The organism is Gilliamella sp. B2889 (assembly GCF_026536885.1).
GTDB lineage: Bacteria > Pseudomonadota > Gammaproteobacteria > Enterobacterales > Orbaceae > Gilliamella > Gilliamella apicola_E.
Genome location: NZ_JAFNNF010000003.1, coordinates 1 through 57,671, shown reverse-complemented (window position 1 = coordinate 57,671; position 57,671 = coordinate 1). Strand labels below are relative to the sequence as shown.

The following is a 57,671-nucleotide window of genomic DNA, read 5'->3' as shown; positions in this document are numbered from 1 at the left end:
GCAACCATCGCGTTGGGCAACATATGTCGAAACATAATTTTACGATCACTCACTCCCATTGCTTTGGCAGCTCGAATATAATCAAAGTTACGAGTACGTAAAAACTCGGCTCGCACAATACCAACTAAAGCCATCCATCCAAATAATACTGTAATAGCTAATAACCACCAAAAATTAAGTGGTAAGATACTTGCAAGTAGAATAATTACAAATAATTCTGGTAATCCGCTCCAAATTTCAATGAATCGTTGTCCCAATAGGTCGACTTTTCCGCCATAATAACCTTGGATTGCACCGATAAGTACACCAATAATGGAAGTGAAGAAAGTTAAAAATACCGCAAAAAACATCGATATTCTAAATCCGTATAAAATATTGGCTAATACATCAAATCCAGCATCAGTTGTGCCTAGCAAATGCGTTTTAGATGGTGGTGTTGGAAATGTGCTAGCTGTATCATGAATTACAGTATTATAGGTATATCGGAATGGAGGCCAAAATATCCAACCATCTGATTCAATCTTATTTTGTACTGCGGGATCTAAATAATTAGTTTGCGTTTGAAACTGCCCACCAAACTCTGTTTCCGGATAAAAATGAAATATTGGCGAGTAATAGTTATTTTGATACTTTATGAAAATGGGGCGATCATTAAATATAAAATCAGAAAATAGACTTATTATAAATAATATTGAAAATAGCCATAACGAATAATACCCACGTCGATTGCGTTTAAATCGTTGCCAACGTAGCTGATTAATTGAATAGTGCATAGTCATCAGTTGCGAGCCTCAAAGTCAATACGTGGATCAATTAACATATAAGTTAAATCTGACAAAAGTTTAGTGAGTAGGCCAATTAATGTAAATATATATAATGAGCCAAAAATAACAGGATAATCTCGTTGAATAATTGCCTCATACCCTAATAAACCTAATCCTTTAAGTGAAAATATCGCTTCAATAAGTACAGAGCTAGTAAATAAAATTCCGACAAATGAGGTTGGAAAACCCGATACGATAAGTAAGGTTGCATTGCGGAAAACATGTTTATACATAATTTGCCTTTCACTCAAACCTTTAGCTCTAGCAGTCACAACATATTGTTTGCGAATTTCATCTAAGAATGAGTTCTTAGTTAGCATAGTTAATGTTGCAAAACCACTAACCACCATAGCAATAGTTGGTAAGCAAATATGCCAACAATAATCTTTGACTTTGCCCCAAAAATCTAATTGTTCAAAATTATTTGAGATTAATCCTCGAAGCGGGAAAATATCCCAATAACTCCCCCCAGCAAAAAGGACTATTAGCAACACGGCTAATAAAAAAGCGGGTATTGCATAACCAATAATGATTAAAGTACTTGTCCAAAAATCAAATATTGAACCATCTTTAACAGCTTTACGAATCCCTAATGGAATTGAGATTAAATAAATGATTAATGTACTCCATAACCCCAATGAAATAGAAACAGGTAAACTTTTTGCAATTAAACTTAGCACTGATTCACTTTTGAAAAAGCTGTTACCAAAATCAAACTGAATAAATTGTTTCAATGTATTAATGTAGCGTTCCCAGATCGGTTTATCAAAACCATATTGCTTTTCAATCATTGCCACAATTTCAGGATCAAGACCTCGCCCGCCCTGATAATTTGATTGTTTTTTTTCTTCTTTTAATATCTTTGGGCTAGTTTCACTGCCTGGTAACAAGGTTTGTCCTGCTTCTGGTCCATTTTCAATCATAGACAATCCTTGATCAACAGGACCGCCGGGTGCGATTTGCACGATAAAAAAGTTGATCGTCAAAATGATTAGCAATGTTGGAATAATTAGCAATAATCGACGGATAAAATAATTCAGCATATTAGTGTTCTCTATTCTTTGATAAGCTAGCTGCTTTATCTTCATCATACCACCAGCTATCAATTCCTATTGCATAAGTTGGTTGTTGGGTTGGCTGGCCAAATTTATTCCAATATGCATAAAAAGTTTTACTGTTATACCACATTGGAATCATCGGATATTCTTGCGTCAAAATTCGATCTAACGCTCGCCCAAGAGGAATTAATTCCTCCTTGTTCCCAACATTTTTAATTATTTCATTAATAATTGAATCAATTGCCTGATTATGTAGGCCTGAACCATTATATGTAGAGTTTAAATATTCGGTTCCCCAAAAAATCATTAAACTTGAAGATGGATAATCTATCGAACTATAATTACGTGGCATCATATCATAATCACGTTCACGCATTCTGCGATTGATCTGCGCGTAATCAAGTGAGATTATATTCATTTTAATACCTAAACGAGCTAAATTTTGCTGGAAAGGAATGGCATATTTGATGTCATCACCTAGATAAGTTAACAACTCAAATTCAAAAGGTTGTTGGGTTTTAAGATTAATTAATTTACCGTCTTTAATGATCCAACCTGCTTCTTCCAATAATTTAGCAGCTGTTAATAAGTTATTGCGATTAAAACCTTGCCCATCACTTTTAGGAATAGTATAAGCTTCATCAAACGCTTGTTCAGGAATAATATCTTTATAAGGAGTTAACCATTTAAGCTCAAGTTCACTCGGTTTACCTTTAGCGGCATAAATAGTATTTTCAAAAAAGCTAGATGGTCTTTTATAACTATCATAATAAAATGCATGATTTAACCATTCAAAATCAAAAGCTAAGGTAATCGCTTTTCGAATTTTTATATCTTTAAAAAAATCTTTCTGCAAATTAAACGCTAACCATTTAGTATCTACTGCTGTTTCAACGATTTTTTCTTTTTTAATGATATCCTTTGAATCAAAGTATTTTCCTTGATATTGAGTAAACCAATTTTTCGGTTGCCCTTCACCTCGAAAATCATACTCCCCAGCTTTAAAAGCCTCTAAAGCTATACTCGTATCCATATAATAATCGATACGTTTTTCATCAAAATTATTTAGACCTCTATTTACTGGTAAATCTTTTGCCCAATAATCAGGATTTCGCTTATAAACGACATACTGTCCCATTTTATAATCACTAATATAATAAGGTCCGCTACCAATCGGAGGAGCACTTACTGGCTCGGAAAAATTACGATCTTTCCAATAATGTTCAGGAATAACATGCATATTACCAACAAAGGATAGTAATTTTTCACGGTCGGCTTCAGGTAAGTCGACACGAACGCGATAATCGTCTATGGCTTTAACATTTATCCCTTTGTTGTAAACCCGATATTGTGAAACACCTTCAGTCATAAATTTTTGAAAAGTAAATTCCACATCATGTGCGGTTATTGGCTTACCATCTTGAAAACGCGCATTAGGATTAATTTCTACCTCTGCCCAGCGATAACTATCTGAATAAGTGATTGAGGTGGCAATTAGTGGATAAAAACTCGAAATATCATCAGCTGTGGCGGTAAATAGAGAATCATATAAGGATCCTGAATAATGTTCAGGTGCGCCACGGCTTGCGAAACGATTAAAATTATCAAAAGTACCTATTTCATACAATTTAATAATTCCACCTTTAGGAGCATTGGGATTGACATAGTTAAGATGTTCAAAATTTTCAGGGTATTTAGGTTCACCTAACAATGAAAATATAGTTTTGTGATAAATATGTTCATTAGGTTGAGAAGGCTCAACATTATCAATTGATTCTATAGTCTCAGTTGAGGAATTAACCTCTTCTACCGTCTCGGTTTGCAACGTGAGATTTGAGCCTTCGGCATAAGCAGTCATTGAACAAAGGAATAATCCACTCAAACAGCTTGAGATGAATAACCTCTTAATAATTTTTTTTCTTTGACTAATCATCCTAATTTAGTTCCTGTTTTATCTTCAACCTATCAATATGAGATTTTACTTTAATTGAAAATTTTGAATTATCTAAAATACTTAAAATAATACATAGTAAGTTAGCTATTTTGCCAAACTTCAATCAAATGAGCAAAACCTAATTAATAAACTTAATAGCTAATATTAATTATCCCATTAATATTTATCGATATTTGTTTAAGATATATCCTGTTATCGTTAACCGAATATTTTTAGTAGGCAAATGTGATAGCCAATTAAAAAAAGTTGAGGAACGGGGTTTTTGAGTATAAAAATTTAGCAATTTAGCCAATATTCTTTTATTATTCTAATATTAATGGTGATACTCAGCTTCACATTTCAAACAATTGGCTGATAAAAATAGGGATATCCTTTTTAATGTGCGAATCATTTTATCAATATTGGGGAAAGTGCCAACCAGTCGATCAATCAAGTGATTATCATCTTTTACCTTACCACAATTTAGATGTCGCCGCTTGTGGATACCATATTGTCAAAAATAATTATTTTAATTCTACTGAATTATTTGAGCAGATTGGTTTTTCTCCCAACGAAATAGAAAAAGCGGCTCTTTGGTTTGCTTATTTTTTAGCTTGGCATGATATTGGTAAATTTGCGAATGGATTCCAAGCTTTATTTAAACACAATCATCCGCAGCTTGTCAGCGTCGATCCATCTAAAAGCTATAGTTCCAGACATGATTCGCTTGGTTTTTGGTTATGGAATAACTCACTTAAACACCAACCAAACGTTAAGCTTGAACAACATAGTGAAGACATTGATGAATTATATGACACATGGCTGCTTATTATGACGGGACATCATGGCAAGCCACCAGAACGAGAAGCTTATGGTAATTTATCATTTAATGAACAAGATAAACAAGCGGCTTTAGACTATATTATCGCACTGAATCAATTGTTTATTGTCGATAGCAATCTAGCACACCATGCTTGCCATTTTTTTGATATAAATTATCATAAAAAATTAAAACAAATAAGTTGGTTAATTGCGGGTTTGACCGTAATCAGTGATTGGCTGGGTTCAAATGAACAATTTTTTCCGTTTTGTTCACAGCCCATGCCTCTTGATGAATATTGGCACAATCATGCGATGTTGAAAGCAGAAAAAGCCATTGCCACTTTACCAACAGCATCGCCAATCACCCCTTTTAATGATATTAAAAATTTGTTTCCTTTCATTGAAAAACCAACACCACTACAGCAACAAGCATTAACCTGCCAACTTTCTGATAATGGCGCAGAACTTTTTATTATGGAAGATGTGACTGGTGCAGGAAAAACGGAAGCGTCAATGATTTTAGCACATCGGCTTATGACAGCTAAAAAAGCACAGGGTATCTATATCGGCTTACCAACACAAGCAACAGCTAATGCTATTTATCAGCGCACTGCTCAAGTCTACGAACAATTATATCAAGCTGATAGCCATCCTTCGCTGGTACTAGCTCATGGCTCTAGCTATATGAATCCGCATTTTACTCAAACAATTTTAAATCACGATGAAATTAGCCAGCAAGAATACCCCAAGGGTGAACAATCAGTGAGTGGAGAATGTAATGAATGGTTTGTTGATACTCGAAAAAAATCGTTATTAGCTGAAGTAGGAGTTGGCACGTTAGATCAAGCGTTAATGGCAATTATGCCTTTCAAACATCAATCGTTACGTTTATTAGGTTTACGCCATAAATTACTGATATTAGACGAAGTTCATGCTTATGACAGTTACATGGTAAAATTACTCGAAAACTTATTACATTACCATGCGTTACAAGGTGGCAGTGCTATTATTTTGACAGCAACATTACCTTTTTTTCTGCGTCAAAAACTACTCGATGCCTTTTATAAAGGCTTAACTGGTAATAAACAAGCTTTAAAATTAGAACAGTCATTACCTTTTCCACTCATGACACAGCTTAATCATAACGGCTTAGTTGAACAAGCGATTGAAACCCGATCAGAAGTTAAACGCCAAGTAAACATAGACTGGATAAACAATATTGAAGCCGGTATAGACAAAATCAGCAAAGCTATACAACAAGGTAAAATTATTTGTTGGATCAAAAACAGTGTACAAGATGCAATTAGTCTATATCAACAAATTCAACTCAACTTACAACTGGATCATACACAAATCCTACTTTTTCATAGCCGTTTTGCGTATTGTGACCGTTTGGACATTGAAGAAAAAACATTACAATGGGCTGGAAAAACATCGAATCATCAAATTCGTGCAGGAAAAGTCATTATAGCAACACAAGTGATTGAACAATCCTTGGATCTTGATTTTGATGAAATGATCAGCGATATTGCCCCGATAGATTTATTGATACAACGAGCTGGACGTTTACAACGACATGTTCGCGATAAACAGGGTAATATCAAACCATATGATGAAAAAAATCAATCGTTAGATGAACGCCATCCCCCTACCCTAATTGTGCTTGCTCCAAATTGGCAAGCTGAACCAAACGCGAATTGGCTTGACGAACCAGCCTTTCGAAATACCAGTTATGTTTACGCTAATCCGGCTCATTTATGGTATACCCAAAAGACACTATCCGAGCAAGGTTGCATTAAAATGCCGGATGATGCAAGGCAATTAATCGAATCCGTTTATGAACAAGATTTTGAACCACCAGCAGGATTACAAAAAGGTTATTATGGTGCTGAAGGGTCTAATTTAAGTAAATCGTCAATTGCCAATCAAAGCGTATTAAATTTGAATGCAGGTTATAAACGTGATCCAAAAATGGGATGGAATAACGAAGTCGAAGTGGCGACTCGTTTATCAGAAGATAGCGTTGATATCTATTTAGCTTATCAACAAAATGAAAAAATTATTCCTTACTGTAGTAATAGCGAATATGCTTGGGAGCAAAGTCGAATTTCGCTAAGACGTGCAAAATGGGAAAAAATCAAAAATCAGATTCCTCAACTTGATCAAACAAGTTTAGAAAAACTCCGACAACAAATACATAGACCGAACGCTATTATTGTTTTAATTGATACAGAAAAAGAATCTTCTTTTTATTCTCAAGAATTGGGTTTTTATTTGAATTGAATTAGTTTGATTTAATTTAAAAGTAAACACTTTTAAATTGGAATGTGTTGAATAAAATTTATCAAAAATTAATAACTTAAATCAATTTTTTATAAAATTAACTTATTTCTTTATACATAGAGATGAACCGCAATAGGGCTGGAAATTAAAGACTGTCTTTAGTGTTCTCTATATACATAGGGATAAATAAAATAGCCACATATTAGTGACCGCAAATTAATCACATTGATTGACCAAAGCCAAAATATTTTGGATTGCGGTTTTTGCCTGATGGCTGTTTTTCCAACATGATGATCCGGTTAATAAGGCACCTTTATTCAGTATTTCATCTAAAGTAGTATTACGCAACTTTTCAAATGAATCGAATCCCATCTGTTGTAATCTTTCTATGATTTTATCGCCAACGTATTTTAGTTCTAAAAGGTGTTTCTTTTCTTGTTCTGAAAAAGCCATACAGTTCCTTATCTTTTTGGGAATAAATGTTATGATTTTACTGATTTGAATTTAATTTTTTCCATTTTCTAATTTTAGCTCTAAAGGATTTAAATGGTGCAACAGAATTAATGTGGATAAATCGTGCAACAGTCCATGCTGAAGGAAAAGGTTTAGTCCAATTACGCGTGTCTTTTATAAAAAGTGTACTATCATCTAATGAGTTAATCCAATTATTCCAGATAACAAGTTTCTCATTAAATAATTTAATCAGTTCTTGTAATGAATAATCCTGATAAATCTTATAAAAGTGTTGATATAATGTGCCTAACTGATTCCATTTGTAGCCTTCTGCTGGTAATGTTGGGGTTTGTCCAGCAAGTTCAAGATCATCCCAAGACTTAACAAGATCCAACCATCCTAACTGATAAGCAATCATTTGACTTGGAGTTCGATCTACTCCATCTATTAACTTATCTTTATCTAGTTCGGATAATTCGCTGAATTCATCAATAAATAGCTTAGCAGTTTTATTTATCTCATCCAATAGATGCTGTTTGTTTTCATAATTCATCTTATTTATTTGCCTTATTAAAATGTTTCATTTCTTCATTGATAAAATATTTAACTAAGTTAGCATACAATTGTTTAATCACTTCACCATCAAGTCCCAACTCATTAGCCCAAAGCATACGTTGCTCTAACATACTGTTAAAACGAGCTTGAGCCTGCACATCAGTGACATTTTTTTTGAATTGACTTGCAGCTTTAACATACTCGAACCGAGCGGCTAATAATTGAATTACAAAATGATCTATTCTGTCGATTTCAGCTCGAATATCATTCATATCACGACATTCATTAGCTAATATTTTTGAATGGTATTGAATCATATAGAGTACTCAATAGTTAATAGTTTAGCTATCTTAGCACTAGATATATGTATCTGAAAGAATTTGATTTAAGAAATAGGGAATTGGTGGAGCCAAGGGGGATCGAACCCCTGACCTCAACGCTGCCAGCGTTGCGCTCTCCCAGCTGAGCTATGGCCCCTAAATAGGTAAAACTGTGGCTAATAATATGCAACTAGTTAAAAGGTGTCAAATAGTTTGGTATTATTCGCTTAAAAAACAGTCTAATAATGCTCTGTCAAACTATGACAGAGCTTAGGTAGTTAACGAATAATTGCGTTTTGATCTGCACCTTCAACTTCAACTTTTGGTGGCATAAAGTGCTCACGTTTAACACCCAATTTAAGTGACATATATGCGGCCACATAGATCGATGATATCGTGCCTAACACAATCCCTACGCCTAATGTTTCAGAAAAACCTTTTAACATTGAACCGCCAAATATATACAAAATAATAACAACAGCTAAGGTTGTACCTGATGTCATTAAGGTTCGATGTAATGTTTGAGTTAGTGAGATGTTGATCACATCGTATGGCGACGCACGTCGAATTTTTCTAAAATTCTCACGAATTCGGTCAAATACAACGATGGTATCATTAAGTGAATAACCAATGATAGATAACATCGCTGCGATAATAGTCAAATCTAACTCTCGATTAAATAACGATAAATATCCTGCGGTTATTACAACGTCATGCGCTAATGCGACAACAGCACCTGTACCAAATCGCCATTCAAATCGAAACGCAATGTAGATTAAAATACAGATTAAAGCAGCACAAATCGCTAATATTCCATCTTGAGCTAATTCAGTACCAACTGTTGGGCCAACGAATTCAATTCGTTTAATTTCCGCATTACTATCAATATTTTTATGCACTAAATTTGAAATTTTCATACCTAATGCATTATCAATCGTTGATGATACACTACCTTCACTTTGGTTGGCAGTTGGTAGTCGAATAATGATATCTTTACTGCTACCATAATATTGAACGATTGGTTCATGATAGCCCTCATCACGTAAACTGTTACGTAGGTCATCAAGGTTTATAGCTTTAGTAACGGTTAACTCAACAGTTGTCCCACCAGTAAAATCTTGTCCAAGATTAAATCCTTTAACAAAAATTACTACAAATGACGCCACAACTAATATCATTGAGATGGCAAAAGCAATAAAACCAAATTTTAAAAAGTCGAGGACTCTGCGGCCATGATTTAGCTCTCTAACATCATGATTTTCTTTTTTATCAACAATCACAATAAACCTCTAAATTGATAACTTATCAACACGACGACCACCATAAATAAGATTGGCCAATGCTCGAGTCCCTACGATCGAGGTAAACATCGATGTTACAATACCGATACCTAATGTAATAGCGAAGCCTTTAATTGAGCCAGTACCAACTGCATAAAGAATAACCGCAGTAATCAGTGTGGTGATGTTGGCATCAAAAATACTACTCCAAGCGCCCGCATAACCTTCGCTAATTGCGTGTTGAACACCTCGTCCGTTACTTAGTTCTTCTTTTATTCGCTCGTTAATCAATACATTAGCATCGACTGCCATACCTACGGTTAAAACTATTCCGGCAATACCTGGCATACTCAATGTCGCACCTGGTAATAATGACATGGTACCAACAATCAAAATTAAGTTCGCTACCAGTGCAAGACTTGCAAATACTCCAAATAGGCGATAAACCACCAACATAAATATGACAGAAATTAATAATCCCCAAACACAAGATTCTAAGCCTTGTGTGATATTTTCTTGCCCCATTGAAGGACCTACTGTTCGTTCTTCAATTATTTGAATCGGAGCAATCAACGCACCGGCTCTAAGTAATAATGATAAATTCTTAGCTTCATCAATACTACTTATGCCTGTTACTTGGAATCGGTCACTAAAAATACCTTGGATAGTTGCGACATTGATGACTCTCTCTTGTTTTTCAAGAATAGGTTTATCATTTTCATCACGTTTTCCAGTATCTTTATACTCGACAAAAAGTGTTGCCATTGCTTTTTTCAGATTTTTTTGCGTGAAACCAAGCATGGTTTTACCACCAGCACTATCAAGAGTGATAGAAACCTCTGGTTGGCTATATTCGTTTACTCTAAATAAAGAATCGGTAATATGATCACCTGTTAATACTACACGTTTATAAAGTAAAACTGGTCGGCCGTTTTCCATATATTTTATTTCAGAACCATATGGAACACGCATATTGCCGTTTAAAATTGCAGCTAAGTCAATTGAGCTATCATCATTCACTTGCCTAAATTCAAGGGTAGCTGTCGCACCTAAAATGCGTTTAGCCAATGCAGTATCTTGGATACCTGGTAATTCAACCACAATACGATCTGAGCCTTGGCGTTGAACAATTGGTTCAGCCACACCTAACTGATTAACTCGATTACGTAAAATGGTAGTATTTTGTTGAACTGCATCATTTTTCGCTTGTTGCAGTCTCTGTTGACTAACACTAATGACAATGCTGTTTTCATCTTGTGAAGTTAACTCATAATCTTGTAATCCATTGATCTTAGTAATAGCTTTATTTCGATCTTCAACATTATCAAATTGCATTGTTATTTGTTGATTAGGATTTTTGCTGATTGTTTTATATACAAGATTGTTTTTATTAAACTCTGCTTTTAAATTTTCAATCGACTGGTCTGTCAATTTACTTAATGCAGTAGTCATATCTACTTCCATTAAGAAATGAACACCGCCGCGCAAATCGAGGCCTAATTTCATTGGCTCTGCGCCAATCACAGCTAACCACGATGGTGTTGCTGGTGCTAGATTTAGCGCAACAGTATAATCTTCACCTAATTCTTGTGATATTAATTCTTTAGCTTTAAGCTGAGTATCATTATCACTTAATCGAATTAAAATAGATTTATTTTCATATACGAGTGATTTAGGTTCAATTTTGTTTTTCACCAAAAGTTGCTTAACTTTATCTTGCATAGCAACATTAATTTCGGTACCGTTTGAACCTGAAATTTGTATAGCAGGATCTTCACCATAAATATTTGGAAGCGCATAAAGCAGGCCGACGCAAATTACGACGACCAACATAATGTACTTCCACAAAGGATAGCGATTTAGCACGACATTTTCTCTTGTGGAATTAGATAATTAATACAATGAAATTTATTATAATGATTTCATTGTTCCTTTTGGTAAAACAGATGTGATAAAGTCACGTTTGATAACAACTTCTGTTGTATCATTTAACTCTAACGCAATATAGCCATTGTCGTTAACTTTTGAAACTCGACCAATAAGTCCACCATTAGTTAATACTTCATCACCTTTAGAAATTGATGCCATTAACTCACGATGCGCTTTAGCGCGTTTTTGTTGTGGGCGCATAATCATAAAATAGAAAAATAACCCGAATACCACTAACATAATTGGCATTAAATAATCAGCACCAGGCTGAGCGCCATCGGCTGCATATGCATTAGAAATAAAAAAGTCCATATCGGTCCTCTTAATTTTTACAAAAATATTAAAGTTCAGAATTATAACACAATAAATATGTCGATAATTAACTATTTCTTGTCAATGTCTTTTTAATCAATCTCAAGAAAGTAACAAAAATAATTAAGTCGTTAAATATTGAGCCATACTAACTAAGTTAACTAACCATTTTGGATAGACACCACATACAATCGTTAAAACTGCTGCAAGAACAATTAGCAATTCGCTCATTTTTATATCTTGCCATTTTAATCTGATGTTCGAATTCAGCTGTTCATCATTAGATGGTTTGATATAAAGGTTGAGAATAAGTCTTGCATAAAAATAAAGTCCTAGTGTGCTACCAATAACCACTGCCGCAATTAACCACCATAATTCAGCCGTTACACCCAACAATATTAGAAGGAAACGCCCAACAAAACCAGCTGTCAGTGGAGCACCGGCTAAAGAGAGTAAACCTATACCCATTGCTAATGCTAAAACAGGACGACGCCAGAATAATCCTGAAAGATCGACTTCGTTTTCATGATCCTGTAACTCGTTGGAATGTGATTCTAAACTGATCACGCCCAAAATACAGATATTGGCAAGAATGTAACCAATCAAATATACACCAATGGTTTCTAAGGCCAATACTTGATATTGCACCGCAATTAAAGCAAGTAATAAATAACCAAAGTGAGCTACGGATGAATAAGCTAATAAACGCTTTAAGCTACTTTGCATTAAAGCAGATAAATTACCCCATAGTATTGAACAAAAAGCCATAATCACCAAAATAATACGAATTGTTTCATTATTAACAATTGGCGCAAGTAAAAATAATCTGGCAATAGCACAAAATACTGCCACTTTTCCTACTGTTGATAATAATAATGCTACTACAGTCGGCGCACCTTGATAAACGTCAGGCAACCAAAGTTGAAAAGGTACCAGTGAAAGCTTAAAACCAATTCCCACTAATATTAAACAAATGCCAATTAATAATAATGTACTTTGATAATTCATGGTTGAAAGCTGGTAACTTAAACCACTAAATGTAAGCTCTCCAGTTGTTGCATAGTAGAAGGCTATTCCCATTAACAAAAATGAACTAGCTATTGCAGATAGAATCATATATTTGATCGCAGCTTCTAACGCATGTGTTTGTATATATTGATAACCGATCAATCCAATAAATGGTATCGAAAGTAATTCTAAGCCTAGGAAGAATGACATTAAATGACTTGCATAAACTAAAGTTACGCCGCCTAATGCCATAAGTAATAAAATTACATAGAATAAACCATGTACGACCAGTTCTTGTACAAACCATTGATAAGCGAGTGAAGCAACTACAATAGAAATAATCAAAATCAAACTGGTATAAAGTAATCCATAGCCATCACAGGTAAATAACGCTGTAACTTGATGAGCACGCCATTTATTATCAGTATTATCATCAGCTTGTGTAGTATCAATAACATTCTGAGGTGGGCCTACAAAATCTTGTTGAACCATAGGTTCAGAGTTCTGGTCATTTTGAGGGGATGATGTTTCCGTTGGAACTTCATCAACGGCTATAGTTTGCTCACTTGATAAATCAGTATCAGTTGAACCTTGTGAAGTAGGTACAGATATTTGCATATTGTCACTACTAATATCAGTTATTGCGGGTGTGTTATGAGAAATTTTAAAGCCTAGAATTGATGAACAAATTAAAGCGCATATCAACCCTGATATAGCTAAAATAGCGCATTTTTTAGTTCCTACTTTAAAAACAAAAAGCGCTATGAGCAAAACAATTATGGCAAAGCTCAATATGAATATTGGCAATAAAGCTATCATAAATTTTTACTCTCCCACTTGTTCTGCTGTTATATACTGCTGTGTTTGGTTGACAGTAGAATAAGATATATCTAACACCATCTTAGGGTACAACCCGATAAAAATTAGAACAATCAACACACTAGATAATAATAAAATATCTTTTTTACTTAAAAAGTGTTTGGTTACATCTACTTTATCAACTACTCCATAAAAAATAGGTTGCATACGAATAATTAAGGAAATTGACAGTAACAGCAACCCAATTACCAACAAAATTGTATAATATGAATAAGAGGTATAACTACCTAATAACATCATATAATTACCAACAAAATTAGCTGTACCTGGTATGCCTAATACAGCTAACATAAAAAATAAAGTAAAAGAGGACAGATATCTCACTTGCTCTTTTAATCCAATAAATTGGTTTATATTCCGAGTTAAATAGCATTCAGCCAATAATCCGCTAATCATAAACATGCCAACGATAGCTAGGTTTATGGCTATCATTTGAATAACAACGCCTTGAAATGCTATTACAGATCCACTATAAATAATTGTAGTAACAAATCCCATTAACGCGATATGGATATAAGCAATTAATTTTTTTATATCTGTTTGGTTAAATGCTAGTAAAGCAGCATAAAAAACAGTAAACATAGCTAGTATTGAAATAACAGGCATAATGGCCAAAGACGCGTTTGGAAAAAGGGGAATTACAAAACGTAATAAACCAAATGTTGCCGTATTAAGTAATAAACCACTTATCATCATTGAACCACTTGTTGAAGATTCAATATGTGCTTCAATAAACCAATTGTGAAAAGGAACTAAAGGAATACGAATAAGGAAGGCTGCTAGAAATCCTAACATTAATAAAAATTCAGTATTACTTGAAATTGGTGTTTTAGTTAAAATTTGATAGTCAAAAGTCCATTGACCGGTTAAATTCCAATTAATTAGTGCTAATGAAACAATAGATATTAGCATTAATAAACTACTTATTTGTGTGTAGATTAAAAATTTATTAGCACCATTGAAGCGTTGTGAATTTAAATCTCTCCTTCCCCACAATGAAATTAAGAAATAAATCGGAATAGCTACCGCTTCCCAGAAGAAAAACATCAAAAACAGATCAGTAATGACAAATAACATCATAATGGCTGATGTCATAAATAATACACATAAGTAAAATAGCCCAAGGTTATTTAGGTTTTCTTTGCTAGAATAAATAATAACTAGTAGTACAATGAAAAGTGTCGAAGTAATTACTACCAACGATAGACCATCCAATAGAAGATGAAAATGGATACCAAGTAATGGGATCCAGTCATAAATAACCTCTTTACTCCAACTTGTATCTGGTTCTACATTTATTGCATTCGCCCATAAAACTATGGCTAATATTAATGTGATTAATATAGTCGTGAAAGCAACCATAATTGGTAAACGTTGCCAACGCAATTGTACATCAGTTGATACTACGATTCTTTGTAAGAATACTTGACATAACCAACCAATGAATCCGCCAATTACAGGTAAGAAGACAAGCCATAACAACATGAAAGTTCACACCTTTATTAAATAAAAATCAATAACATTAATATAATAATGCTACCTATGACCATTGAAACCATATACCATCGTATCTGTCCATTTTCTAGGCTAACAATATATGAGTTTATTTTTTTAATTCCCCACATTATCCAGTTGTCCCATATCGCTAATGGATCCTTTTTCAGGAAATCCGCTAAATAGATATAAGGTTTTACGAAGATATTATTCAAGACAAAATCAAATCGCCAATTGCTTTTACATAATCTTCCTAAAAATTTGACCATCGGAGTATTAAGTATTTCATGAACCTCACTATTAAGATGCCCATAAAGAATATAAGCAATAACTAAACTCAATAAAGTCACTGCACTTAATAATATCCGAAATGGTAACTGTTCCTGAGTATCAAGATGGGCTATTGGAATTATTCCTTGTATTGGCAATGGGAAATAAATAAATAATGCAGTAGTAAATATTAACAATATAAAAATTGGAAAATAATTTATCGTTTTAATTTTTATAATATAATCCATTTTATGGGTATGATGGAAAACTAAAAAGATTATGCGCCAAATGCCCAAACTTGATAATAAAACACCTAATAAACCTATGGTGCCAGCCATCAAGCTATCTTGTGCCATTAATCTCCAAATAATATCGCCTTTAATATAAAAAGATGCAGAAATATAAGGGAATGCACTAAGTGAAAGCATTATAATTAAAAAAATAGCATATAATATTGGGTTAGATTTTAATAAACCACCAATTTTGCTAATGTCTCTTTCACCTTGGCATTGTTTTAATAAAATTGCTGAAGCTAGTATTAATAATGTACTGGTTACAGAATAATTTATCAAACAATTTAATGATAAATTCCAACTTTGAGTTGAAAAGGCAAAAAATAGGTAACTAATTTGAGCTAAATTAATATAGGTTATAATTCGTTTTATATCATTTTGAACCAAAGCAATACTACTAGCAAATATAATAGTTAAAGATGCAAATAAAAGCATTATATAAAGTGTATCACTAGACATCATAAACAAATTGCTTAATCTTAAAACAAGATAAACTCCGGCCAATATGACTGTTGAAGACTGTAATAAAGCAACAGCTGGCATTGGTGCTAATGTGGTTTCTGTGAACCATGTATGCATTGGAAAAAGAGCCGATTTACTCATAGCGCCAAGGAACAACATAATGGTGATCCAAAAGATAATATCTGAATCGATAGCTAAATCGTTATGTGCTTTAAATAAAATCTCGCTGATTTTTAATGTTTCTACTGTTTGATAAAGTAAAAATATACCAATAATTAGAAATATGTCGGTTAAATGCATCATAACAAAAGCTTTAACTGCAGCATAACCATTACGAGCCTGTTTGTAATAAATACCAATAAGTAAGTAAGTGCTTATACTCACACCTTCCCAACCGAGTAGCATCACAAACAAATTATCAACAAGCACAACTGTTAACATGCTAGTTATGAGTAAATTACTATATGCATAGAAAGTATAAATATCTTCCCGTGATTTTAGATAACTGGCAGCAAAGATAGAGATCAATAAACCAAAGAAAGAAATTAGCACTAAAAAAGTTAGCGATAACCCATCCAAAGTTAAGGAAATCGGAACTTCAAAATCACCGACAGAAAACCAAGTCCATAGATTTCTTGTATAAACGAGTGTCATATCTGGGACGGTATTGGTAGAAAAATCAATACATGAAAATATTGTTATTAAACCAACAATAGATATAGTACTAATTCCGATTAACTTAACATTAATGGATTGTATTTGTCGCCCAAAACAAACCTGTATTAGAAAAGATAGTAATGGAACAATGATAGTTAAATAAAGTAAATTCATCCTTTCATTTCGCTCAATGAATCAATATTAAAGTTTTTACGTCGATAAATTAATTTAACAAGTAAAGCAAGCCCGACACATATTTGAGTTAAGACAGTAATTACAGCTAAGATAGCTAAAACCCCACCATCTGATTGCTGCCAATAACTACTCGCGACAAACAAAGCTGCTATTGCTCCATTATTCATGATAATAAGGCTTAATAATAAAAAATAGAGATTTCGTCTAATCATTACACCTAACAGCCCGATTACAAACAAGATAGAAGCAAAAATTAGCCCATGCATAAGTGGTATCACGTTATTTCTCCGAAAACATTCGATGCATAAAATGATAAGATATAACTACTGCACCTAATAACAAAAATGCAGCTAACTCCGTCATCAAAATATAAGCATATATTGACATTTGGTGCATTAATTCATGTGTTTCTTTAAGTTGTGAATAGTCAGTGCTTACTACACCATATATAAGAATAACTAACAATATGAATGCCAAAACTAATGGTCCCAACCAAATCTTAGGACTAATGCCATGTTTATTATTTTCAACATTATCATTACGAATTTTAAGCTTTAAAGAAACACCCCAAAAAAGGATTATGCCACCGCAAATAAAAAAGAGGATATATAAAGCAGCTGAAATATATGTTTGTAACAGAATAAATATTAATGCTGATGCAAAAAGTGAAATAGCGAGATATAAAATTGCCTTCTCTACTCTTCTACAAAAAATCACTTTTAAACTAGCAATAATAGCTATTATCGATGCAATATAAAAAACAACGATCATTAGATAATCCAATATTTATTCATAATGATATTAGTATATACCCAATCGACGACAATATACAGTTTACTAACGTTTCGTTAATACAAAAAATTCTTTCTAAATAATTTATTATCTTTATATAGTCTCCAGAATGTTATTTTTACCAAATATAATAAAAACGATGGAAATAATAAAAACTATAAGATTTTATTATTTAAATTCAATACAACATTGTTATAAAGTATATATCCTGAGCAATTAACTTATATTTATACCTTTTTCTTTAATTTTGGTCATACAGCTTAAAGGCTCTTAGGCAAAATATAAACAAAGTAGAGAATAGAATGAATAGCCAATACTCATCAATGCGAAGCAACGTCAATATGCTAGGTACATTATTGGGCGATGCAATAAAACGAGCAACAGGGAATGAAACTTTCGATTTGGTCGAAAAAATAAGGCAGTTATCAAAATCAGCTCAACAAGGTAACAAACAAGCACATAATGAATTACTAAAATTGATTGAAAATCTTAATGATCAAGATTTACTCCATGTTGCACGTGCATTTAATCAATTTTTAAACTTAGTTAATACTGCTGCTGAGTATTATGGAATTTCACCGCATGGGGAAGCATCGAGCAGCCCTAAAAAAATGACCGAATTATTTAAAACACTTAAAAATTTAAATTTCGCGCCTAAAATAATTGAACAAGCTATTGATAATTTATCTATTGAGTTAGTGCTTACTGCACATCCAACTGAAATCAATCGCCGAACAATGATTAATACTTATACCGCTATTAATAATTGTTTGTCACAACTTGATCATAACGATTTAGCGGATTATGAAAGAGAACGTATCATGCGTCGCCTTAAACAACTTGTTTGCCAAGCATGGTACACCGACGAAATTCGTAAAAAACGCCCTACTCCTCTTGATGAAGCTAAATGGGGATTCTCTGTAATTGAAGATAGTTTATGGGAAGGCGTCCCATTATTCTTACGAGAGTTTAATGACCAATTAGTTGATGCATTCAATGCTGAACTATCTGTTGAACATGTTCCAGTGAAATTTACCTCTTGGATGGGAGGAGATCGAGACGGCAACCCAAATGTAACAGCTAAAGTTACAGGAAGGGTGATGTTGCAAGCTAGATTAAAAGCAATTGAACTATTTTTAGCTGATATTCAAATTTTAGTTCGCGAATTATCAATGACTGAATGTAGCCAATCAGTCATTGATTTATTAGATGAACAAAATAAAACAGCATCAGAGCCTTATCGGGCTGTAATGAAACAGTTACGTTCACGTTTAACTAAAACCCATAGCTACATAGTTGCATTATTAAATAATGAACAAGTTTTAGAACCTAATGATCTTTTAATAAAGAATGAACAATTATGGACACCACTTTATACATGTTATGAATCATTAATTGAAAACGGAATGTCAACTATTGCTCATGGCCCACTATTAGATACATTAAGACGTATTAAAAGTTTTGGATTGCAATTAGTTAGATTAGATATACGTCAAGATAGTTCAGTACATACTGAAGCGTTAGACGCCTTAACTAAAGAGTTAAACTTAGGCAGCTATGCTTCATGGTCAGAAGAAGAAAAACAAGAATTTTTATTAACCGAATTACAATCTAATCGACCATTACTACCCTATAATTGGCAACCAGATGAAATGGTTAAAGAAGTATTAGACACTTGCCGTGTTATCAAAAAAGCAGGTGAAGAATCGATTGCGTCTTATGTTATTTCGATGGCAAAAGCACCTTCTGATGTCCTAGCTGTTTACTTACTTTTAAAAATTGTTGATTGCCAAAAAAATATTCCTGTTGCACCTTTGTTTGAAACCTTAGAAGATTTAAATAATGCAAAATCTGTTATGCAAAAGCTTTTAGATATTCCTTGGTATCGAGAAAAAATCAATGGCAAGCAGATGGTTATGATTGGCTATTCTGATTCAGCAAAAGATGCAGGAACTCTCGCAGCATCATGGGCACAATATCGTTCACAAGAAGAATTAGTTAATTTATTTGAACAATATAATGTTAACTTGGTGTTATTTCATGGTCGTGGAGGTTCAATCGGACGGGGAGGCGCTCCAGCTCATGCTGCTTTACTGTCACAACCACCAGGATCATTAAAAGGTGGCTTACGTGTTACAGAACAAGGGGAGATGATTCGATTCAAACTTGGTTTACCTGAAGTTGCACTTAGTAGCTTAATGCTTTATGCATCAGCTATTTTACAAGCTAATTTATTACCACCGCCTGAACCGAAGCAAGTCTGGCGTGATATTATGGATGAAATGTCTGATTATTCATGCCAATGTTATCGTAGCTACATAAGAGAAAAAGCTGAATTTGTTGATTATTTTAGATCAGTTACACCAGAAACCGAACTCGGAAGATTACCTCTAGGCTCTCGACCACAAAAACGACGTACCGGTGGAGGAATAGAAAGTTTACGAGCAATTCCGTGGATTTTTGCTTGGACTCAAAATCGCCTAATGGTTCCATCATGGCTAGGTGCAGGAAGCGCACTTAGGCAAGTTATCAATGAGGGCAAAAAAGAACAACTTAAAGATATGTATCATAATTGGCCATTTTTTAATGCCCGCTTAGGTATGTTGGAAATGGTTTACGCTAAAGCGGCGCCGAATATTCATGAGTACTATGAACAAAGGCTAGTTTCTCCTACATTATGGCCATTAGGAGAGGAGTTAAGAAATTTATTAACCGAAGATATTAATACCGTATTAACGATTACTGATGATATTAGCTTGATGGCAGACTTACCTTGGATTGCGGAGTCTGTTGCATTACGTAATACATATATTGAACCACTTAATTTATTACAAGCAGAATTATTAAGTCGTTCCCGTAAAAATGACAACGAAAATACTATAGTTGAACAGGGATTAATGATTACCATTTCTGGTATTGCGGCAGGAATGCGAAATTCAGGATAAGAAAAAAGGGCTTATTCGCCCTTTTTATTTTTTTTAGCTATCTCTTCTAAATAAGCCTTAGCGTCGGTATCCCCTTGCTCACTAGCTTTAGTAAACCAATAAACTGCTAGGTTATTATTTTGTTTAACGCCTTCACCTTCTAGATATTTAATACCTAAATTATATTGCGCATCAACACTTCCTTGCTTGGCTGCTTTGGTATACCAATCTATTGCTTTTTGTTCATCTTTAGGAACACCCCCGCCAACATCATACATAACCGCTATATTATATTGTGCATCAGCGTTACCACCTTCAGCAGCTTGAGTAAACCAATATGCGGCTTGAGTGTTATCTGGTCTTGTTCCTGTTCCGGTTGCATACATAATGCCTAAATTGTACATTGCTAGTACATAACCGCGTTCGGCAGCTTGAGTATAAAAATAAAGGGCAGCAACATTATCCTGAGTTAAACCGTCACCAGTTTGGGACATTAATCCTAAATAGTAGTGTGCTTCTGGATTGTTATCTTTTGCGGCTTTACTGAACCAATCAGCCGCTACCAGACGATCTTTATCAACGCCATCACCCGCAAAGTACATAATGCCTAAATTTAAATAAGCATCATAAATACCTTGATCGCCAGCTTGGGTAAAATAATCAATTGCGGTAGACGTTTTTTTTTCTACGCCTTCACCATTTTTATACATCAAAGCTAAATTATATTTAGCTAAAGCATAATTTTGATCGGCAGCCAATTTAAACAATTTGAATGCCTCAGATAAATTAGCTTTAGTCCCTAAACCATTTTGGTACATATAAGCTAAATTATTTTGAGCTTTAGCTAAACCTTGATCAGCGGCTTTCTTAAACCAGAAAAAAGCCTTTAGATCATTAACCTCAACCCCTAAACCCTGCTTATAAATTGTTCCTAGCGTATATTGTGATTGCATATCACCCTTTTCAGCAGCAATTAGCAACGAAGGAATTAATGAACTAGGGTCACTTACTTTTAACTCAGTATCCGATTGTGTTTTAGCTTCGCTTGCAACTGCTCCACAAAAGATAGATAACACCAAAGCCAATATAATTTGAAGTTTTTTCATAATTTTTTAAATGTCATAATATTAGCAATAATTATACATAATTGATTAAAAGGGGAATAGTTTTGTTTTTTTAAATATACTTTTTTTTATTATTTAATTGAAAGTTAAAGTTATTCAAATATTGTAAATATTATTAAATCGCTTAATCGGACTCATTATAAAAAATATAATTAATTATTTAACAAAAGCTATCACAATCCAAGTTTGTCCCAAATTTCATCAATATGAGCGACTACTTTAGCATCTTTAGTAATAATTTTACCCCACTCACGATTAGTTTCACCAGGCCACTTGTTAGTTGCATCAAGTCCCATTTTAGAACCTAAACCGGAAATAGGTGAAGCAAAATCCAGATAATCAATTGGCGTATTATCAACAAATGTTGTATCTCGATGTGGATCCATTCTTGTCGAAATAGCCCACATAACATCTTTCCAATCTCTAGCATTAATATCGTCATCACAAACAATAATAAATTTAGTATACATAAATTGTCTTAAATAAGACCATACACCCATCATCACTCTTTTAGCATGTCCCGGGTATTGTTTTTTGATTGTCACAATGGCAATACGATAAGAGCAACCTTCAGGAGGTAGATAAAAATCAACAATTTCAGGAAATTGTTTCTGTAATATCGGGATAAATACTTCATTTAATGCTAATCCCATTACAGCCGGCTCATCTGGAGGTCTACCCGTATATGTAGAATGATAAATTGCATCTTTACGTCTGGTTAAATGTGTAACTGTAAAGACAGCAAATTTTTCTACTTCATTGTAATAACCAGTATGGTCACCATAAGGACCTTCAACAGCTTGCTCATGGGGATCAATATAACCTTCTAAAATAATTTCGGCGGTTGCAGGAACTTCTAACTCATTTGATAATGATTTGACCACTTCTGTTCGGCTATTACGCAATAATCCAGCAAAAGCATATTCTGATAAGGTATCTGGTACTGGTGTTACTGCACTTAATATTGTTGCAGGATCAGCCCCAATAGCTACACTAATAGGAAATTTTTCATTTGGATAAGATTGTTGCCATTCAGCAAAATCAAGTGCCCCACCTCGATGTGACAACCAACGCATGATTAATTTATTTTTACCTAGTAGCTGTAATCGGTAAACACCTACATTTTGACGATCTTTATGTGGTCCTTTAGTTATAGTTAGTCCCCAAGTTACAAGTGGAGCTACATCATCTGGCCAACAATGCATAATAGGCAATTGAGTTAAATCGACCTCATCATTTTTAAATATTAATTCCTGACAAGGCGCTGAGGAACGCCGTTTTACCGGCATATTTAGAACTTGTTTATATTTAGGTAATATATTAAAAAATTGTCGAATACCTTTGGGTGGCTCTGGTTCTCGCAAAAAAGCTAGTAATTCACCAATTTCTCTTAATTCTGTAGTCTTTTCTCGCCCCATTGCCATAGCAACTCGTTTAGCTGTTCCAAAAAGATTGCAAAGTACAGGAATGTCATAGCCAATTGGGTTTTCAAATAATAGAGCTGGTCCCTGAGAGCGTAAAACTCTATCAGCTATCTCGGTCATTTCAAGATAAGGGTTAATTGGATAAGTAATGCGTTTTAATTCACCTTGCTGCTCAAAGTAATCTAAAAAATCACGAAAATTAGACAACGACATTATTACTCCTTTTAACTCTCGCTATTAAAATACTAATTGATGAAGATTAACTAATCTTCATCAAAGTTCTCACTATATATGGGAAGTTGTTTTGTTTGATTACATTCAACGATTTTAGGTAATAATGCTTCAAATTGTTTTTGGTCAACTTCAATAAGTTCGTTTTTATCAACTTGATAAAATAGATAAAATTCTGATTTATCATCAGTTTGTATCGATGCTAACCAATAATTACGATCTTCACTATTTTCATTTGTAAAAATTTTAATAATGCTATTTTCTCTTTTTTCAGGTTGATTATGTAACTTGTAATCAATAATTTTTTCAGCAATTTGTGAATCATATTCATCAAAAATTAAAGCTTCTTCTTTAGTTACTTTGCATTTTTTTATATTTATTTCTGCATGACTGATAGATATTACAAAAAACAAGCTGAATAACGAAATAACATAATGGCTAAGTTTCATTTTGGATCTCTTGTATTAATTTTTATCAATTGAGCCAATTTTACTAATAGCCTCACAATTATTTGGCGATATAGTAAGATTGGCTGCACTATTTATAGTTAACCATTGATAAGATAAATGTTCAGTAAGCAATGGCGTTATTTCATCATTAAGAGCTAAATAAAACCAATGTTCTTTATTTATCTTTACTTCTGGTGCGTACCGATATCTAAACTGAGGAAAAATTTCAAACTCAACCGTATGTTTTGCATCAATTAATTTAAGATTTTCTTCGCTAATATCTATACCGGTTTCTTCAAAAACTTCACGAATTGCCGTATCTCTAGGTAATTCATTATCTTCCATACTACCTGTAACTGATTGCCAAAAATTAGGATCATCCTTACGTTGCAACATAAGAACACGCAAAGTCCGTTTACAATAAATAACAACTAATACTGACTCAGGGTTCTTATATTTTTGCATATAAATATCGCTATTTTTTGCTCACTTCTATACCTAATTCCATTAAAGCTGTAGGATTTGCAGGACTAGGCGCATCAGTTAATAAACATGTTGCTGCTGTCGTTTTCGGGAAGGCAATAACATCTCGAATATTATCTGTTCCAGTTAACAGCATAGTTAATCTATCTAGGCCAAATGCTAAACCCGCATGAGGTGGCGTACCATATTTTAATGCATCAAGTAAAAAGCCGAACTTTTCACGCTGATCATGTTCATCAATTCCTAAAATAGAAAAGACAGCCTGCTGCATTTCACTGCGATGAATACGTACAGAACCACCGCCAACTTCATAACCATTGATTACCATATCATATGCATTAGCTACTGCATTTTCAGGATTGCTAATTAATTGCTCTGGGGTAAAATCTTTTGGTGATGTAAATGGATGATGCATTGCACTTAAGCCTTCGTCAGTTTCCTCAAACATAGGGAAATCAACAACCCAAAGTACCGCCCACTTACTCTCATCGGTAATACCTAAATCTTTACCAACTTTCAAACGCAATGCACCTAATGCATCACTCACTACTTTATAACTATCCGCACCAAATAATAAAATATCACCATCTTTAGCATTGGCACGATTAAGTAATGCTTCCATTTGAGGTTCATTAAAAAATTTAGCTACTGGGCTTTGCACACCTTCAAGGCCTTTACTACGATCATTAACTTTGATCCAAGCCATACCTTTAGCACCATAAACTGAGATAAATTGCGTATAATCATCTAATTGTTTACGTGTTAGTTCGGCTCCATTTGGAACGCATAATAAAGCCACTCTTCCTTTAGGATCATTTGCTGGTGTTGAAAATACTTTAAAATCGATATCTTTAACCAAATCCGCCACATCAATAATTTCAAGCGGATTACGTAAATCAGGTTTATCACTCCCATAACGACGCATTGCCTCAGCAAAAGTCATAATTGGGAATTTGCCTAAATCAACATTTTTAACATGCAACCAAAGTTCACGTATCATTTTTTCCATGATTTCGCGCACTTGTTCAGCTGTCATAAACGAGGTTTCAACATCTATTTGTGTAAATTCTGGTTGGCGATCGGCTCGTAAATCTTCATCACGAAAACATTTAACAATTTGATAATAACGATCAAATCCAGACATCATCAGTAACTGTTTAAACAGTTGTGGAGATTGAGGAAGCGCATAAAACTCACCATTATGAACTCGACTTGGAACAAGATAATCTCGAGCACCTTCTGGTGTTGCTTTGGTTAACATTGGTGTTTCGATATCTAAAAAACCATGCTCATTCATAAATGAACGGACAAATGCCGTAATTTTTGCGCGAGTTTTAAATATAGTCGCCATTTCTGGACGGCGTAAATCTATATAGCGGTATTTTAAACGCTGTTCTTCACTATTATTTTGGTTGAAATCAAGCGGTAAAACATCACTACGATTAAAAATCACAAGCTCAGTCGCCAGTATTTCAACCTCACCAGTTACCATATCTTTATTAATTTGGCCCTCTGGTCGTGCTCTTACTTTTCCTTTAATTTGAATACAAAATTCATTACGTAATTCGCCAGCTAATTGATATGCTTGTTGATAATCAGGATCAAAAAAAACTTGCACAATTCCTTCACGATCACGCATATCAATAAAAATCATCCCACCTAAATCTCGGCGTTTATTGACCCATCCACATAGTGTGACTTCTTGATTAATATAACTTGCGTTTAGCTGTCCGCAATAAATTGTTCTCATTAAAAATATCCTGTGTACAGTTGTCAAAAATAATAATTATTATAGAGCAATTTATCAGGGTATAAAGACTATGTTTGAAAATAATCACTATTTAATTTATTTATACTCGATTTATTATAATAATTTTACTTTATACATTTTTTTACAAACTATTTTAAATTCAATTAGATAATAAATATAAAATCGTTTTATCTTGATAAGCTTTTAAAATGATTTATTTAAGAGCTTGTCTTATCAGATATTTATTACTAAGCTTTAGTATTATTTGGATATTACTCATATGATATGAAAGCTTTAATTTCAATTGACTATACTAATGATTTCATCGCTGACGATGGCGCTTTGACTACAGGTTCTGCTGGGCAACAAATTGAGTCAGAAATATTAAATTTAACTAAATCATTCATCCAAAATAATCAATTTATCGTTTTTGCAATTGATTCTCATGACCCTTCGGATAAATATCATCCAGAAAATAAACTCTTTCCCCCTCACAATATTATTGGAACTTTTGGGCAACAGTTATTTGGTAATTTACATCCTCTTTATCAAAAACATCAGAATTCAGATAATATTTATTGGATGAATAAACGACACTACTCGGCATTTTGTGGTACGGATCTCGATCTACGCTTACGCGAAAGACATATTACTGAAATCCATTTAGTTGGTGTCTGCACAGATATTTGCATATTACACACAGCGATTGATGCCTATAATTTAGGCTACAAATTGATTATTCATCAAAATGCAGTTGCTAGCTTTGATCCAATCGGACATCAATGGGCTTTAAAACACTTTCAAAACACTTTAGGGGCAACCGTAATATAAAATATAGATAAAAATTAAAATAAGGAGCAGGAATGGAAGTTTTACGAGACTATAAATTGCATATAATTGCACTGTTAGTAGTAATTATTTGCGAACTAATCGGTAAACAATCAATATGGATTATCGCCGTTTATCCAATGTTATATGCAATGATCTTCGGCGGTGTAATCAGCCTACCAAAGCTAAAAATATTAACTAATAAAAATATGCAGCATGCCAGTTTAGTGATGATGGTTACATTAATATTACTTATTGCAAAGCTTGGTGTAGCTGTAGGTCCTAAAATTGACATGATTTTAAACGATGCCAAGTTAGCCCTAATTTTTCAAGAATTAGGCCATTTCGCAGGAACAATTTTACTAGGATTACCATTAGCTATGTTATTAGGTATGAAAAGAGAGGCAGTTGGTGCAACCTACTCTGTTGCTCGCGAACCTAATATAGCTATTGTTGCAGATAAATATGGGCTAGATTCACCTGAAGGACGAGGTGTTATGGCTATGTATGTATGTGGGACTCTTTATGGTGCAATTTGGATGAGTATCCTTGCAAGCATAATAGCACAATTGAATATTCTTCACCCTTATGCTTTAGCAATGGGAGCTGGAGTAGGTAGTGGGAGCATGATGGCTGCTTCATTGGCACCGATAAGTGATTTATATCCTGACTTATCAGAAAATATCAATGCTTATGCAACAACAGCGAACTTAATGTCTGGTATTGTAGGCATATATATTTATACACTATTTTCTTTGCCTTTCGCTTCTTTCATGTATAACACTTTAGCTCGCCTTCGTCGCAATAAATAAGGAATCGAATATGAAAATTTTAGAAACAATTTTTGTACTTATTTTAGTAGCCGTTATTATGGCAGCAGGTAACACTGTAGGATATAAAATTGATTTTATGCTATCGCTTCAAGCATTAGCTGTGTTAGTTGTCATTTCTATTGCAGGATTATTAATAAGTAAATTACCTGTATTAAATAAACTTCCTGTAATTCTATGGGTATCCGTTGTTGCTGCTATTGTATCAGCACCGATATTCCCATATCATCAAGAAGTGGTTGCAATTACAGATCAAGTCTCATTACTTGCTGTTTGTACACCAGTACTTGCTTATGCGGGACTAGCGATTGGTAAAGATCTTGCGCTATTTAAAAATATATCTTGGCGTATCATTCCCGTATCTTTAGCTGTTTTTTCTGGTACGTTTATTTTTGCTGCCCTAATTGCTCAAATAACTTTACATTGGGAAGGCGTTATCTAATTTGGATAAGGATTTTATTTATGACTAAAGAAGAACTAAAGAAAAAAGTCTGCGATGCAATTGCAAATCGAAAAGCAGATATCAAGTCGATTGCTGAAGCAATTTGGTCAGAGCCTGAACTTGGTTACAAAGAACATAAAACAGCTAAAAAAGTAGAAGACGCTTTAGAGAAATTAGGTGTTCCATTTAAAAATAAATTAGCCTTAACTGGTGTTAAAGGTCGATTAAAAGGTGGGAAAGGAAGTAAATATAGCATTGCCATTATTGGCGAGCTCGATGCAATTATTTGTGCCGACCACCCTGCCGCAGACGAAACTTCAGGAGCGGCTCACTGTTGTGGACATAATGCGCAAATCGCTAATATGATGGCTGTCACTATGGGGCTAATTGACTCAGGTGCAATGCAATTTTTAGCCGGGGATGTGGTACCATTTGCTGTCCCTGCAGAAGAATATGTTGAAATTACCTATCGAAACCGATTAATTGAAGAAGGCAAAATCAAATACATTGGCGGAAAACCAGAATTGATTTCACGAGGTGATTTTGATGATGTTGATATGGCATTACAAATACATTTAACAAGCGTCCCAAATGAACGTCAGGATGGTTTTATTGAAATCTCAACCACAAGTAATGGTTTTATCGGAAAATTAATTAAGTATAAGGGAGAGGCAGCTCATGCGGCAGCAGCCCCTCATGCTGGCGTAAATGCTTTAAATGCAGCTATGATGGGGATGATGGGTGTTCATGCTATTCGCGAAACCTTTCAAGAAAAAGATTATATTCGCTTCCATCCAATTATTACCCAAGGTGGTGACTTAGTAAATGTTGTACCAAGCGATGTAAGAATGGAAAGCTATGTACGAGCAGGTAATGTTCCTGCAATGATTGATGCGAATGAAAGAATCAATCAAGCATTAAAAGCTGGTGCAATGGCTGTTGGTGCAACTTGTGAAATTAAAGATTTACCAGGCTACCTGCCATTACATAATAACCCAACACTTAATGACCTTTTAAAGCAAAATGCTGAAAATTTAATTGGTGAAGAAAACGTTTCAATCGCACCACATATGACTGGAAGTACAGATACTGGCGACCTATCTCATATTATGCCAGTAAGTCACCCTTGGATTGGTTCGGTTAGAGGTATTTTACATGGAAAAGACTATACCGTATTTGATGAAGATATGGCCTATATTCGCCCTGCTCAAATGATGGCTTGTACCATTATTGACTTGCTCTATGATGATGCGAAACCAGCCGAAACATTAATGGCGAATTACAAACCGTTAATGTCTAAGGAAGAATATTTAAAATTCCTATCGGGTTTTGACAAATAAAGTTAAAAACTTGGCACAATCTTGTGCCAAGTTTTTGTTATACTATCCACTTCATCATCAACCTTTATAACTTCATATGTTAACGCTTACCGACCAAGAATTGTTTCGTTATGACAGGCAAATAGCTTTGCATGGTTTTGATATTGATAATCAGCAAGTTTTAAAAAACAGTACAGTTTTAATTATTGGATTAGGCGGGTTAGGTTGTGCTGCATCCCTCTATTTAGCTGCATCTGGCATAGGCAAAGTGACTTTAATTGATTTTGATACCATATCCGAATCAAATTTGAATCGACAAATTTTATACACGCCAAAATCCATAAATCAATATAAGGTTGATATAGCTAAGCAAAAATTAAGCCAAATCAATCCAAATATGATTATTGACACCATTAATCAGAAGCTGGTTGATAATGAATTAATGACAGTAATCAAACAGCATGATATCGTCATTGATTGCACTGATAATTTAACGAGTCGTGAACAAATTAATCGTTGCTGTTTTCAAGAAAAAAAACCTTTAGTTTCAGGAGCTGCAATTCGAATGGAAGGTTTACTGACTGTATTTAATTATGAAGATGATCAACCATGTTATCATTGCTTAAGTCAATTATTTGGTCAAAACCAGCTTACTTGTATTGAAACAGGCATAATGGCGCCATTAGTCGGTATGTTTGGTTCAATTCAAGCACTAGAGTCCATCAAAGTACTTACCAAGTATGGGAAACCTCTAGTTGGGAGAGTATTGATGGTTGATGGCATGACGATGGAGTTTAACCAAGTTACATTTGCTAAACAAAGTAATTGTATTATTTGTGGAAATCAACATACTACACAGGCCATAAAATGCAAATAAATCGAATTATTTTAGCACCAATGGAGGGAGTGCTTGATTATCATGTTCGAGAAATATTAACTGAAATTAATAAGTTTGATTATTGTGTAACTGAATTTGTAAGAGTGACCAACCATAAATTATCTAATCGAACTTTCTTCCGACTATGCCCAGAACTTCATAATGATGGCAAAACAATATCAGGAACGCCTGTACGTATTCAGCTACTGGGACAATCACCAGAATGGATAGCAGAAAATGCCGTTAAAGCTATCGAGTTAGGCTCTTATGGTGTAGATATTAATTTTGGCTGTCCGGCTAAAACAGTAGTAGGCAACCATGGTGGTGCTTATTTATTACAATATCCGAATCAGATATATAACATTGTGAATCAAGTTAGAACAGCAATAGGTTCTAATCCCGTATTATCAGTTAAAATTCGATTAGGATGGGAAGATAAATCCCGCTGTTACGAAATTGCAAAAGCAATTGAAAATGCAGGAGCAAATGAAATTGTCATTCATGGTAGAACAAAAATAGATGGATATAAAGCTGATAAAATTGATTGGTCAACAATTGGAAAGATAAAACAAAAACTAACCATTCCAGTTATTGCTAATGGCGAAATTTTTTCTATTGAAGATGCCTACAACTGCATAAAACATAGCCAAACAAATGACATCATGCTTGGCCGTGGGATACTAAATATTCCTAATTTAGCTAATAAAATTCGTTATAAACATTCATCATTAATCTGGCAAGAAGTCATAAAAATACTACTTAGTTATGCGATGACGGCTATTGACGATGTAAAGCCACTTTATCATTCTGCTCGAATTAAACAATGGTTAGCTTATTTAAAACAGCATTATCCAGAAGCATCGGTATTACTGCCTGAAATAAGACAATTAAAATCACAAATTGAAATCTGTGATTTTTTGAAAACTAAATTAAATAATTAATTCGATTCGTTTTGACTCTTTTTAAAATTTGTCATACCGAAATAATATTTAGTTATTTTATTAAGAATTAGAGAAATCAATAAAACAATCAATAATACTAAAAATAATTTATTAATATGGTTAAATATTGTACCAAACGAATCAATATAGTATTTGGTTGGATTGTTATAAATAATGGTAAAGGTAATATAAACAACGGCTAAAATTAAAATATTTGATATTGATACACTTTTAAAAAGTTTTATATATAGAACTTTATCAGAAAAAATATGGAACCATCGTTTACTCAATACAAGACCCAATAATAAGGCACTCAGATAAATAGTAGTAAAAAAATTAGAAACATCAAATTTATCTAAAAGAGGTTGAAAAAGAAGGATAAAACCTTTAATCAATATAAAGCAACTAAAAATAGAGAAAAGAATAAAGTGAATTTTAGAGGAATTTTTTTTAGTCCAAATAAATTCATTTTGATCTTTAACAAAATAAACTCTAGAAAAATCAATTAAATAATACAAAAGCAAGGCTTCAAGTGAATAACGAATAATAGCAAATGCTAAACTATATAATATTGAATAAAGGTAATAATTTTGGGGTTTAACGTCTGTATTAATTGCAATGAAAGATGCAACAATTGAATAAATCAACATTAAAATAATTAGCAAAGTTATATTAGCTTTATTAACAATGTGAATACGGAAAGAATAAAAAAATATCGCTAAAAGACCAAAAACCCATAATGCTTCTATAAAACTCTTTTCAAAAATAAATCGAAATAAAAAATTTGAATCAAAAAGTAAATACCAAAACAAATTATTTGGAATTGAAGCATTTTGTTGCCAATATAAAAAAGATATATTCAAAAATATGCTAAATAAAAAATAAACTAAACATCCTGTTAACGGCAATTTAAAAAAAGATACTTTTTGCATTTAACTTCCTTATTATCAAAACCACAACTTATTCAATTCTTTTAATAAAATGTTTTATTTTAAAGCCCATCAAAACCAACGAGCCAAAATAGATACAAATACCAACAATAACTAGCAGGAATAAATATCCAACTCTTGTTAGCATTGAGCCTGTAGACCAATCGGGTAATAACTGAGCTCCAAACCACAACGCTACTGACATCAATAAAACAGCAATAATAACCTTGATTAAAAATCGATACCAACCTGGTTGTGGTTGGTAGAGTTTCTTCTTACGAAGTTGCCAAAACAATAAACCAGCATTAAAACATGCTGCAAGTCCAATTGATAATGAAAGGCCTGCATGTTGTAAAGGTCCAATAAAAGCCAGATTCATCAATTGCGTTAAAATAAGGGTTATTATTGCAATTTTCACCGGTGTTTTAATATCTTGTCTGGAATAAAATGCGGGGGCTAATACTTTAATCAAAATTAATCCAAGCAAACCAATTGAATAAGCGACTAATGCGCGTTGAGTCATCAAAGTATCATTTAAGGTAAATTGACCATACTCGAAAAGAGTTGATATTAATGGTTTAGAAATAACACCTAATGCCACAGTACTTGGCAAAGCTAATAAAAAGCAGAGGCGAAGCCCCCAATCTAACAACTCTGAATATTGTTTGTGGTCACCTTTGGCAAAACTTTTGGCTAAAGATGGTAACAAAATAGTTCCTAATGCAACACCTAGTACACCTGCAGGAAATTCCATTAATCTATCAGCATAATACATCCATGAAACAGAACCTGAAATCAAAAATGATGCAAATATTGTATTAATAATTAATGATATTTGACCGACTGATACACCTAAGATAGCGGGTCCCATCTGCTTTAACACTCGCCAAACACCGCTATCTTTAAAACTAATACGAGGCAAAACCAACATACCAATCTTTTTCAAATAAGGTAGCTGGTATAGCAATTGTAAAATTCCCCCTACCACAACAGAAACAGCTAACGCAAGCACTGGTGGATTAAAATAAGGGGTTAAGAATAAGGTAAAAGCAATCATGCTAATATTTAACAATGTTGGCACAAATGCAGGTACAGAAAAACGATTCCAAGTATTAAGTATAGCACCCACTAATGATGCAAGTGAGATAAAAAAGATATAAGGAAAAGTAATTCTCAGCATAATTGTTGCAAGTTCAAATTTATCTGATGATTCTTGCATAAAACCTGGTGCAGTTATCATTATAATAAATGGTGCAGTTACAACACCAATTAAAGTAACGATAGCTAATACCAGTGTTAATAAACCTGCGATATAAGCCACAAAAGTACGTGAAGCCTCAATGCCTTGCTGATTTTTATATTCAGCTAAAATCGGTACAAAAGCTTGGGAAAAAGCCCCTTCAGCAAAAATTCGTCGAAGTAAATTGGGCAGTTTAAAAGCAACAAAAAATGCATCCGTAGCCATTCCCGCTCCAAAAAAACGGGCAATAATAGCATCACGAACAAACCCCAAAACGCGTGAAACCATTGTCATTGAGCTAACTGTAGCTAAAGATTTTAAAAGATTCATATACGATTTATGTACCAAGTACATAGTCAAAAACGATTAATGAAGCATAGTCTACAAACTATTGTTCTAAATCACCATGATTTTTTAATAAACAGCCATTTTAATATCACCGTCAGAATGATACTGACGGTATATGTATCAACGATCTTTCAAAGGAATAAAAGGCATAAGTTCGCCAATGTTTTTATAGGCAGGACGTATAATTCGACGATCATCAAAATTAAGTTCTTCAATGCGATGAGCACACCATCCAACAATTCGCGACATAGCAAATAATGGCGTGTAAACTTCTTTTGGTAACCCAATCATGTCATAAACAAAACCTGAATAAAAATCGACATTAGCACAGACTTGCTTTTTAGTTCTGGCATTTTTACGATTAACTATTGCATGAATCGCACGTTCCTCAAGTAAGTTTAGAAAGTTAAATTCTTTTTCTCGGCCTTTTTCTTGAGCAAGTTTATGGGCCATCTCTTTTAGCAACATGGCTCTTGGGTCTGATACAGTATAAACCGCATGGCCAATACCATAAATTAACCCTTTTCGATCAAACACTTCTTTATCTAAAATACGTTGTAGATATGCATCAATTTCATCTGCATCAGTCCAATTTTTAATCTCTTCGGCAAGATGTTTAAGCATTTTTCCTACCTGCAAATTAGCCCCACCATGCAATGGACCTTTCAATGATCCTATACCTGCAGCAATAGATGAGTAAGTATCGGTACCCGTAGAACTCGTTACGCGAACGGTAAAAGTTGAATTATTCCCGCCACCATGTTCAGCATGAATAATCATGGCTAAATCAAGTACTCTTACATCAAGTTCTGTGTATCGACCGGATCCTTTCATCATATAGAGAAAATTTTCTGCAATTGAAAAATCTTCGTGTGGATGGCGGATATGCAGTGATTTACCTTTAGCACTATGACTTAACATATTGTAAGCATAAGCAATAATTGCTGGGAATTTAGCAATTAAATCGATGGATTGACGCACTAAATTATCACGTGAGGTATCATCAGGTTCAGGATCATAAGTATACATTTCAAGAACAGTTCTAGCCAAAATGTTCATCACATCATGGCCTTCAAGTTCCATTATGGCAATCTTAGTTTGTTTTTCTAACGCCATCGACTCACAGAGTAAACGTGAAAAATCTCGTAATTCTTCTTTATCGGGTAAGTAACCAGATAATAATAAATAGATAGTTTCTTCAAACCCTGTTCGTCGCTCTTGTTGAGCATTATGAACCAGCTCTTCAATATCAATTCCTCGGTATAATAATTTACCGGCAATTGGTTTTAGTGAACCATCTTCTAAGCGTTCATAGCCTAATACATCACCAATTTTGGTTAATCCAACTAATACACCAGTATGATCTGCATTACGTAATCCACGTTTTACATTAAATTGTTCGAATAACTGCGATTCAATTTTACTAGTATTTTTAATGGTTTCCGATAATTTATAAACCAAGAACTTTTCTTTCATTAACCATCCCCTTTGAATTATAAATTATCGATAACTGCTTGAGTAAATTCAGTTGTTGATAATGATTGTCCATTTTGCATAAAGCGTGCTAAATCAGTTGTTGCTTTACCTAATTGAAACAAACTTTCCATCGCATTAGTGATTAATTGTCCTACTTCATGCCAACCTAAGTATTCAAACATCATCACTCCTGACAATATAAGTGATGATGGATTGGCTTGATTTTGACCTGCTATATCAGGTGCAGTACCATGTGTTGCTTCAAATATAGCATGTCCGGTTAAATAATTAATATTAGCACCTGGCGCAATACCAATACCACCAACCATGGCAGCCAGCTGATCCGATACATAATCACCATTGAGATTTAATGTTGCAACAACCGAATAGTCCTCAGGTTTTAATAATGTATTTTGTAAAAATGCATCACAAATAACATCTTTAATAATTAATTTAGAGTTTGCTTTAGCGGTTTGTAATGCTTGTTCTGCTGCTGCTTTACTTTGGGCCTTCTGAATTTTTGCATATTGATTCATGGTGAAAACTGCGTCAGCAAATTCTCTTTCCGCAAGTTCATAACCCCATTGCTTAAATCCACCTTCGGTAAATTTCATAATATTACCTTTATGAACTAGGGTCACAGACGGTAATTTATGTTGTAACGCATACTTGATTGCTGAGCGTATTAGGCGTTCAGATCCCTCAATTGAGACAGGTTTCACACCAAAAGCTGAGGTTTTAGGGAACCTAACTTTAGTTACTTTCATTTGTTCAGATAAAAAATGATAAAACTTTTCAGCATCATCAGAACCTTGTTGCCATTCAATACCGGCGTATATATCTTCGGTATTTTCACGAAAAATGGTCATGTTTACTTTTTCAGGATGCTTTATTGGTGATTCAACACCTTTGAACCAACGGACAGGGCGCAAACAAACATAAAGATCTAATTCTTGTCGCAATGCAACATTTAGTGAGCGAATCCCTCCGCCAACAGGTGTCATTAATGGTCCTTTGATACCGATAAGATAATTTTTGAAGGCAATCATGGTCTCTTCAGGTAGCCATGATCCATTTAAATTAAACGACTTCTCACCAGCAAGTACTTCTTTCCATTGAATACTACGCTTACCTTGATAAGCTTTTTCAACTGCTTTATCAAAAATAGCTCGAGCAGCGTGCCAAATCTCTTTACCCACACCATCACCTTCGATAAAAGGAATCGTTGGATGATTTGGGACAAGTAATTGTCCATTTTCAATTGAAACTCGCTGATTCATATTGTCTATTCCTCTTATTTTACTTAACTTCTTCTTTTAACTTATTCAATGCACTACCTGCCTTGAACCATTCAATTTGTGCTTGATTGTAAGTGTGCGAAACGGCGAAAGACTCTTTGCTACCATCACGATGATGAAGGGTTAATGTTAGATTTTTTCCCGGAGCAAAATTACTGAGTCCTGTAATGCTAATTTGATCATCTTCACGAATTTTGTCATAGTCATCTTTATTGACAAAGGTTAAAGCAAGCATACCTTGTTTTTTTAGATTGGTTTCATGAATACGAGCAAACGATTTAACTACGATGGCTTTAACATTTAAAAAACGTGGTTCCATTGCAGCATGTTCTCTTGATGAACCTTCACCATAATTCTCTTCAGCAACAACTATTGACCCGATTCCTTGTGATTTTAATTTACGCGCTAATGCTGGTACTTCAACATAATCTCCCGTTTGTGCATCCAAAACACAGTTCGTTTTTTGATTAAAGGCATTAACCGCACCTATTAGCATATTATTTGAAATATTATCTAGATGACCACGAAATTTTAGCCACTTTCCAGCCATTGAAATATGGTCTGTAGTACATTTACCAGTTGCTTTAATCAATAGTGGTTGCGAAATAATATCTTTGCCATCCCAAGGAGTGAAAGGTAAAAGCTGTTGTAGTCGATCTGAATGAGGATCGATACGAACTTCAACTGCACTACCATCAGCTATTGGCCCAATATACCCAGCATCATCAACCGCAAATCCTTGTTTTGGCAACTCATCACCGAGTGGCTCAGGAAGTTTCACTTTTTCACCTTTAACATTAATGAGATGGTCAGTAAGTGGGTTAAAGCTTAATTTACCTGCAATTGATAATGCCACTACAATTTCTGGGGAACAAACAAACGCATAAGTGTTTGGGCTACCATCATTACGTTTAGCAAAATTACGATTGAACGAGGTGACAATCGAATTTTTGTGTTCATCGGCAACTTCATCACGACGCCATTGCCCAATGCAAGGGCCACATGCGTTAGCCATAATAGCAGCACCTGCTTGCTCAAAACGACTTAAAATGCCATCACGTTTAGACGTATATTTAACTTGCTCTGAGCCAGGATTGATAATTAATTTTGCATTTACTTTTAAGCCTAATTTATTAGCACTATCAATCACTGAAGCTGCGCGCATCATATCTTCATAAGAAGAGTTAGTACATGATCCAATAAGTCCAACTTCCATATTGTCTGGATAATCGTGTTCTTTAACGGCAGAAGCAAGCTCTGAAATAGGATAAGCTAAGTCAGGTGTGAATGGACCATTCACATAAGGCTCTAAGGTCGATAAATTAATTTCAATAACTTGGTCATAATAATTTTCAGGTTGCTTTAAAATTTCTTTATCAGGATTGAAACAATCTACCAATGTATCAGCTAAATCCACTACTTCTTGACGACCAGTCATGGCAAGATAATCAGCAGATTTTTTACTGTAAGGGAAGATTGAGGTTGTTGCGCCAACTTCAGCTCCCATATTACAAATTGTTGCTTTACCAGTAGCTGATAACGACTCAGTACCTTCGCCAAAATATTCAATAATTGAATTAGTACCACCTTTAACGGTTAAAATACCAGCTAGTTTTAAAATGACATCTTTTGGTGATGACCAGCCAGATAATTTTCCAATCAGCTTTACACCAATAATTTTTGGCATTTTTAGTTCCCACGGCATACCCGCCATCACGTCAACAGCATCAGCGCCACCGACACCAATGGCAATCATGGATAGGCCACCTGCATTAGGGGTATGCGAATCGGTACCGATCATCATACCACCAGGAAAGGCATAATTTTCAAGCACTACTTGGTGAATGATTCCTGCATCAGGCTTCCAAAACCCGATGCCATATTTGTTCGAAACATCACGTAAAAATTGATAAACTTCATGGTTATTACTTTCAGCAATGATGAGATCATCATGGGCATTTTTATAAGCTTGAATAAGGTGATCACAATGGACTGTTGAAGGTACCGCAACTCGTTTACGACCAGAATTCATTAATTGTAATAGTGCCATTTGTGCCGTTGCATCTTGCATAGCGACACGATCTGGGGAAAAATTTACATAATCTTCCCCTCTTTTATAAGCTTTAAGCTCTTCACCTTCAGCAAGATGGGCATAAAGGATTTTTTCCGTCAAGGTTAATGGTTTTCCAATTTTCTGGCGAATAAGATCAATTTTTTGCGGGTAATGTTGATAAATATCTTTTATTAAATCAATATCGAAAACCATAATTAAGCTCCCATTGCTTATATTATAATATCCTTTAGAGCCTTACTCACAATCAGGATGATTGAATATTTATTCTTTTTTTATGATTAAATATTCAGACAATATAGCATTATTTTTGTTTTATGCAATCTTGCAGCAATACTTATTGTTAACTTTGATTAAAAACAATAAATTTAGATGTCATCGTTAACAGGAATTCTATACTAGCGAAATATTAAATATTATGCACATTAAAGAAAATTCAAAATTAGTAAATCCCATAAGTAAAAATAATGTAAAAAAAGTTGAGGAACGGGGTTTTTTAAGTCATTAAAATTGCGCCAACGCATTGTTTACTTACATTATTAAACTATGTTACATTGTTTTCCCGAATAATATTTACACTTTTTTTCATGAATCAAATAAAAAATACGTCACCATTAAAAACTGGTGGATTTTTAAATACAATAGAACGAATTGGAAACAAAATTCCTGATGTTACAACTCTTTTCTTTTATGCATTAATAATTTGTCTGGTTGCTTCATTATTACTTTCTTTTGTCAGCTTTAATTATATTAATCCAGTAACGCAAGAAAAACTGGCAGTAGTGAATATGTTAGCACCAAACCAATTAGTTACCTTTTTTACAAAACTTGTATCAAATTTTGTCTCATTTCCACCTCTTGGAATTACCATTGTAGCTACATTGGGTATTGGTATTGCTGAAAGCAGTGGCTATATTCATGTTCTGCTCAAAAAGTTATTAGCTATCACACCTAAAAAACTGGTTACTCCATCAGTTATTTTTGTCAGTATGGTTTGTCATATCGCGTCAGACTCTGCTTATGTAATTTTAATGCCTGTGTCAGCAATGATGTTCTATGCGACAGGGCGTCACCCATTAGCGGGGATTGCTGCTGCATTTGCAGGATTAGCTGGAGGTTTTAGTTCAAGCTATACCCCTTCAATTATTGATCCAATAATGCAAGGCTTTACACAAAGCGCCGCTCAAATTATTGACCCGACATATCAAGTCAATGTTCTTTGTAATTACTTTTTAAGTTTTGGTGGTACTTTCTTTGTATTGATAGCCTGCTGGTTTGTTACAGATAAGATTGTTGAGCCTCGCTTAAATGCCACGATGCCTTTAAACAATGATATTCAATTAGATAACATTGCTGATTCTCCTGAGATTTCACCAATTGAAAATAAAGCATTTAAAATTGCATCAGCTGTTTTTTTAATTATTGCTGTCGGCTTAGTATTGGTTTTATTACCAGAAGATTCTTTATTACGCGCACCCGACGGTAGTATGACGAGTAACAAAGCACCAATCATGCAAATTATTGTGCCGTTGTTATTTGTATTTTTTGCAATACCAGGCTTAATTCATGGCTTTATCACTGGCGCATTTAAATCATCGCGAGATATCGTCAAATCAATGGAAAATATTACTAAGTCACTTATTCCATTTATTGTTTTTGCTTTCTTTTGTGCGCAATTTTTATATGTATTTTCAAACTCACAAATTGGTACCTTAATTGCTATTGGTGGAGCCGAGTTTTTAAAAGCATTACATTTGCCATCAGTTGTCACTATTTTTGGCGTAATAATTCTAACTAGTCTGCTTAATGTGTTAATCACTTCAGCCTCTTCCAAATGGGCTATTTTAGCGCCGATTTTTGTTCCGATGCTTATGTCTGTGGGGATCTCGCCAGAATTAACCCAAGCAGCTTATCGTATCAGTTCAGCAGTTAATGTTAGCACGCCTATGTTTGCTTTTTATCCTTTGATCATTGCTTATTGTCAGCAGTATTGTAAAAACACTGGTGTGGGTACTTTAAGTTCGATGATGATCCCATATACGGCTGCTCTCTTAATTGCTTTGACAATAAATTTATTACTGTTTTGGTTTTTAGGTCTTCCTATCGGTTTTGATAGTGGTTATGTCTATCCTCCAATAACTAGTTAATCGCAGATAAGGATTTTAATCATGAATATTACCGAACAATTAGTTAAACGATTTTTACGTTATGTAAGTATTCCAAGCCAAAGCAAAGCTGGCTCGGCAGTTGTGCCCTCTACTCCAGGACAAACTAATTTAGCAAAACAACTTGAACAAGAGTTAATTGATTTGAAGTTACAAGATGTTCACCTTGATGAACATAGTATTGTGACAGCCAAATTAACCGGTAACCAACCTAATGCGCCAAAAATTGGCTTTGTTGCGCATCTTGATACTGTAGATGTCGCACTGTCAGAGAAGATTAATCCACAAAGGGTGACTTTTACTGGTGAAGATATCTTATTAAATAAAGACAAAGATATTTGGTTTAAGGTGGCAGAACATCCAGAGTTGAAAAAGTATCTCAATGAAGAGCTGCTCGTTACAGATGGTACCAGTGTTTTAGGCGCTGATAATAAAGCAGCAATTGCAGTTGTCATGACCATGTTAGATCAGTTGCAACAGCAAAATTGCCTACATGGTGATATTTATGTTGCTTTCGTACCAGATGAAGAAGTTGGGTTAAATGGCGCCAAAAAACTGGATCTGCAACGTTTTAAACCTGATTTTGCTTATACCATTGACTGCTGTGAATTGGGTGAAGTCGTTTATGAAACATTCAATGCTGGCTCGGTTACGTTTGAAATTGAGGGTGTATCTGCTCATCCTATGTCAGCAAAAAATGTCTTAATCAATCCAATTCGCATAGCGAATGATATTATTAACTGTTTTGATAGCTTTGAAACACCTGAACATACCGAAGGTAAAGAAGGATATTTTTGGTTTAATGATATTATTGGTAACCAAAGCACAACTACATTAAAAATGAGCATTCGTGATTTTGATTTAACTCGATATAACGCTCGTAAAACTTACATTCAAGATGTGGTTAGTTTTATCAGTCGTAAATATCCTAAAGCAAAAATTGAATGTCAAATTACTGATATCTATAGCAATATTGCTAATTATTTAGGTGATGATCGTCGTTGTATTGATTTGATTTACCAATCATTTGAATTATTGGGTATTAAACCAAATACTATCGCCATGCGTGGAGGAACAGATGGTTCAGCACTATCAGCAAGAGGACTCACCACGCCAAACTATTTTACTGGCGCACATAACTTCCATTCTTGTTTTGAGTTTTTACCATTATCATCATTCTTGAAATCATTCGAAGTCACGATGAAAATTATTGAACTAGCGGCGAAAGTTTAAAAATAATCAACAAGAGGGAATACCATTCCCTCTTAAAAATACTTATCGAATATTATAATTTATAACTTGCAGTTAATAAAAATGCGCGAGGAGTGCCTGGCATACTACTTGAGCGCCAATATTTTTTACCCAATAAATTGGTTAATGCTAAGGTTAGATCAACAGATCGTGTTTGATAACCGATTGCGGCATTCCATGTTCCATATCCAGGGCGTTTAACGAGGTTTTTATCATCATTATACATTGAACCTTTATAATCAAATCCCACTTCCGTGAACCAATCTTCATGTGGAAGGTAGCGAACACTTAGATAGCCACTATGTTTAGCTGTATTAGATAGGTATTTTCCTTGGTTAGCTGGTGTTTTTTTATCTTTATGCACTTTAGCTTGTTGATAACCAATACCGCTATTGATATACCAATTTTTACTTAATTGTCCAATAGCACTCAACTCTATTCCCTGACTGCGATCACTGCCTCTAACTTGCCAATTATAAGGATCATTGACCGAGTCAGGTTGATACCTAACATTATAAAGTTCAAGATCATAGAGTGCGATTTGAGTAGAGAGCTTATCATTAAACCAATCACTTTTGACACCGATTTCATACTGACGTGAATACTGAGGCTTATCATCATAAACAGTTTTAGAATCTGTAGCTATGGTTATTAAACCTCTACCACCATAAGGTGCAAAGTTTTTACTATACGAAGCATAAAAACTTTGAGACGCAATCGGTTGCCAAATTAAACCAATACGTGGACTTAAAGTGTGACCATCATATGACCGATTTTGATGATTCAATTTGTTATCTGAAGCAAATTCATAATTATCATAACGTAATCCTGCAAGTAATTTCCATTGTTCTGTAAAGCTGATGAGATCCTGCCAATATAACCCTCTAGAAGTAGCTTTATGATTAGTTTTGGTATTCAATGTTGTGAAGTGAGGCTTTTTAGAGCGCCAATGAGGATGATAAGGATCCACAGCTTCAGGATATTGGCTAGCTAAAGCTAATCGTGGTTCCCTTTTTTCAATGTTATATTCAACTCCGATTAACATATCATGGGCAATACTTGCAGTATTAAATTTACCGGCTAAATCAAGGGTATTACTGTAGGTTTTGTTCGAAGTTTCTTGCCAAGCTCGACGGAATTTTAATTTACCTTTGTAATTACACGGCTTACCATTGTTTAATTTCCCATTCCAATCACAATAATTACCAGCATAAAGATGATCGAAATTTTGGTCAGCTTTACGATACATATTTGTTAATTTAATAGACCAATGATGATCAAATTCATATCCCATCACCGAACGTAACGAATTAAAATTATCTTTCACATAATCATCTGGGTGAGCATAGGCCGTTTTGATTGAAACACCTCTTGGTAAATCATAATAAGCCGGCGCCCTATCTGGTTTACGCCATAATTTATCATTTGTATATTGTACTAACCAATTAAATCCGTTTAGATTATCATACAAAACGCTTGGCGAAACCATTGTATCTCGTTGTTTAATGCCTTTACGAAAACCTTTATCTGATTGGTGATCTATAGTCATTCGTACGGCAAGTTCATCACTTAAAACATGGTTAACATCTATCATTCCACCATATTTATCCCAAGATCCACCTCGTAAACTCAAGGTAGACGGTGAATCAAAATTTGCCTGCTTACTGATCATATTTATGATTCCACCACCTGAACCTCGACCATAAAGTACCGAAGCAGGTCCCTTTAAAATTTCAATTCGCTCTATATTAGCTGTACTTTGTCTAACTTGTCCGCTAGCACGGACACCATCTCGGTAAATATCGCCGGAACTGGCAGAAAACCCTCTAATTTTGATACCTTCATCTCGCATATCATAAGTTGCATCGACTCCGGGTAATTTATTGACAATGACACTGAGATCATTTTGTCCATAAATTTTCTGTTGTTCAAGGTTAATCGAATTAATGGTTTGAGGAATATCCTTTATTTCAAAGGTTTGTTTAGTTGCAGTTGATGATAGTTTTATGCGCTGATCATTATTATCCTTAGCGACTACCTTCATAGTTTCAATATCATCATTAACTTTATCTTGGGCGTAAGCTATAAAAGTAAATAAGCCCAGAGTACATGGGAAGACTAATTGATTAACTAATTTCATTATTTTTCCTATTGTTTGATTAATTTTAAAACAACAGTTTTTAATGATAATGATTGTTATTTACGATTACAACTTTTTTCTATCTTGACGGCTTTCAATATAAACCTTAAATCATATTTTTATAAAAATATAAATTTGATTTGAAAGTCTCTAAGTCAATTAGTGGATGATATGGTAATATTTTGATTATTTGATTTTTTTTGAATTATCTTCTAATAACTAACAGTGGATTTTATTAAAATAGATTTTTAATCAGATCACCAACCGACAAGTTTAGTACGTCTAGTTTGTTTGGAAGATAAATTCATTATGTAAGAGGAAGTGGTGGGTCGTGAGCGATTCGAACGCTCGACAAACGGATTAAAAGTCCGCTGCTCTACCGACTGAGCTAACAACCCATTTTGATAGAATTACTTTCTGCTTTATTACTTATCGCTTCAAGCAATTTCGGGTTGCTATAATACTTATAATTATAAGGCGGTGCAACCCTTTTATTGCTATTTTTATTCAATAGCTGGTTATTTATACACTTTATTATAACGATGCTATTTTTTTATTTGCTAGATCAACTGTCTTTTTATCTTTAGGGTATTTATTTACGACTTGTTGAAATACAGTTTTGGCATTCTTTTTATCACCTTTATCAAGTAAAATTAAACCCACTTTGTAAAGGCTATCTGCTGCTTTTGGAGAAGATGGAAAATCTTTTACTACTGTTGCATAATAAAATGATGCATTATCTTTTTTTCCTTTTTTATAACAAAGTTGACCAAGCCAATAATTGACATTTGCACGGTAACTTGTCTTTGGGTAGGCTTTTAGATAATTTTGAAAGGCTATAATTACGTCATCACTCTGTTTGTCATCATTAATATATTGCATGACGTAATTATAATCCGCTTTATCATCACCTGAAGTAGACCATCCAGATAAACCTGAAGATGATGATGGCGATGCCCCAGCATCAGTGCTTGATGTTGAATCAGAACTGTCACCTTGGGCTTCATCATTTGAATTTGATGAGAATCCTGTCCCATTAGTCATTTGCTGTAATATCATTTTTTGGCGTTCAATTGTTTGATTAAGTTGATGCTTAGTTTCTTCCAATTGACCACGAAGTGTATCTACATCTGATTGTAGATCATTAATTTTTTGTTGATTTTGAATTATCAACTGTCCTTGCGCTTGTATTGTTCTATCCACATCAGAACTACCAGCAGCACAACCATATCCAGCAAATAATAAAAATAAGGACAATGTGAGTATTTTTTTATACATATTATATAAACTCGACGTGAACTTAAACATAAAAAACGGCTGATAAATCAGCCGTCATAAGATGGGATTAATATCCAGCGTAAGTAATTACTGCACGACGGTTTTTAGCATAAGCTGCTTCGTTGTGACCTAATACTGCTGGTTTTTCTTTACCATAAGAAACGATTGAAAGTTGTTCACCAGAAACACCATTACTTTGTAAGTAAGATTTAACTGCTCCTGCACGACGTTCACCTAACGCGATATTGTATTCTGGAGTACCACGTTCATCGGCATGACCTTCAATAACAACATTTAAGAATGAATTTGCACGCATGAAGATAGAATGTGCATTTAATAATGTTGAATATTCTGATTTAACATTGTATTTATCATAATCAAAATAAACTGTATTGATTTGTTGTAATTTTTGTAATTGAGCTAGAGCTTCTTTAGATAAAGAACCGTTACCTGCTTTGCTGCTGCTGTTTGAAGAACATGCTGTCACAGCAATTAATGGTAAAGCAACTGCAGCTACCTTAAGAAATTTAGAAAATTGCATTGAATTAACTCCTTTGTGTTTAAATAAATTATTATTGATATTTTGTATACTTCTAACCAACTTCAAAGTAACACCTGTTACCAACTAGAAAGATTAGAAGTATATATTATAACGACCTTAACATTTACACAATTTTAATAATTATAATATTGCTTAAAATTTAGTCGTTCCTCATAAATAAGGTGACCAAGATGGGAATTTTACTTGTCCATCAGTCGCTGGTAACCTTGCTTTAAAATTACCATCAGTTGAAACAAGATTTAAAATGGTACCTAAACCTTGCGATGAACTGTAGATAATCATAGTGCCATTTGGAGCAATACTCGGGGTTTCATCTAAAAACGTATCAGTTAATCGTTGATAAGTATTCGTTTCTAGATCATATCGAGTAATATGTTGCTCACCATTATTAGTAGAAATTACAGCAATAAATTTACCATCTGGAGATACGCGAGCATTTTGATTCTGGGTATTATCCCAAGTTATACGTTGTGATGCTCCACTATTAATGTTAATTGAATAAAGTTGAGGACGCCCAGCCTGATCAGAAGTATAGACAATTGTTTCATTATCAGGCATCCATGAAGGTTCAGTGTCATTACTACGCCCAGAAGTAATTTGAGTGATTTTTTTACTTCTTAAATTCATCATATATAAATTTAAGCTACCACCTTTTGATAAGGCAAAAGCTAATTTGCTACCATCTGGTGAAAATGCTGGTGCACCATTATGCTGTGGAAAAGATGCAATAGTTTCAACTGCACCACTATCTAATGTTTTTAACACTAATGCAGAACGACCACTTTCAAAAGTTACATAGGCTATTTTTTTGCCATCAGGTGACCATGTTGGTGACATTAATGGTTCTTTTGAACGGTGTACGGTGACTTGATCAAATCCGTCATAGTCAGAAACACGTAATTCATGTGTGTAAGGACCCTTACTATTTTTAACGACGTAGGCAATACGTGTTCTAAAAGCACCCTTGATACCAGTTAACGCTTCAAAGATTTCATCACTTGCAGTATGGGCTGCATAACGTAACCAACGTTGTTCAATAGGAAATTGATTTTCAACTAAGACAGCTCCAGGACGTTCAACAGTATCAACTAATTGATAGGTGATAAGATATTTTCCTGATGCATCAGGTTGGATTGTACCGACTACAACGGCAGAAATACCAATATTGCTCCAAACACTAGGATTGACTTCAGAAGCGGTAGTTGGTTTTTGCGGCATTGCTGCTACATCAATTGGATTAAATTTACCACTATTACGTAAATCAGAAGCAATAATATTATCCACAACTTGTGGAGGTTCACCGCTACCTGTCCATTTAAATGGTATGACCGCAATTGGTTTAGCAGAACTTACGCCATCAGTGATTATAATTCTAACTTCAGCAGTAGCTATCATTGTATATAAAAAAACAAAACAAGCTATCAAAAAGCGAGAAGCAAATTTGATCATCTTAAATTCCTTAATCAAAAAGAAATATATTTAAGTTAAAATAAGTATAACAACCGTATTTAAATACAAAAAGATAAAACCTTTTAACAATTAACAAAATGTTATTAAATGGTATCACTCTTTACAAAATATAAATATCAGCGTGAAAGATAGCCGAAATTGCGTAACAAGTCCATAGCTATTTGAGTAAAAAAGATTTTTCTATATAAATTATTTATTATTCTTATATTCGCAATTACTGTCGCTTATTTACTATACTATGCTGATTTGGGTGGAGTTAAAAGTAGTCGCCAAAGATTTTTATTTAAATTAAATATAATCAGGCTAAAGATATTAAAGAATGATCAATAAGAATAAATTTTAAAATTTGCTATTTTTGGCATTTTTCGCAATAGAACGTATTGCGTTGGCCTATTCGATGAGACTTTATGTCAGATTTACAAATTAAACACTTTTCGCCTTCTCTACCATATACTTGGAGCTTTTGTACAAAATAACCAGGTTTACCATCAGATTGAACAAAGTCTTTAAGTGTAGTGCCACCTTGTTCTATAGATTTGGTGAGCACTTTTTTAATTGCTGTGACTAATCGTTCAAATTCTTCTAAAGTTAAACTGTTTACTTTCCGGTGCGGATTAATTTTTGCCATAAATAATGATTCTGAAGCATAAATATTACCAACACCGACCACAATATGGTTGTCCATAATCCAGCTTTTTATAGGAATATTTCGATTAGTCGCTTTTTCGAAAAGATAGTTTGCTGAAAACTCCTCGCTTAGAGGTTCTAATCCTAAATGCTTCAATTGTTTAAGATCATCAATAGAATTAGTCCAAAGCCATGACCCAAAACGCCTTGGGTCGGTATAACGTAATGTCACACCATTTTCTAATACCAAATCAACATGATCATGTTTATCTGGTTTTTGGTTTGATTTTACTATGCGTAAGCTACCAGACATACCTAAATGAATAACAATCCAATTTTGCGTCAACTGTAATAATAAATATTTAGCACGTCTTTTAATATCTATGATTATTTGGCCTTGAGCATCAGAAATAGCCTCATCAATAGGCCAACGAAGCTTGGGTTGTCGAACAACAACTTGCTTGATAATTTGGCCTTTTAAATAAGGTAGAATACCACGCCGACTAGTTTCTACTTCTGGTAATTCAGGCATTTAATAATCTCATTTAATTATTGAACATGTCAGTAACCCAGCTAGGAGCCGATTGATTTGTCTCAGTTTGAGAACTGACAGCACATAAACTTTGCGGATTGACCGTCCATGCAGGTAGAGTCCTTACTCCTCCTCCATCGCATTGCCATTGGCCACTACTATCAATAGGTACCATAAAGATATTTTGTGGTACTGAAAGTTGTAATTTTTTCGGTGGATTATTTTGTAAGTATTCACTATATATTTTTAATGCACCTGTAGCGCCTGTTAATTTCATAGGTGAATGATCATCAAGCCCTATCCAAATGACTGCAACATTTTTTCCATCAATACCAGTAAACCAACTATCACGCGAATCATTACTTGTTCCAGTCTTGGCAGCTAAATTGAATGATCCATATTTAGCTTTCAATGAACGTGATGTTCCTGATTCAACGACTTGTTGCATAGCGTAAGTGGTTAAATAAGCCGATTGCTGAGAAACCGCTTGAATTTGTTGCGGGTAATTTTGATAAACAAGTTCACCTTTATCAGTTAATACATACCGTAGTATTGTGAGCGGTGCACGTTGGCCATTATTGGAAATAGTTTGGAACATTTGTGCTGTTTCTAATGGTGTTAACTCTAGAGCACCTAATAAGCGAGAAGGCAAATTAGGGATACGATCTTCAGGTACCCCCAATGCTTGTAAAGTCGTTTTAGTTGCGTCTAAACCTAATGACATACCTAAGTTAACTGTAGGTACATTAAGTGAAAGAGCTAATGCATCAATTAACATCACTTTATCGCGAAACTTTCGATCAAAATTCTTCGGTTGCCAATAACCGCCGTTATCAAGTTTGATTGATAATGGGTTGTCATTTAACCAAGTATTAAGCTGATAACGTTCTGGCTGACCTAATGCAGTTAAGTAGGTTGACGGTTTTGCCAGTGAACCAATTGCTCGTCTAGTTAACCACGCTCTGTTATAACCAGGGTAACGTGGCTCAGCGCTACCAATAATAGAACGGATTTCACCTGTCTCACGGCTCACAATAACCATTGCTGTTTGTAATTCTTTATTAGTCGATTTACGTAATGTTTCTATTTCATCCGTAACCGATTGTTCTGCTGCAGCCTGAGCAACTGGATCGAATGTGGTGAAAATTTTCATTCCTGACAGGTGGTCTGCTTTATCACCCAACTGTTTTCTCAGCTCACTACGGACAACTTGCATAAATGCTGGTTGCGGTGATATCACTCCACCTTTTGGTAAAACTGAAAGTGGGCGTTGGCTAAGTAAATTATATAATTCCTCATCAATAATTCCTTGTTGCTCAGCAAGTTTTAATACAACATTACGACGTTCAATTACTTGTTGCGGTTGAGTCCAAGGATTATAATACGAAGCACCTTTTACCATACCTACTAATACAGCTTGCTGGTCTAATGTCAATTCATTAACTGGGCGACCAAAATAGTAGAGGCTTGCTAATGGGAAACCATGAATTTCTTCACTACCAGCTTGACCTAAATAGACTTCATTTAAGTAAAGTTCTAAGATACGTTCTTTACTATATCGAGCATCTAAAATGATAGCCATATAGGCTTCACGTATTTTACGACTGATACTTCTCTCATTAGTTAAAAAGAGGTTTTTAACCGTTTGTTGTGTTAGTGTGCTTCCACCTTCAGTTCGGCCTGTTGTTAAATTAACATATATGGCTCGACCAATAGAATATAAACTTACACCATGGTGGTCATAAAAACGTTTATCTTCAGTTGCAACTAAGGTTTTTATTAACGAGTCAGAAAATTCTCTTAAAGGCACAAAAAGCCGTTGTTCACCATTTGGGGAATGCATCATCGTTATTAATTTAGGATCAATCTTAAGTAAGCCAAAATCACGACCTGTGTCTAAATTAGATATGCGATCTATCCTGTTTTCAAAGAAAGTAATTTTGACACGAAAAGCTTTTTCTTCACCATTAGGAAATGTAAATGGACGACGGTAAATTTCAACAGCACCATTTTGAACAATAAATTCGCCTGGTCGAGTTGCTTTACTATCTTGCTGACGATATTGTGCACCTTTTAGCAAAGTAACAACATCACTAAGACTATAATCACTATCTGGTTCAAGGTCGACTATCTGTCCATAGACAGCCGCAGGTAATTCCCAAACATTACCATCTATACGTTCTTTAATTTGTTGATCTAAATAAATCCCATAAACGACAGTTACAGCAACAAAGATAAGACATAATTTGAAAAGCAACGACCAAAGTCGACGCCACAATGATTTCTTATTTTTTTTTGAAGCTTTTTTAGTCGATTTCTTTTTAGTTGGTCTGTTCAAACTGCACCCAATATTAAGATTAAATAAAATTAACTTATAATAACATAACTTTTTAATGAAGCATTGAGCTTCTTATCAATAAGATATTTTAGTTTAAATAATATAGTTAAATATAGAAAATCAATTAAAAACTAAGTTGTGGCTGAATATTTTTAACTTTTTCTATAAATGCTTTTTTAGACTTACCGGTTAAACCTTCATTAATCGGTAAACTTGCTGTTAATGGATTAACAGGTTTATTATTGATATGTAATTCAAAATGCAAATGTGGTCCAGTAGAACGCCCTGTATTACCAGATAAACCAATTTTGTCACCCTGTTTAACTTGTTGGCCTGGTTTCACTAAAATTTTGTCTAAATGCATGTATGCCGTCATATATTGCCTACCATGGCGTATAGCGACATAGTTACCTGCTGAGCCACTGTATTTCGCAATAACAACTTCTCCATTTCCTACAGATAATACTGGCGTTCCTCTAGATACTGCAAAATCAACACCATTATGTGGTGTAACAACTCCTGTAACTGGATGTAACCGACGCGGATTAAAACCTGATGATACGCGAGCTTTTTTAGCTAAAGGATATCGGAAAAAACTTTGAGATAAACTACCTGCATTAATATCATAGTATTTACCATCATCAGCTAGAATCGCATAATAATCTTTAGACCCATTTTTAATGCGAACACCAAGTAATTTACTATTTGATAAACGATTTCCATGCATTTCACGAGATAAGTATACCACGAATTTATCGCCTACTTTTAAACGTCGAAAATCCAAACGCCACTGCAATGCACGTGTAATAATTCCAATCTCATTACTCGTTAAACCAGCTTTACGCGCATCAGCTACAAAACTGGATTTCAGCTCACCTTTAATAACATTATTTTGTGAGACACCTTCTACTGTTTCAGTACTTTCTATAAATTGATTACCTGACTTTTCAAAAATTCGAACATTATTAGTTGATATTGTCCAGTTAAAAGTCAGCAAATTATGATTATCATCGGTCGTCCAACTAACCTGCTGACCAATTCTCAAATTGGCTAGTTGTTTATACTTACCTGTTAACTGTGCAATATCATTTTTATTTACATTATAACGATTCAAAATATCGTGTAATGTATCACCACGTGATATGGTATATTGCACTGTGTTATCTTTTTCTTCAGCAAGATCATCTAATTCGTCTTTAGCTATATCATCTTCAGGAACATCAGACGACTCTGTAACATTGTCAGTTTTAGACTTATCACTAAGCATATCAATTCGCCCATCGCCAATAACAACTGAAGACGAAGGCGTATCTGTAACTGTAGTTTGAGCTTGAGAATTTAGAGGGACGTACACTGTGCGATCTAAATTTAAAGGTCGCCACAATATAGTTACAAAAATAACAACAACAAGGGCTCCTAATACTGAAAAATAGGGAATTTTGAATTTATTTTTTGCAATATTAGGGGATTTAATCTGCTGTGCCAAAATTAACCTTAACTATCTTATAATCTAAACTATTTTTTATCTAAACAATCCAACAGCTCCTGAGTTAATGTTAATAAAAAGTGTGAATAGGCACCTTTTTCGACAATGATACCTGTCCCTAATGGATTTAATTCACCAATTTTAACATTTGTACCATTTACTAACTTCTTTATAACTGCAGGGCTAAACTGTGGCTCTCTAAAAACACAGACTGCTTGATGTTCCGCTAGCTTTTTTTGAATTGCATAGACAGTTTGAACGCCAGGCTGTACTGCTGGGTTTATGGTAAAACTTCCTAGATTTTTTAATCCGAACTGTGATTCAAAGTACCCATATGCATCATGAAACACAAAATACCCTCTATTTTGTACGCTAATTAGTTTTTTTGCAATGTTTTGTTCTGTTTCTGATAGATTTGTAATGAATTCGTTCAGATTTGCATCAAGCAACTGCACTTTATTAGGATACAGTTCTATAAGCTTATCATGGATTGATTTTGCAATAATTTTAGCAATTTTTGGCGAAAGCCATATATGTTCATCATATTCACCATGATGATGGTCATTATCGTTATGAGGTATTTCATCATCGTGATGATTCGTTCTAAGCAAACTCTTAATTTCGGAAACATCCATTAATTCTATCTGCTTTTGTTCATCAACATTTTTTAAAACAGTTGGCATAAAAACTTCCATATCTTCACCAACCCAAATTATTAAATCAGCATTCTTAATTTTAGCCAAATCGGAGGGTTTCAATGAATAAGTATGAGGAGATGCGCCATCCGGCAATAGTATATCTGTATTTGTTACGCCTGATGCAATTGCTTCAGTAATAAAACCTATCGGCCTTACTGAGGAAATTACAGTGGCATTAACATTATTTGTTAATCCAATAACGATTAGCGTAAGTTGTGTAAGAAAACGTAGAACTTGTCTGATGTTTTTAGTTAAATTTTTCACTTTGTCATCCAATATTTATAAAATATGATGGAATAAAACCACATTATCGTTATAATATAACATAACATATTGATCGGCAAGGACTATCGATATCATGACACAATTAATGGCTCTAAATAATATTTCGGTTAAAATAAATCAACAAAAAATATTATATGATGTTTCATTGACGATTAACTTAAGCCAAATTATTACGATTCTAGGTCCAAATGGTGCAGGAAAATCAACACTCGTCAAAGTTATTTTAGGATTAATTTCACCTACAACAGGCACCATTGAACGTGCTTCTGATTTGACTATCGGTTATGTCCCTCAATCAATAAATTTGAATCCAACTTTACCTATAACCGTCAAACGGTTTATGCAGCTAAATAAACAATTAAGTTATGATGATATCATCCAAACATTATCTTTAGTAAAAGCTCAATATCTGATTGATCGATCTATGCATCAATTATCAGGCGGGGAGTTACAGCGAGTACTACTTGCTCAAGCATTAGCAAAACGCCCAAAACTACTTATTTTAGATGAGCCTACACAAGGTGTAGATGTAAATGGACAAGTGCTATTGTATGATTTAATTATTAATGCTAAAACGAAGTTTAGTTGTGGTGTTGTAATGGTTTCACATGATTTACATTTAGTTATGGCAAAAACAGATGAAGTAATTTGTTTAAACCATCATATCTGTTGTTCAGGAACACCAGCTAGTGTCTCAAACGATCCAGAATTTGTTTCTTTATTTGGACCTCACGGCGCATCACAAATCGCTTTATATAAGCACCATCACAATAATGATTGTTGCCAGCATCACAATGATCATAATCGAAAAATTATATTACCTGATTCAAGAGGAACAAAATAATGATTGAGTTACTCTTACCCTCTTTACTTGCAGGTTTATGCTTATCGTGTTTAACAGGTCCATTGGGTACATTTGTTGTTTGGCGAAGAATGTCTTATTTTGGAGATACGTTATCCCATGCAGCATTATTAGGGGTTGCCTTTGGCTTCCTTTTTGATATCAATCTATTCTATGCCATCGTTCTAATGACACTGATATTAGCTATCGGGCTGTTATGGTTAGAATCTCAAAAACAACTACCTGTTGATACATTACTGGGTATTTTAGCTCATAGCGCTCTTTCACTTGGTTTAGTTGTGATAAGTTTAATGAATAGTATACGCATTGATTTGATGGGTTATCTATTTGGTGATCTTTTATCTATAACAATGTTTGATGTTTATCAGATTTTAATTTGTGTATTAATAATTGGAATTCTGTTGATATGGCGTTGGAATCAATTTTTATTTATCACTGTTAGTGAGGAACTAGCATTTAGCCATGGCATTAATGTACCACTAACAAAATTTATGCTTACAATACTTTTAGCATTAACAATTGGTATTGCTATGAAATTTGTTGGAGCTTTAATTATTACTGCACTATTAATCATTCCTGCTGCTACAGCAAAATATTATGCTAAAAACCCAGAATCAATGGCATTTTTTGCAATATTAATTGGGATGCTATCTATTTTGTGTGGGGTTCTGTTTTCATTAATTTATGATACTCCAACAGGTCCTTCTGTTGTATTAAGTAATACTTGTTTATTTTTTATATCATTATTTATTTCTAAATTCTTTTTAAGAACTAAAAATTAAAATATCAGTAAAATTAGAAAATTTATTGCGAGGGAACACGCATTTTTAGTTATCTGTTTGTTCACATTATTTAATTACTAATAAAGTGCTAAAAATCAGAAACTAATGAAGACAAAACTATGTCTCTCGCAATTATTTATACAAGAGCCTCTATTGGAATACAAGCACCTCAAATTAATGTTGAAGTACATATTAGTAATGGATTACCAGGTTTCGTTCTGGTTGGTCTTCCAGAAGCAACGGTTAAAGAATCTAAAGACCGAGTTAGAAGCGCTATTATTAATAGTGGCTTTACATTTCCAGCAAAAAAGATAACTGTTAATTTATCTCCAGCAGATCTTCCTAAAGAAGGTAGTCGCTTTGATTTGCCTATAGCTATCGCTATTCTTGCAGCAACCGAACAAATACCTAACGATAATCTAGCTAAATATGAATTTTTAGGTGAACTAGCCTTATCTGGGGAGATTAAGGCAGTAAAAGGTGCTATTCCTGCTGCTATATCATCTAAAAAAAATAATCGTACATTGATTATTTCTAGAGAAAATCAATCTGAAATATCATTAATCCATCATAATAATACGTTAATTACCCATAATTTATTAGAACTATGCCAATATCTATACAATGAAATTAATTTGCCTACTGTTGAATACAGAGAATACAAAGATGATGATGAGCAAATAATTAACCTACAAGATATAATTGGTCAAGAACATGCTAAAAGAGCCTTAGAAATTGCCGCTGCAGGTGGACATAATCTATTGTTAATTGGTCCACCAGGGACCGGTAAAACTATGCTAGCCACTCGGTTAACTTCATTATTACCATCATTATCAGATGATGAAGCACTTGAAAGTGCAGCAATCACCAGTCTTGTTAGCGCTAATGGTTCGATTCAAAATTGGCGTAAAAGGCCATTTAGAGCCCCGCATCATAGTGCATCAGCAGCAGCTTTAGTTGGTGGCGGCTCAATACCTAAACCAGGAGAAATTTCATTAGCCCATAATGGAGTGTTATTTTTAGATGAATTACCAGAATTTAACCGTAAAGTATTAGATGCCTTAAGAGAACCCATTGAGTCGGGAGAAATTGTTATATCTAGGGCAAATGCAAAAATAAAATTTCCAGCAAAGTTTCAACTCATTGCCGCCATGAACCCTAGCCCTACGGGTCATTATCATGGAACCCATAATAGGACAACACCACAACAAATTATACGTTACTTAAATCGACTTTCTGGTCCATTTTTAGATCGTTTTGATATATCAATTGAAGTACCATTACTACCTAAAGGTACACTAAGTCAAAAAGTTAGTGTAACTGAACCAACTGATAAAGTGAAAAAAAGAGTTATGGATGCTAGAAAAATTCAAATGATAAGAAATAAAAAGTTAAATAGTCAATTATCACCAAAAGAAATTCAAATTCATTGTTTGTTAACTGATGAAGATAATGAGTACTTAGAACAGGCTTTAATTAAATTAGGGCTTTCTGCTCGAGCTTGGCATAGAATATTAAAAGTATCTCGGACTATCGCCGACTTAGATTGTTCAAAGAACATAGAACGAAAACATATTTCAGAAGCACTGAGTTATCGTTCTATGGATAGATTATTAATTCAGATGCACAAAAATATTGGCTAATAAATTAATCATCACTATCGACAAAGTCATCACTCACGTCAACTTGAGGTTTTCCACCTGATAACGTGTGAAAACGTTTTGGTTTGTTAATTTTAGAAAGGTACTTTATCCATGTTTTTTCATAATCTGTAACTGGTTCCTTTTTCCCTTTACAAACTGCAACAAAAGATTTCTCTTCTGATGTAGTTGGCTTTTTAGTTTCTGCATCGAGATCTCTAAAAGCACAACCATATTTTTCTAAGATCTGTGCTTCTTTGATAGTAAAATCGCCATGACGAGAAAATCCTCTTGGATAATTCTTATTATCAAAAAAACGTTGTTGACTTACAAAACTTTCAGCCATGTTATATCCTCTAGATTATAAAAGTTGTTGGGCGGGAATTATAATTGACAAAGTTAATCTGTAAACAAAATTTTTTTATTTATATAAATAAAATTGAATAAATGACTAAAATTAGAACAAATCTATTATTTTTATGGCAGGGGCGGAGAGTCTCGAACTCCCAACACCCGGTTTTGGAGACCGGTGCTCTACCAATTGAACTACGCCCCTAGATAAGGTGGCGGAACGGACGGGGCTCGAACCCGCGACCCCCTGCGTGACAGGCAGGTATTCTAACCAACTGAACTACCGCTCCACCGTATTTTTTGGTGTGTTTATAAATTAAAAGTCTGGCGGCACCCTACTCTCACATGGGTAATACCCACACTACCATCGGCACTACGGCGTTTCACTTCTGAGTTCGGCA

The 57,671-nt window shown here is 34.2% G+C and carries 46 protein-coding genes and 4 tRNA genes (1 of these 50 running past the window's edge); 13 read left to right on the top strand and 37 right to left on the bottom strand.

Annotated elements, in window-relative coordinates; genetic code table 11:
• The 3 genes in view from J3U09_RS05310 to J3U09_RS05300 are tightly spaced (at most 1 nt apart) and all read right to left on the bottom strand, a layout consistent with a single transcriptional unit that may run on beyond the window.
• Positions 1-779 carry the 5' portion of a microcin C ABC transporter permease gene (locus tag J3U09_RS05310; RefSeq protein WP_267357416.1) on the bottom strand. It extends 253 nt beyond the left edge of the window, so the window shows 779 of its 1,032 coding nt (coding positions 1-779); it begins with the start codon at positions 777-779; its stop codon lies beyond the left edge, outside the window.
• Positions 779-1,867: a microcin C ABC transporter permease YejB gene (locus J3U09_RS05305; protein WP_267357415.1), complete on the bottom strand. Its 1,089-nt coding sequence runs from the start codon at positions 1,865-1,867 to the stop codon at positions 779-781. The genes J3U09_RS05310 and J3U09_RS05305 overlap by 1 nt, the downstream gene beginning before the upstream one ends.
• 1 nt (position 1,868) lies before the next feature.
• Positions 1,869-3,740, bottom strand: a complete 1,872-nt coding sequence (locus J3U09_RS05300; RefSeq protein WP_267357414.1) for an extracellular solute-binding protein — start codon at positions 3,738-3,740, stop codon at positions 1,869-1,871.
• 474 nt (positions 3,741-4,214) lie between these two features.
• Between J3U09_RS05300 and cas3 the strand changes: the two genes are divergently transcribed.
• Positions 4,215-6,920, top strand: coding sequence for a CRISPR-associated helicase Cas3' (gene cas3 / locus J3U09_RS05295; RefSeq protein ID WP_267357413.1), 2,706 nt, complete (start codon positions 4,215-4,217; stop codon positions 6,918-6,920).
• 216 nt (positions 6,921-7,136) lie between these two features.
• On the opposite strand, the gene J3U09_RS05290 is transcribed toward cas3, so the two are convergent.
• The 12 genes from J3U09_RS05290 to J3U09_RS05235 form a co-directional block, all read right to left on the bottom strand.
• On the bottom strand, positions 7,137-7,373 hold the full coding sequence (locus J3U09_RS05290) for a hypothetical protein (RefSeq protein WP_267357412.1): 237 nt from the start codon (positions 7,371-7,373) through the stop codon (positions 7,137-7,139).
• 37 nt (positions 7,374-7,410) lie between these two features.
• A complete protein-coding gene (locus J3U09_RS05285; RefSeq protein ID WP_220225208.1) occupies positions 7,411-7,926 on the bottom strand; it encodes a ClbS/DfsB family four-helix bundle protein in 516 nt (171 codons plus the stop codon).
• 1 nt (position 7,927) lies between these two features.
• Positions 7,928-8,245 carry a chorismate mutase gene (locus J3U09_RS05280; RefSeq protein WP_267357409.1) on the bottom strand — a complete coding sequence of 106 codons (318 nt, stop codon included), beginning with the start codon at positions 8,243-8,245 and terminating at the stop codon, positions 7,928-7,930.
• 84 nt (positions 8,246-8,329) lie between these two features.
• Positions 8,330-8,405 (bottom strand) — tRNA-Ala (locus tag J3U09_RS05275).
• A gap of 121 nt (positions 8,406-8,526) precedes the next feature.
• Positions 8,527-9,525, bottom strand: coding sequence for a protein translocase subunit SecF (gene secF, locus J3U09_RS05270; RefSeq protein ID WP_416379915.1), 999 nt, complete (start codon positions 9,523-9,525; stop codon positions 8,527-8,529).
• A gap of 12 nt (positions 9,526-9,537) precedes the next feature.
• A complete protein-coding gene (gene secD, locus J3U09_RS05265; protein WP_267357407.1) occupies positions 9,538-11,394 on the bottom strand; it encodes a protein translocase subunit SecD in 1,857 nt (618 codons plus the stop codon).
• A gap of 45 nt (positions 11,395-11,439) precedes the next feature.
• Entirely contained in the window at positions 11,440-11,769 is a 330-nt protein-coding gene (yajC, locus tag J3U09_RS05260) for a preprotein translocase subunit YajC (RefSeq protein ID WP_065562420.1), read from the bottom strand.
• A gap of 123 nt (positions 11,770-11,892) precedes the next feature.
• Positions 11,893-13,395 carry an NADH-quinone oxidoreductase subunit N gene (locus J3U09_RS05255; RefSeq protein ID WP_176713976.1) on the bottom strand — a complete coding sequence of 501 codons (1,503 nt, stop codon included), beginning with the start codon at positions 13,393-13,395 and terminating at the stop codon, positions 11,893-11,895.
• 207 nt (positions 13,396-13,602) lie between these two features.
• Positions 13,603-15,141 (bottom strand): complex I subunit 4 family protein, encoded by a 1,539-nt coding sequence (locus J3U09_RS05250; protein WP_267357405.1) that lies wholly within the window; start codon positions 15,139-15,141, stop codon positions 13,603-13,605.
• A gap of 17 nt (positions 15,142-15,158) precedes the next feature.
• Positions 15,159-17,006 (bottom strand): NADH-quinone oxidoreductase subunit L, encoded by a 1,848-nt coding sequence (locus J3U09_RS05245; protein WP_267357403.1) that lies wholly within the window; start codon positions 17,004-17,006, stop codon positions 15,159-15,161.
• Positions 17,003-17,305 (bottom strand): NADH-quinone oxidoreductase subunit NuoK, encoded by a 303-nt coding sequence (nuoK, locus tag J3U09_RS05240; protein ID WP_065562424.1) that lies wholly within the window; start codon positions 17,303-17,305, stop codon positions 17,003-17,005. Before nuoK ends, J3U09_RS05245 begins: the two co-directional genes overlap by 4 nt.
• A 1-nt stretch (position 17,306) precedes the next feature.
• On the bottom strand, positions 17,307-17,798 hold the full coding sequence (locus J3U09_RS05235) for an NADH-quinone oxidoreductase subunit J (RefSeq protein WP_065562425.1): 492 nt from the start codon (positions 17,796-17,798) through the stop codon (positions 17,307-17,309).
• A gap of 323 nt (positions 17,799-18,121) precedes the next feature.
• On the opposite strand from J3U09_RS05235, the gene ppc reads away from it, so the two are divergent.
• Complete coding sequence (gene ppc, locus J3U09_RS05230) at positions 18,122-20,764, top strand: phosphoenolpyruvate carboxylase (protein WP_267357402.1); 2,643 nt, start codon at positions 18,122-18,124, stop codon at positions 20,762-20,764.
• A gap of 11 nt (positions 20,765-20,775) precedes the next feature.
• Here the strand turns inward: ppc and J3U09_RS05225 are convergent, their stop codons facing one another.
• The 5 genes from J3U09_RS05225 to aspS form a co-directional block, all read right to left on the bottom strand.
• Positions 20,776-21,849, bottom strand: a complete 1,074-nt coding sequence (locus J3U09_RS05225) for a tetratricopeptide repeat protein (RefSeq protein WP_267357401.1) — start codon at positions 21,847-21,849, stop codon at positions 20,776-20,778.
• A 191-nt stretch (positions 21,850-22,040) separates the two neighbouring features.
• Positions 22,041-23,504, bottom strand: coding sequence for a 4-hydroxy-3-polyprenylbenzoate decarboxylase (ubiD, locus tag J3U09_RS05220; RefSeq protein WP_267357399.1), 1,464 nt, complete (start codon positions 23,502-23,504; stop codon positions 22,041-22,043).
• Positions 23,505-23,554: 50 nt separating this feature from the next.
• A complete protein-coding gene (locus J3U09_RS05215; RefSeq protein WP_267357397.1) occupies positions 23,555-23,971 on the bottom strand; it encodes a hypothetical protein in 417 nt (138 codons plus the stop codon).
• Between the two features lie 15 nt (positions 23,972-23,986).
• Entirely contained in the window at positions 23,987-24,436 is a 450-nt protein-coding gene (gene nudB, locus J3U09_RS05210; protein WP_267329998.1) for a dihydroneopterin triphosphate diphosphatase, read from the bottom strand.
• Between the two features lie 10 nt (positions 24,437-24,446).
• The gene (gene aspS, locus J3U09_RS05205) at positions 24,447-26,204 is read right to left on the bottom strand and encodes an aspartate--tRNA ligase (protein WP_065735170.1); all 1,758 of its coding nucleotides are present in this window, start codon (positions 26,202-26,204) and stop codon (positions 24,447-24,449) included.
• 285 nt (positions 26,205-26,489) lie between these two features.
• Here aspS and J3U09_RS05200 point away from each other — a divergent pair, with 285 nt between their 5' ends.
• From J3U09_RS05200 to dusC, 6 genes are all read left to right on the top strand, one after another.
• Positions 26,490-27,035, top strand: coding sequence for a cysteine hydrolase family protein (locus J3U09_RS05200; protein WP_267329996.1), 546 nt, complete (start codon positions 26,490-26,492; stop codon positions 27,033-27,035).
• Between the two features lie 32 nt (positions 27,036-27,067).
• Positions 27,068-27,844, top strand: coding sequence for a DUF3100 domain-containing protein (locus tag J3U09_RS05195; RefSeq protein WP_065562433.1), 777 nt, complete (start codon positions 27,068-27,070; stop codon positions 27,842-27,844).
• A 10-nt stretch (positions 27,845-27,854) separates the two neighbouring features.
• Positions 27,855-28,304, top strand: a complete 450-nt coding sequence (locus J3U09_RS05190; protein WP_065562434.1) for a hypothetical protein — start codon at positions 27,855-27,857, stop codon at positions 28,302-28,304.
• A 20-nt stretch (positions 28,305-28,324) separates the two neighbouring features.
• On the top strand, positions 28,325-29,644 hold the full coding sequence (locus J3U09_RS05185) for an amidohydrolase (RefSeq protein ID WP_065562435.1): 1,320 nt from the start codon (positions 28,325-28,327) through the stop codon (positions 29,642-29,644).
• A 76-nt stretch (positions 29,645-29,720) separates the two neighbouring features.
• Positions 29,721-30,500: a molybdopterin-synthase adenylyltransferase MoeB gene (locus J3U09_RS05180; RefSeq protein ID WP_267357395.1), complete on the top strand. Its 780-nt coding sequence runs from the start codon at positions 29,721-29,723 to the stop codon at positions 30,498-30,500.
• The gene (gene dusC / locus J3U09_RS05175) at positions 30,491-31,441 is read left to right on the top strand and encodes a tRNA dihydrouridine(16) synthase DusC (RefSeq protein ID WP_267357393.1); all 951 of its coding nucleotides are present in this window, start codon (positions 30,491-30,493) and stop codon (positions 31,439-31,441) included. The genes J3U09_RS05180 and dusC overlap by 10 nt, the downstream gene beginning before the upstream one ends.
• Here the strand turns inward: dusC and J3U09_RS05170 are convergent.
• The 5 genes from J3U09_RS05170 to J3U09_RS05150 form a co-directional block, all read right to left on the bottom strand.
• Positions 31,438-32,373 carry a hypothetical protein gene (locus J3U09_RS05170; RefSeq protein WP_267357391.1) on the bottom strand — a complete coding sequence of 312 codons (936 nt, stop codon included), beginning with the start codon at positions 32,371-32,373 and terminating at the stop codon, positions 31,438-31,440. The genes dusC and J3U09_RS05170 overlap by 4 nt on opposite strands.
• 28 nt (positions 32,374-32,401) lie before the next feature.
• On the bottom strand, positions 32,402-33,940 hold the full coding sequence (gene murJ / locus J3U09_RS05165; protein ID WP_267357389.1) for a murein biosynthesis integral membrane protein MurJ: 1,539 nt from the start codon (positions 33,938-33,940) through the stop codon (positions 32,402-32,404).
• Between the two features lie 138 nt (positions 33,941-34,078).
• The gene (locus J3U09_RS05160) at positions 34,079-35,434 is read right to left on the bottom strand and encodes a citrate/2-methylcitrate synthase (protein ID WP_267357387.1); all 1,356 of its coding nucleotides are present in this window, start codon (positions 35,432-35,434) and stop codon (positions 34,079-34,081) included.
• A gap of 17 nt (positions 35,435-35,451) precedes the next feature.
• Positions 35,452-36,714, bottom strand: coding sequence for an NADP-dependent isocitrate dehydrogenase (icd, locus tag J3U09_RS05155; RefSeq protein WP_267357385.1), 1,263 nt, complete (start codon positions 36,712-36,714; stop codon positions 35,452-35,454).
• Between the two features lie 19 nt (positions 36,715-36,733).
• Entirely contained in the window at positions 36,734-38,998 is a 2,265-nt protein-coding gene (locus J3U09_RS05150) for an aconitate hydratase (protein WP_267357383.1), read from the bottom strand.
• 392 nt (positions 38,999-39,390) lie between these two features.
• Here J3U09_RS05150 and J3U09_RS05145 point away from each other — a divergent pair, with 392 nt between their 5' ends.
• Both J3U09_RS05145 and pepT read left to right on the top strand, forming a co-directional pair.
• Positions 39,391-40,950, top strand: coding sequence for an AbgT family transporter (locus tag J3U09_RS05145; protein ID WP_065735161.1), 1,560 nt, complete (start codon positions 39,391-39,393; stop codon positions 40,948-40,950).
• 21 nt (positions 40,951-40,971) lie between these two features.
• Complete coding sequence (gene pepT, locus J3U09_RS05140; protein WP_267357381.1) at positions 40,972-42,201, top strand: peptidase T; 1,230 nt, start codon at positions 40,972-40,974, stop codon at positions 42,199-42,201.
• Between the two features lie 52 nt (positions 42,202-42,253).
• Here the strand turns inward: pepT and J3U09_RS05135 are convergent, their stop codons facing one another.
• The 9 genes from J3U09_RS05135 to znuA form a co-directional block, all read right to left on the bottom strand.
• On the bottom strand, positions 42,254-44,359 hold the full coding sequence (locus J3U09_RS05135) for a TonB-dependent receptor (RefSeq protein ID WP_267357379.1): 2,106 nt from the start codon (positions 44,357-44,359) through the stop codon (positions 42,254-42,256).
• A 322-nt stretch (positions 44,360-44,681) separates the two neighbouring features.
• Positions 44,682-44,757: transfer RNA gene (locus J3U09_RS05130), tRNA-Lys, on the bottom strand.
• A 136-nt stretch (positions 44,758-44,893) separates the two neighbouring features.
• Entirely contained in the window at positions 44,894-45,637 is a 744-nt protein-coding gene (gene ybgF, locus J3U09_RS05125) for a tol-pal system protein YbgF (protein WP_267332249.1), read from the bottom strand.
• Positions 45,638-45,704: 67 nt separating this feature from the next.
• A complete protein-coding gene (gene pal, locus J3U09_RS05120; RefSeq protein ID WP_267332248.1) occupies positions 45,705-46,178 on the bottom strand; it encodes a peptidoglycan-associated lipoprotein Pal in 474 nt (157 codons plus the stop codon).
• 171 nt (positions 46,179-46,349) lie between these two features.
• Positions 46,350-47,645: a Tol-Pal system beta propeller repeat protein TolB gene (gene tolB / locus J3U09_RS05115; RefSeq protein ID WP_416380045.1), complete on the bottom strand. Its 1,296-nt coding sequence runs from the start codon at positions 47,643-47,645 to the stop codon at positions 46,350-46,352.
• Positions 47,646-48,018: 373 nt separating this feature from the next.
• A complete protein-coding gene (gene mutM / locus J3U09_RS05110) occupies positions 48,019-48,828 on the bottom strand; it encodes a bifunctional DNA-formamidopyrimidine glycosylase/DNA-(apurinic or apyrimidinic site) lyase (protein WP_267357377.1) in 810 nt (269 codons plus the stop codon).
• A 13-nt stretch (positions 48,829-48,841) separates the two neighbouring features.
• Positions 48,842-51,166 carry a bifunctional glycosyl transferase/transpeptidase gene (mrcB, locus tag J3U09_RS05105; RefSeq protein WP_267357375.1) on the bottom strand — a complete coding sequence of 775 codons (2,325 nt, stop codon included), beginning with the start codon at positions 51,164-51,166 and terminating at the stop codon, positions 48,842-48,844.
• Positions 51,167-51,290: 124 nt separating this feature from the next.
• On the bottom strand, positions 51,291-52,652 hold the full coding sequence (gene mepM / locus J3U09_RS05100) for a murein DD-endopeptidase MepM (protein WP_267329985.1): 1,362 nt from the start codon (positions 52,650-52,652) through the stop codon (positions 51,291-51,293).
• 29 nt (positions 52,653-52,681) lie between these two features.
• Positions 52,682-53,614 (bottom strand): zinc ABC transporter substrate-binding protein ZnuA, encoded by a 933-nt coding sequence (gene znuA, locus J3U09_RS05095; RefSeq protein WP_267332244.1) that lies wholly within the window; start codon positions 53,612-53,614, stop codon positions 52,682-52,684.
• Between the two features lie 94 nt (positions 53,615-53,708).
• Here znuA and znuC point away from each other — a divergent pair, with 94 nt between their 5' ends.
• The 3 genes from znuC to J3U09_RS05080 all read left to right on the top strand — a co-directional run bounded on the left by znuC (position 53,709) and on the right by J3U09_RS05080 (position 56,922).
• The gene (gene znuC, locus J3U09_RS05090) at positions 53,709-54,479 is read left to right on the top strand and encodes a zinc ABC transporter ATP-binding protein ZnuC (RefSeq protein WP_220225240.1); all 771 of its coding nucleotides are present in this window, start codon (positions 53,709-53,711) and stop codon (positions 54,477-54,479) included.
• The gene (gene znuB, locus J3U09_RS05085) at positions 54,479-55,279 is read left to right on the top strand and encodes a zinc ABC transporter permease subunit ZnuB (protein WP_267357374.1); all 801 of its coding nucleotides are present in this window, start codon (positions 54,479-54,481) and stop codon (positions 55,277-55,279) included. Before znuC ends, znuB begins: the two co-directional genes overlap by 1 nt.
• Positions 55,280-55,398: 119 nt before the next feature.
• A complete protein-coding gene (locus J3U09_RS05080) occupies positions 55,399-56,922 on the top strand; it encodes a YifB family Mg chelatase-like AAA ATPase (protein ID WP_220225242.1) in 1,524 nt (507 codons plus the stop codon).
• 4 nt (positions 56,923-56,926) lie between these two features.
• Here J3U09_RS05080 and J3U09_RS05075 read toward each other — a convergent pair whose 3' ends face one another.
• The 3 genes from J3U09_RS05075 to J3U09_RS05065 form a co-directional block, all read right to left on the bottom strand.
• Positions 56,927-57,265 carry a DUF413 domain-containing protein gene (locus J3U09_RS05075; protein ID WP_065562455.1) on the bottom strand — a complete coding sequence of 113 codons (339 nt, stop codon included), beginning with the start codon at positions 57,263-57,265 and terminating at the stop codon, positions 56,927-56,929.
• Positions 57,266-57,399: 134 nt separating this feature from the next.
• Positions 57,400-57,475: transfer RNA gene (locus J3U09_RS05070), tRNA-Trp, on the bottom strand.
• Between the two features lie 8 nt (positions 57,476-57,483).
• A tRNA-Asp gene (locus tag J3U09_RS05065) sits at positions 57,484-57,560 on the bottom strand.
• Between the last annotated feature and the right edge of the window lie 111 nt (positions 57,561-57,671).

Excerpts from the sequence above, each read along its gene's own strand:
- J3U09_RS05305 (WP_267357415.1), bottom strand. The coding sequence starts at position 1,867 with ATGCTGAATTATTTTATCCGTCGATTATTGCTAATTATTCCAACATTG.
- J3U09_RS05300 (WP_267357414.1), bottom strand. The coding sequence starts at position 3,740 with ATGACTGCTTATGCCGAAGGCTCAAATCTCACGTTGCAAACCGAGACG.
- cas3 (WP_267357413.1), top strand. The coding sequence starts at position 4,215 with ATGTGCGAATCATTTTATCAATATTGGGGAAAGTGCCAACCAGTCGAT.
- J3U09_RS05290 (WP_267357412.1), bottom strand. The coding sequence starts at position 7,373 with ATGGCTTTTTCAGAACAAGAAAAGAAACACCTTTTAGAACTAAAATAC.
- J3U09_RS05285 (WP_220225208.1), bottom strand. The coding sequence starts at position 7,926 with ATGAATTATGAAAACAAACAGCATCTATTGGATGAGATAAATAAAACT.
- J3U09_RS05280 (WP_267357409.1), bottom strand. The coding sequence starts at position 8,245 with ATGATTCAATACCATTCAAAAATATTAGCTAATGAATGTCGTGATATG.
- yajC (WP_065562420.1), bottom strand. The coding sequence starts at position 11,769 with ATGGACTTTTTTATTTCTAATGCATATGCAGCCGATGGCGCTCAGCCT.
- J3U09_RS05255 (WP_176713976.1), bottom strand. The coding sequence starts at position 13,395 with ATGCAAATATCTGTACCTACTTCACAAGGTTCAACTGATACTGATTTA.
- J3U09_RS05250 (WP_267357405.1), bottom strand. The coding sequence starts at position 15,141 with ATGTTGTTATGGCTTGTCTTCTTACCTGTAATTGGCGGATTCATTGGT.
- J3U09_RS05245 (WP_267357403.1), bottom strand. The coding sequence starts at position 17,006 with ATGAATTTACTTTATTTAACTATCATTGTTCCATTACTATCTTTTCTA.
- J3U09_RS05235 (WP_065562425.1), bottom strand. The coding sequence starts at position 17,798 with ATGATCGTTGTTTTTTATATTGCATCGATAATAGCTATTATTGCTAGT.
- ppc (WP_267357402.1), top strand. The coding sequence starts at position 18,122 with ATGAATAGCCAATACTCATCAATGCGAAGCAACGTCAATATGCTAGGT.
- J3U09_RS05225 (WP_267357401.1), bottom strand. The coding sequence starts at position 21,849 with ATGAAAAAACTTCAAATTATATTGGCTTTGGTGTTATCTATCTTTTGT.
- ubiD (WP_267357399.1), bottom strand. The coding sequence starts at position 23,504 with ATGTCGTTGTCTAATTTTCGTGATTTTTTAGATTACTTTGAGCAGCAA.
- J3U09_RS05215 (WP_267357397.1), bottom strand. The coding sequence starts at position 23,971 with ATGAAACTTAGCCATTATGTTATTTCGTTATTCAGCTTGTTTTTTGTA.
- nudB (WP_267329998.1), bottom strand. The coding sequence starts at position 24,436 with ATGCAAAAATATAAGAACCCTGAGTCAGTATTAGTTGTTATTTATTGT.
- aspS (WP_065735170.1), bottom strand. The coding sequence starts at position 26,204 with ATGAGAACAATTTATTGCGGACAGCTAAACGCAAGTTATATTAATCAA.
- J3U09_RS05200 (WP_267329996.1), top strand. The coding sequence starts at position 26,490 with ATGAAAGCTTTAATTTCAATTGACTATACTAATGATTTCATCGCTGAC.
- J3U09_RS05195 (WP_065562433.1), top strand. The coding sequence starts at position 27,068 with ATGGAAGTTTTACGAGACTATAAATTGCATATAATTGCACTGTTAGTA.
- J3U09_RS05190 (WP_065562434.1), top strand. The coding sequence starts at position 27,855 with ATGAAAATTTTAGAAACAATTTTTGTACTTATTTTAGTAGCCGTTATT.
- J3U09_RS05185 (WP_065562435.1), top strand. The coding sequence starts at position 28,325 with ATGACTAAAGAAGAACTAAAGAAAAAAGTCTGCGATGCAATTGCAAAT.
- J3U09_RS05180 (WP_267357395.1), top strand. The coding sequence starts at position 29,721 with ATGTTAACGCTTACCGACCAAGAATTGTTTCGTTATGACAGGCAAATA.
- dusC (WP_267357393.1), top strand. The coding sequence starts at position 30,491 with ATGCAAATAAATCGAATTATTTTAGCACCAATGGAGGGAGTGCTTGAT.
- J3U09_RS05170 (WP_267357391.1), bottom strand. The coding sequence starts at position 32,373 with ATGCAAAAAGTATCTTTTTTTAAATTGCCGTTAACAGGATGTTTAGTT.
- murJ (WP_267357389.1), bottom strand. The coding sequence starts at position 33,940 with ATGAATCTTTTAAAATCTTTAGCTACAGTTAGCTCAATGACAATGGTT.
- J3U09_RS05160 (WP_267357387.1), bottom strand. The coding sequence starts at position 35,434 with ATGAAAGAAAAGTTCTTGGTTTATAAATTATCGGAAACCATTAAAAAT.
- icd (WP_267357385.1), bottom strand. The coding sequence starts at position 36,714 with ATGAATCAGCGAGTTTCAATTGAAAATGGACAATTACTTGTCCCAAAT.
- J3U09_RS05150 (WP_267357383.1), bottom strand. The coding sequence starts at position 38,998 with ATGGTTTTCGATATTGATTTAATAAAAGATATTTATCAACATTACCCG.
- J3U09_RS05145 (WP_065735161.1), top strand. The coding sequence starts at position 39,391 with ATGAATCAAATAAAAAATACGTCACCATTAAAAACTGGTGGATTTTTA.
- pepT (WP_267357381.1), top strand. The coding sequence starts at position 40,972 with ATGAATATTACCGAACAATTAGTTAAACGATTTTTACGTTATGTAAGT.
- J3U09_RS05135 (WP_267357379.1), bottom strand. The coding sequence starts at position 44,359 with ATGAAATTAGTTAATCAATTAGTCTTCCCATGTACTCTGGGCTTATTT.
- ybgF (WP_267332249.1), bottom strand. The coding sequence starts at position 45,637 with ATGTATAAAAAAATACTCACATTGTCCTTATTTTTATTATTTGCTGGA.
- pal (WP_267332248.1), bottom strand. The coding sequence starts at position 46,178 with ATGCAATTTTCTAAATTTCTTAAGGTAGCTGCAGTTGCTTTACCATTA.
- mutM (WP_267357377.1), bottom strand. The coding sequence starts at position 48,828 with ATGCCTGAATTACCAGAAGTAGAAACTAGTCGGCGTGGTATTCTACCT.
- znuC (WP_220225240.1), top strand. The coding sequence starts at position 53,709 with ATGACACAATTAATGGCTCTAAATAATATTTCGGTTAAAATAAATCAA.
- znuB (WP_267357374.1), top strand. The coding sequence starts at position 54,479 with ATGATTGAGTTACTCTTACCCTCTTTACTTGCAGGTTTATGCTTATCG.
- J3U09_RS05080 (WP_220225242.1), top strand. The coding sequence starts at position 55,399 with ATGTCTCTCGCAATTATTTATACAAGAGCCTCTATTGGAATACAAGCA.
- J3U09_RS05075 (WP_065562455.1), bottom strand. The coding sequence starts at position 57,265 with ATGGCTGAAAGTTTTGTAAGTCAACAACGTTTTTTTGATAATAAGAAT.